The organism is Hymenobacter chitinivorans DSM 11115 (assembly GCF_002797555.1).
GTDB lineage: Bacteria > Bacteroidota > Bacteroidia > Cytophagales > Hymenobacteraceae > Hymenobacter > Hymenobacter chitinivorans.
The window spans coordinates 574,554-627,012 of sequence record NZ_PGFA01000004.1; the positions used below are offsets into that span (position 1 = coordinate 574,554).

At 56.2% G+C, this 52,459-nt stretch carries 46 protein-coding genes and 2 tRNA genes; 28 read left to right on the plus strand and 20 right to left on the minus strand.

The window, feature by feature from the left end:
• Positions 1-937: 937 nt before the first annotated feature.
• Positions 938-1,621, plus strand: coding sequence for a hypothetical protein (locus CLV45_RS22440; RefSeq protein ID WP_100338719.1), 684 nt, complete (start codon positions 938-940; stop codon positions 1,619-1,621).
• A gap of 69 nt (positions 1,622-1,690) precedes the next feature.
• Here the strand turns inward: CLV45_RS22440 and CLV45_RS22445 are convergent, their stop codons facing one another.
• From CLV45_RS22445 to CLV45_RS22455, 3 genes are all read right to left on the minus strand, one after another.
• Positions 1,691-2,089 (minus strand): response regulator, encoded by a 399-nt coding sequence (locus CLV45_RS22445; RefSeq protein ID WP_157807735.1) that lies wholly within the window; start codon positions 2,087-2,089, stop codon positions 1,691-1,693.
• A 202-nt stretch (positions 2,090-2,291) separates the two neighbouring features.
• Complete coding sequence (locus tag CLV45_RS22450; RefSeq protein ID WP_100338721.1) at positions 2,292-4,658, minus strand: sensor histidine kinase; 2,367 nt, start codon at positions 4,656-4,658, stop codon at positions 2,292-2,294.
• A 73-nt stretch (positions 4,659-4,731) separates the two neighbouring features.
• Positions 4,732-5,373: a response regulator gene (locus CLV45_RS22455; protein ID WP_100338722.1), complete on the minus strand. Its 642-nt coding sequence runs from the start codon at positions 5,371-5,373 to the stop codon at positions 4,732-4,734.
• A gap of 360 nt (positions 5,374-5,733) precedes the next feature.
• Between CLV45_RS22455 and CLV45_RS22460 the strand changes: the two genes are divergently transcribed.
• Entirely contained in the window at positions 5,734-7,098 is a 1,365-nt protein-coding gene (locus CLV45_RS22460) for a dipeptidase (protein ID WP_100338723.1), read from the plus strand.
• 246 nt (positions 7,099-7,344) lie between these two features.
• Here CLV45_RS22460 and CLV45_RS22465 read toward each other — a convergent pair whose 3' ends face one another.
• The 5 genes from CLV45_RS22465 to CLV45_RS22485 all read right to left on the minus strand — a co-directional run bounded on the left by CLV45_RS22465 (position 7,345) and on the right by CLV45_RS22485 (position 11,281).
• The gene (locus CLV45_RS22465) at positions 7,345-7,944 is read right to left on the minus strand and encodes a porin family protein (RefSeq protein ID WP_157807736.1); all 600 of its coding nucleotides are present in this window, start codon (positions 7,942-7,944) and stop codon (positions 7,345-7,347) included.
• Between the two features lie 68 nt (positions 7,945-8,012).
• Positions 8,013-8,783, minus strand: a complete 771-nt coding sequence (locus CLV45_RS22470) for a porin family protein (protein ID WP_100338725.1) — start codon at positions 8,781-8,783, stop codon at positions 8,013-8,015.
• 137 nt (positions 8,784-8,920) lie between these two features.
• A complete protein-coding gene (locus CLV45_RS22475; RefSeq protein ID WP_100338726.1) occupies positions 8,921-9,604 on the minus strand; it encodes a porin family protein in 684 nt (227 codons plus the stop codon).
• Positions 9,605-9,747: 143 nt separating this feature from the next.
• On the minus strand, positions 9,748-10,374 hold the full coding sequence (locus tag CLV45_RS22480; protein WP_100338727.1) for a porin family protein: 627 nt from the start codon (positions 10,372-10,374) through the stop codon (positions 9,748-9,750).
• Between the two features lie 157 nt (positions 10,375-10,531).
• Positions 10,532-11,281, minus strand: coding sequence for a porin family protein (locus CLV45_RS22485; protein ID WP_100338728.1), 750 nt, complete (start codon positions 11,279-11,281; stop codon positions 10,532-10,534).
• Positions 11,282-11,554: 273 nt separating this feature from the next.
• Between CLV45_RS22485 and CLV45_RS22490 the strand changes: the two genes are divergently transcribed.
• Positions 11,555-12,661, plus strand: coding sequence for an acyloxyacyl hydrolase (locus tag CLV45_RS22490; protein WP_100338729.1), 1,107 nt, complete (start codon positions 11,555-11,557; stop codon positions 12,659-12,661).
• Positions 12,662-12,797: 136 nt separating this feature from the next.
• Positions 12,798-13,493 (plus strand): DUF2306 domain-containing protein, encoded by a 696-nt coding sequence (locus CLV45_RS22495; protein WP_100338730.1) that lies wholly within the window; start codon positions 12,798-12,800, stop codon positions 13,491-13,493.
• 9 nt (positions 13,494-13,502) lie between these two features.
• On the opposite strand, the gene CLV45_RS22500 is transcribed toward CLV45_RS22495, so the two are convergent.
• Positions 13,503-14,540 carry a quinone-dependent dihydroorotate dehydrogenase gene (locus CLV45_RS22500; protein ID WP_100338731.1) on the minus strand — a complete coding sequence of 346 codons (1,038 nt, stop codon included), beginning with the start codon at positions 14,538-14,540 and terminating at the stop codon, positions 13,503-13,505.
• A gap of 233 nt (positions 14,541-14,773) precedes the next feature.
• On the opposite strand from CLV45_RS22500, the gene CLV45_RS22505 reads away from it, so the two are divergent.
• From CLV45_RS22505 to CLV45_RS22530, 7 genes are all read left to right on the plus strand, one after another.
• Positions 14,774-14,849 (plus strand) — tRNA-Lys (locus CLV45_RS22505).
• A 230-nt stretch (positions 14,850-15,079) separates the two neighbouring features.
• Positions 15,080-15,661 carry a hypothetical protein gene (locus CLV45_RS25110; protein ID WP_157807737.1) on the plus strand — a complete coding sequence of 194 codons (582 nt, stop codon included), beginning with the start codon at positions 15,080-15,082 and terminating at the stop codon, positions 15,659-15,661.
• 404 nt (positions 15,662-16,065) lie between these two features.
• Entirely contained in the window at positions 16,066-17,256 is a 1,191-nt protein-coding gene (locus CLV45_RS25115) for a hypothetical protein (RefSeq protein ID WP_157807738.1), read from the plus strand.
• A 2-nt stretch (positions 17,257-17,258) separates the two neighbouring features.
• Complete coding sequence (locus tag CLV45_RS25630; protein WP_100338733.1) at positions 17,259-17,729, plus strand: three component ABC system middle component; 471 nt, start codon at positions 17,259-17,261, stop codon at positions 17,727-17,729.
• A complete protein-coding gene (locus CLV45_RS22520) occupies positions 17,726-19,663 on the plus strand; it encodes a DUF3732 domain-containing protein (protein ID WP_100338734.1) in 1,938 nt (645 codons plus the stop codon). Before CLV45_RS25630 ends, CLV45_RS22520 begins: the two co-directional genes overlap by 4 nt.
• A gap of 114 nt (positions 19,664-19,777) precedes the next feature.
• Complete coding sequence (locus CLV45_RS22525; RefSeq protein ID WP_157807739.1) at positions 19,778-20,914, plus strand: PIN domain-containing protein; 1,137 nt, start codon at positions 19,778-19,780, stop codon at positions 20,912-20,914.
• 186 nt (positions 20,915-21,100) lie between these two features.
• A complete protein-coding gene (locus tag CLV45_RS22530) occupies positions 21,101-22,930 on the plus strand; it encodes a DEAD/DEAH box helicase family protein (RefSeq protein ID WP_100338736.1) in 1,830 nt (609 codons plus the stop codon).
• Positions 22,931-23,034: 104 nt separating this feature from the next.
• Here CLV45_RS22530 and CLV45_RS22535 read toward each other — a convergent pair whose 3' ends face one another.
• The 7 genes from CLV45_RS22535 to CLV45_RS22565 all read right to left on the minus strand — a co-directional run bounded on the left by CLV45_RS22535 (position 23,035) and on the right by CLV45_RS22565 (position 31,924).
• A complete protein-coding gene (locus CLV45_RS22535) occupies positions 23,035-24,348 on the minus strand; it encodes a phage integrase SAM-like domain-containing protein (RefSeq protein WP_100338737.1) in 1,314 nt (437 codons plus the stop codon).
• Between the two features lie 258 nt (positions 24,349-24,606).
• Complete coding sequence (locus CLV45_RS22540; protein ID WP_100338738.1) at positions 24,607-26,145, minus strand: YifB family Mg chelatase-like AAA ATPase; 1,539 nt, start codon at positions 26,143-26,145, stop codon at positions 24,607-24,609.
• Between the two features lie 141 nt (positions 26,146-26,286).
• Positions 26,287-26,880 carry a D-sedoheptulose 7-phosphate isomerase gene (lpcA, locus tag CLV45_RS22545; RefSeq protein WP_100338739.1) on the minus strand — a complete coding sequence of 198 codons (594 nt, stop codon included), beginning with the start codon at positions 26,878-26,880 and terminating at the stop codon, positions 26,287-26,289.
• Positions 26,881-26,889: 9 nt separating this feature from the next.
• Entirely contained in the window at positions 26,890-27,501 is a 612-nt protein-coding gene (locus CLV45_RS22550) for a hypothetical protein (protein ID WP_100338740.1), read from the minus strand.
• 185 nt (positions 27,502-27,686) lie between these two features.
• The gene (locus CLV45_RS22555) at positions 27,687-29,525 is read right to left on the minus strand and encodes an ABC transporter ATP-binding protein (protein ID WP_100338741.1); all 1,839 of its coding nucleotides are present in this window, start codon (positions 29,523-29,525) and stop codon (positions 27,687-27,689) included.
• A gap of 61 nt (positions 29,526-29,586) precedes the next feature.
• Positions 29,587-29,946, minus strand: coding sequence for an ADP-ribosylation/crystallin J1 (locus tag CLV45_RS22560; RefSeq protein WP_100338742.1), 360 nt, complete (start codon positions 29,944-29,946; stop codon positions 29,587-29,589).
• 19 nt (positions 29,947-29,965) lie between these two features.
• Positions 29,966-31,924: a hypothetical protein gene (locus CLV45_RS22565; protein WP_100338743.1), complete on the minus strand. Its 1,959-nt coding sequence runs from the start codon at positions 31,922-31,924 to the stop codon at positions 29,966-29,968.
• 209 nt (positions 31,925-32,133) lie between these two features.
• Here CLV45_RS22565 and CLV45_RS22570 point away from each other — a divergent pair, with 209 nt between their 5' ends.
• From CLV45_RS22570 to CLV45_RS22585, 4 genes are all read left to right on the plus strand, one after another.
• Positions 32,134-33,081, plus strand: a complete 948-nt coding sequence (locus CLV45_RS22570) for a GNAT family N-acetyltransferase (RefSeq protein WP_157807740.1) — start codon at positions 32,134-32,136, stop codon at positions 33,079-33,081.
• Positions 33,069-33,749: a uracil phosphoribosyltransferase gene (gene upp / locus CLV45_RS22575; RefSeq protein WP_100338745.1), complete on the plus strand. Its 681-nt coding sequence runs from the start codon at positions 33,069-33,071 to the stop codon at positions 33,747-33,749. Before CLV45_RS22570 ends, upp begins: the two co-directional genes overlap by 13 nt.
• Positions 33,750-33,837: 88 nt before the next feature.
• Positions 33,838-34,290: a hypothetical protein gene (locus CLV45_RS22580; protein WP_245882961.1), complete on the plus strand. Its 453-nt coding sequence runs from the start codon at positions 33,838-33,840 to the stop codon at positions 34,288-34,290.
• Between the two features lie 216 nt (positions 34,291-34,506).
• A complete protein-coding gene (locus CLV45_RS22585; protein WP_100338746.1) occupies positions 34,507-35,865 on the plus strand; it encodes a T9SS type A sorting domain-containing protein in 1,359 nt (452 codons plus the stop codon).
• A gap of 95 nt (positions 35,866-35,960) precedes the next feature.
• Here CLV45_RS22585 and CLV45_RS22590 read toward each other — a convergent pair whose 3' ends face one another.
• Positions 35,961-37,376 carry a DEAD/DEAH box helicase gene (locus tag CLV45_RS22590; protein WP_100338747.1) on the minus strand — a complete coding sequence of 472 codons (1,416 nt, stop codon included), beginning with the start codon at positions 37,374-37,376 and terminating at the stop codon, positions 35,961-35,963.
• 166 nt (positions 37,377-37,542) lie between these two features.
• Here CLV45_RS22590 and CLV45_RS22595 point away from each other — a divergent pair.
• From CLV45_RS22595 to CLV45_RS22605, 3 genes are all read left to right on the plus strand, one after another.
• Positions 37,543-37,616 (plus strand) — tRNA-His (locus CLV45_RS22595).
• Positions 37,617-37,719: 103 nt separating this feature from the next.
• Positions 37,720-38,655, plus strand: coding sequence for a PfkB family carbohydrate kinase (locus CLV45_RS22600; protein WP_100338748.1), 936 nt, complete (start codon positions 37,720-37,722; stop codon positions 38,653-38,655).
• Positions 38,656-38,798: 143 nt separating this feature from the next.
• Positions 38,799-39,095, plus strand: coding sequence for a hypothetical protein (locus tag CLV45_RS22605; protein WP_100338749.1), 297 nt, complete (start codon positions 38,799-38,801; stop codon positions 39,093-39,095).
• 66 nt (positions 39,096-39,161) lie between these two features.
• On the opposite strand, the gene CLV45_RS22610 is transcribed toward CLV45_RS22605, so the two are convergent.
• From CLV45_RS22610 to CLV45_RS22620, 3 genes are all read right to left on the minus strand, one after another.
• The gene (locus CLV45_RS22610; RefSeq protein ID WP_157807741.1) at positions 39,162-39,833 is read right to left on the minus strand and encodes a hypothetical protein; all 672 of its coding nucleotides are present in this window, start codon (positions 39,831-39,833) and stop codon (positions 39,162-39,164) included.
• A 193-nt stretch (positions 39,834-40,026) separates the two neighbouring features.
• Positions 40,027-40,845: a hypothetical protein gene (locus CLV45_RS22615; RefSeq protein WP_157807742.1), complete on the minus strand. Its 819-nt coding sequence runs from the start codon at positions 40,843-40,845 to the stop codon at positions 40,027-40,029.
• 25 nt (positions 40,846-40,870) lie between these two features.
• Positions 40,871-42,604 (minus strand): M61 family metallopeptidase, encoded by a 1,734-nt coding sequence (locus CLV45_RS22620; protein WP_100338752.1) that lies wholly within the window; start codon positions 42,602-42,604, stop codon positions 40,871-40,873.
• A gap of 243 nt (positions 42,605-42,847) precedes the next feature.
• Between CLV45_RS22620 and rpmH the strand changes: the two genes are divergently transcribed.
• The 10 genes from rpmH to CLV45_RS22665 all read left to right on the plus strand — a co-directional run bounded on the left by rpmH (position 42,848) and on the right by CLV45_RS22665 (position 51,719).
• Positions 42,848-43,006 carry a 50S ribosomal protein L34 gene (gene rpmH / locus CLV45_RS22625; RefSeq protein WP_100338753.1) on the plus strand — a complete coding sequence of 53 codons (159 nt, stop codon included), beginning with the start codon at positions 42,848-42,850 and terminating at the stop codon, positions 43,004-43,006.
• Positions 43,007-43,025: 19 nt separating this feature from the next.
• A complete protein-coding gene (locus CLV45_RS22630) occupies positions 43,026-43,463 on the plus strand; it encodes a ribonuclease P protein component (RefSeq protein ID WP_262496906.1) in 438 nt (145 codons plus the stop codon).
• Positions 43,464-43,491: 28 nt separating this feature from the next.
• A complete protein-coding gene (locus CLV45_RS22635) occupies positions 43,492-45,198 on the plus strand; it encodes a S41 family peptidase (RefSeq protein ID WP_100338755.1) in 1,707 nt (568 codons plus the stop codon).
• A gap of 66 nt (positions 45,199-45,264) precedes the next feature.
• Entirely contained in the window at positions 45,265-45,816 is a 552-nt protein-coding gene (locus CLV45_RS22640; RefSeq protein ID WP_157807743.1) for a hypothetical protein, read from the plus strand.
• A 16-nt stretch (positions 45,817-45,832) separates the two neighbouring features.
• Positions 45,833-46,156: a DUF6678 family protein gene (locus tag CLV45_RS25120; protein ID WP_157807744.1), complete on the plus strand. Its 324-nt coding sequence runs from the start codon at positions 45,833-45,835 to the stop codon at positions 46,154-46,156.
• A 34-nt stretch (positions 46,157-46,190) separates the two neighbouring features.
• Positions 46,191-46,883, plus strand: a complete 693-nt coding sequence (gene tsaB / locus CLV45_RS22645) for a tRNA (adenosine(37)-N6)-threonylcarbamoyltransferase complex dimerization subunit type 1 TsaB (RefSeq protein WP_100338757.1) — start codon at positions 46,191-46,193, stop codon at positions 46,881-46,883.
• Positions 46,884-46,972: 89 nt separating this feature from the next.
• A complete protein-coding gene (locus tag CLV45_RS22650) occupies positions 46,973-47,488 on the plus strand; it encodes a DUF2480 family protein (protein WP_100338758.1) in 516 nt (171 codons plus the stop codon).
• A gap of 139 nt (positions 47,489-47,627) precedes the next feature.
• Positions 47,628-48,941: an APC family permease gene (locus tag CLV45_RS22655; protein ID WP_100338759.1), complete on the plus strand. Its 1,314-nt coding sequence runs from the start codon at positions 47,628-47,630 to the stop codon at positions 48,939-48,941.
• 82 nt (positions 48,942-49,023) lie between these two features.
• Entirely contained in the window at positions 49,024-50,313 is a 1,290-nt protein-coding gene (locus tag CLV45_RS22660; protein WP_100338760.1) for a hypothetical protein, read from the plus strand.
• Positions 50,314-50,414: 101 nt separating this feature from the next.
• The gene (locus tag CLV45_RS22665) at positions 50,415-51,719 is read left to right on the plus strand and encodes a serine hydrolase (protein ID WP_100338761.1); all 1,305 of its coding nucleotides are present in this window, start codon (positions 50,415-50,417) and stop codon (positions 51,717-51,719) included.
• The last annotated feature ends 740 nt before the right edge of the window (positions 51,720-52,459 follow it).

Consider the following 52,459-nt stretch of genomic DNA (forward strand, 5'->3'; position numbering starts at 1 on the left):
ACACAAAGCCCCAGCGGGGCGACACAAGTCGTTGGTACGAAAGTGTCGCCCCGCTGGGGCTTTTACCGTTTTAGGCGCGTCTTTTTCTACCGCTATGCCGCCCCGCTGGGGCTGCCGGAGCGACTACCACCAGTAGGTCTTATTTTCCGCTTGCGCCGTACCCGGTACTCGTAGAGCGAATACCCCAGGATAAGTACCACCAGCAGCGCGAAAAGGAGGTAGCCCCGCTGCCTTTCGGCAAGTGATGCGTCACCGTGGCCTCTGTGCAGTCGCTCGGCTGTGCCGAGTGACACTTACGCCGGAGGGGCTGCGCCCCGAGCGTCCCGCGCCGTGCGGTTGTTCTACTAGCGCGTTGTAATTCGCAGCAGAGCTGCTCAAGCCTAGTCGTCACTCGGCATAGCCGAGCGACTGCGCTGGGGGCAAGTGATGCGTCACCGTCACCGTGGCCTCGAAAGACACTGTAGCTGATGCTGAGCAATAGGACAAGCCATGAATACATGGCCCGAAGATACTCCCGCTCCGCCCCATGCTCCCGCCGCTGCCTCCGAAGCGCCGGCAGTGCCGGCTCAAGCCCGGCCTGTAGCACCCGAAACGGCTCCCATAGCCTCCCAAGCCCCGGCCGTAACGCCCGAAGCAGTGGAATTAGCTACCGGATGCCTCTTCGGTTGCTACGGAAACCGCTTCGGGCACTACGGATGATGCTTCGGGAGCTACCGCCGGGGCTTGGGTTGCTACGGAAGCCTCTTCGGGAGCTACGGGCAGAGTTTCGGGTGCTACGGGCAGAGTTTCGGGTGCTACGGGCGGGACTTCGGGTGCTACGGCCGAGGTTTCGGGCGCAGCGCTAGGTGGATAAGGCGCAATGATGTAGCTTACCGTCAGCCGACTATCGGCGTGGTAGCCGGATTATTCTTTTTCTAACCTTATTATCTGTTGTCGTATGAATGCCAAGAATCCCGTTGCCGAATACCCCTTTACCCAGGCCGAGCTGTGGCAGCGCTGCCTCGACCTGCAACCCTCCCTGGACCGCGACGCGGCCGTACTGACCGGGCGCGGGGTGACGGCGGCCCGCATTAGTAAGCTCAAAACGGACACGGCCGCCTTTGGGGAAATGGAGCCCGATACGGTGCTGCTACAGGAAGGCGCCGCCGTGACGGAGGAAAAAGACGAGGTGGCCGAGACCTTGAAAACTAGCATGCAAGCGGTGCTCGGCATTATCGCCGTGCAAGATGAACCGCGCACGGCCCGCTACAAGCGGTTTGGGGTGACGAACATCGTAGACCTGTCGGAAGCCAAGCTGCACCTGGCCGCCACGATGCTCGTGAAGCAGGGGCGCAAGTACCTGGAGGAATATAAGGCCGAGGGCCTGACGGCGGCCTTACTCGAGGCGGTGGAGCAGCACAACGAGGACTTTGTGGAGGGCCTCACCGAGCGCAAGGAGGCCGAAAACACCCGCAGTGGGGCCACCCGGGCCCGGGTGCTGTTTGCCAACGGCCTCTACCGGCAGCTGGTGCAGCTCTGCGCCGCCGGCGAGTCGTACTGGAAGCTGACCGATGCCACCCGGGCCCGGGAGTACGTGGTGGATACCACCCCGGCCCCCGCCACGGAGGCTCGCCCCAGCTAGGGCAGCCCCGCTGCAAGAGCGCCCCGGCGGCCATACGGCGGTCGGGGCGTTTTGCTGTCCGGCCGGGGCCTAGGCCTGGGCCGGCCGGGTGGGGTGGGTGGGCAGCAAGCTATTCAGCACGCCGCTCCGCAGCTCTTCCACGCTGGGCGGGTTGGGCAGGCAGCGGTAGCGGGTCAGGGGGCGTAGGTGGGGCTCCTGGGCCGGGGCGTGCCGGGGCTCCTGGAGCAGCAGCAGGGGCGTGGGGCCGCGGCGCTGGAGCAGGCGGGCCGTTTCGAGCCCGTCGGGGGGGCCGGGCAGGGTGGTAGTGAGAATAACCAGGTCCGGGGGCTGCCGGGTGGCGGCCGCCAGGGCGGCCGGGCCCGAGTCGGCCACCTCGATATGCTGGAAGCCCCAGCGGTGGAGCTGTTGCAGCAGGCCCTCCCCGATGATGGGGGCGTGCGTAACGATGAGGATCTGCTGAGTAAGCATGGCTGGCTGGTGTAAAAGCGTCAGGATAAGCGAATTTCGCGCTATTTTGACTCTTTTCCATCCCATGAAACCGGTATTCCCCCCCCCCGATTTAGTGGGAAAAATCAGCCCGATTTCTACGTAGCCCCCTCGTACCGGCTGCCGGGTAAGGGCGACATAGAAATTGGGCTGGGGTGGTGCCGCTTAGCCGGCAGCGGAGGGGCTAGTCCGGCAGGGTAGTTTCGGCCAGGTACTCCGACTGCACGGGCAGCACGATGCTGACGATGGTGCCCTGGCCGGGGCGGGACTCCAGCTGCATGGTGCCCCCGAACAGGGTTACCCGGTTGCGGATGGTCGCCAGGCCCAGGGTCTTGGGCAGCTTGTTGGGGGCAGGCGGGGTGAAGCCCACCCCGTTGTCTTCCACGCTGAGGTATACTTCCCCGTCTTCGTGGGCCACGTGCAGGGTGGCCTCGGTGGTGCGGGCGTGCTTGAGCACGTTGTTGAGCAGCTCCTGGACGATGCGGTAGATGGCCAGGTCCAGCAGGTGGGGGCGGGGCTGGTCGAGGCCCTTGAAGTGGTGGTGAAGCTGAAACTGGCTGGACGGCAGGTGCTGAGTGAGCTTCTGCAGGGCTGCCTGCAGGCCGAAGTCTTCGAGCACGATGGGCGTGAGCTCAAACGACACCATACGAGTGGCCCGGATGGCTTCGTTGAGCAGGTCGAGCACCTTGTGCGAGGTACCCGGGGCCAGGTGAAGCTGGTGCTCCAGGTTGAGTTTGGCGGCAAAGAGCAGCTGGCCGATGCCGTTGTGCAGGGCTTCCGAAATGCGGCGGCGCTCTTCTTCCTGGGCCGTTAGCACGGCCCGGAGCACCTCGCGCTGCTGACGCAGCTGGGCCTGGGTGGCGGCGGTTTGCAGGCGGTTCAGCTCGGTCACGTCGCGCAGAATCAGCAGCCCACCCCCGCTCGACTCGGGCGGCGGGGGCAGGGGAATGGCGGTAATGTCGAAGTGCCGTTGGGAGGCATCGGGCAGGGCAAACGAGAGGTGGGTGCGGGGCTTGGCCTCCCCCGACAAGAGCAGCTGAATCACGCGGCCGGGCACCGACTCGGGGGTGAAGGGCACGTGCTCAAACAGGGGCTGGCTTAGCATCAGGGCTTCGGGCTTGCCGGTAAACCGCTCCATGGCCTGGTTCCAGGCCGTGATGTGGCCCTGCTGGTCGAAGGCCAGAATCCCGTCGGTGCTGTGGTCGAGCAGGCTGCGGATGAAGTTGCGCTCCTGCCGCAGCTTTTCCCGGGCCCGCTCGGTGTCGGTCACGTCGATGGCGAAGAAGATGCCCTGCTGGCGCTGCTGGTCGAAGTAGCCGTAGTTCTGGTAGTACACCTGCTGGCCCTCGTGCTCGGCCGAGCCCACGAAGTTGATTTGCTCGCCGGCCAGCAGGCGCAGGGTGGGCTCTACCAGGCTGGGAAAGGCCTCGAAGACGGTGTAGCCCACCAGCTGGTTGTCGGCCACGCCCACGCGGCGCAGGCCCGCGCCTACCATCTCCACGTATTGGCCTTCGGGCGTGAGGCGGCCCAGGATAACGGGCAGGTTGTCGAGGATGTGCTCTAGCAGGCGGTTTTTGTGGCCCAGCTCTTCCTCGGCGGCGTAGCGGGCCGTCACGTCGCGCATCAGGCCGCTCAGGCACAGCGGCTCGCCCTGGTCATTGGTTACGACGTGGCCGAAGGCGGCTACGTAGTGCACCGAGCCGTCGGGCCACACCACGCGGTGGGTCAGGTCGAGCTGGGCGCCGCGCTGTACGCAGGCGTAAAGGGCCGCTTGCACATTGGGCAGGTCGTCGGGGTGTACGGCCTGGGCCAGCACCTCAAACGGCACCGGGTTGGGGTCGTGGGCGCGGCCGAAGCAGGCCTGGGCGCGCTGGTCCCAGCGGAGCTGGTTGCCGGCAAAGCTCCACTCCCAGACACCCTGCTGGCTGGCCGTAAGGGCCCGGTTGAGGCTTTCCTGGTGCTCACGCCGCTGCCGGATGGCCTGTTGCAGGGCCGAAATATCGGCCAGGGCCAGGCGGCAGCTGAGCGGTCCGGCGGCATCGGCCACGGCCACGGCATCGAGGCGGGCATCGAAGACGGTGCCGTCGGCGGCCTGCAGCTGCACTTTCAGGGTGTGGTTGGCGTCGGTGGTGCTGGCCAGGGTGTTCTGGAAAAAGTCCTGAAAAGCTGCCCGGTAGTTTTCCAGCACAAACACCAGAAAGCGCCGGCCCAGCAGGTGCTCGGGTTCGGTCTTGAAGTAGCGGCTCACCCGCGGGTTGAGCTGGCAGATGGTGCCTTGCGCGTCGAGGGTCACGTAGCCCAGGGGCGCTTCATTGTAGAGGCTCTCGTAACGGTTGCGGGCAGCCTGGGCTTCCTGCTGGGCGCGTTGCAGCTCGTGGTTTTGCTGCTCCAGCTCCAACTGGTACTCCTGCAGCTGCCGCACCAGCTCCTGCACCTGGGCGGGCGTCTTGCCATCCACGGTTTGGGTCATCAGCTGGCGCCGCTGCACCTCGCGCAGGGAGGGCCCTTGCGAGTCAGCGTTGGCGGGCCAGGTCAAATCCAGTTCGCTCATGAGTGCAGATACGGCAGCTACAAATAGGGATGGTACGAAGCGGCAACGACAGGAACGGGGACGCGGGACGCGGCTACTGTAGCAGGCCGCTGCGGGCCGCGTAGCGAATCAGGGCGGCGGTATTCTTGGTCTGGGTTTTCTCGATGATGTTCTGGCGGTGGGTTTCGATGGTACGCTTGCTGGTAAAGAGCTTGTCGGCAATTTCGGCGTTGGTCAGCCCTTCGGCAATGAGCTGCAGCACTTCCAGCTCCCGCTTCGAGAGTCCGCCGCCCTTGGCCGGCTCCGGTGGGGCGGGCGTTTGCAGGGCTTTGGTGAGCAGGCTAATGCCGATTTCGGCGCCCAGGTAAGGCCGCCCGGCCATGACGGCCTCGATGGCCTGGAAAATCTCCAGCTTGCCCGCCGACTTGAGTACGTAGCCGTGGGCCCCGCTTTCGAGCATGCGGCCCACGTGGGTTTCGTCGTTGAGCATGGACAGGGCCAGCACCCGAACGGCGGGGTACTGCTCGTGCAGGCGGGTTGCCGTCGCAAAGCCGTCGAGCGTGGGCATGTTCACGTCGAGCAGTACGAGGTCGGCCGGGGTGGTGGCGAGCTGGTCGAGAAGCTCCTCGCCATTGCTGGCTTCGCCCACTACTTCCAGCGTGGGCTCGGCTTCCAGCAGGGAGCGAAGCCCGTCGCGAATGATTTTATGGTCGTCAACCAGAAAGAGCCGGATCATAATGCTTGCGTTTATCAGTAAAGCGCCGCCCTCGGCAGCCTAATCAGCGTAGTTCGTGCCCCCATCAAGGTCCCGGCGGGCGGCCCGGACCGAGTTGCCGGGCCGAACTGGGCCGCGGACCGCAGCGTACGGAATAACGTTGTATTCCTCAGACAGAATACGTGATACGGAAGGTTTAGGCGAGGAATTTTACTCTTTTGTCGAGGTAAAAGACAAGCTCGGCGGGTAAAAGTGCTACTGCCGCCACCACCTTGCCGGGGCAGGGCGCGAGGCCGTGGCGGCGCACCAGTTGGGCTTGCCGCTTTCCCGCGCGGGCGTGTTACTTTTACGCCACATCCCATCTTGTCTAATTCTTCCCGCATGGCTTCCTACCTCGAAAGTAACCAAGAGCGTTTCTTGAGCGAATTGCTCGACTGGCTGCGTATTCCCTCGGTTTCGGCCGATCCTAAGTTTCACGGCGACGTGCTGCGCGCCGCCGACTACCTCAAAACCCGCCTCGAAGAAGTGGGGGTGGAGAATGTGGAGCTGTGCCAGACGGCCGGCAACCCCATCGTCTACGGCGAGAAAATCATTGACCCCAGCCTGCCCACGGTGCTCGTCTACGGCCACTACGACGTGCAGCCCGCCGACCCCTACGAGCTGTGGACTTCCGGCCCGTTTGACCCCGTTATCAAGGACGGCAAGATCTACGCCCGCGGCGCCTGCGACGACAAAGGCCAGGTGTATATGCACGTGAAGGCCTTCGAGGTGCTGATGCAGGAAGGCGGCGTGCCCTGCAACATCAAGATTATGATTGAAGGCGAGGAGGAAGTTGGCTCCAGCAACCTGGGCATCTTCGTGCGCGAAAACAAGGAGAAGCTCAAGGCCGACGTCATCCTGATTTCGGACACCGGCATGATTGCTAACGACACGCCCAGCATCGAGGTGGGCTTGCGCGGCCTTTCCTACCACGAAGTGGAGGTAACTGGCCCCAACCGCGACCTGCACTCGGGCCTCTACGGCGGGGCCGTGGCTAACCCCATCAACATCCTGTGCAAGATGATTGCCTCCTTGCACGACGAGAATAACCACATTACCATCCCCGGCTTCTACGACAACGTGGACGAGCTGAGTGCCGAGGAGCGGGCCGAAATGGCCAAGGCCCCGCACTCCGACGACGAGTTCAAGCAGAGCATCGGCCTGACCGACATTCACGGCGAGAAAGGCTACAGCACGCTGGAGCGGGTCAGCATTCGGCCCACGCTCGACGTGAACGGCATCTGGGGCGGCTACACCGGCGAAGGTGCCAAAACGGTTATTGCCTCCAAGGCCTACGCCAAAATCTCGATGCGCCTGGTGCCCCACCAGACCTCGGACGAAATTACGGCTCTGTTTCAGCAGCACTTCGAAAGCATTGCCCCGGCCAGCGTGACGGTGAAAGTGAAGCCCCACCACGGCGGGGAGCCCGTCGTCACGCCCACCGACTCGGTAGCCTACAAAGCCGCCGCCGACGCCATGGAAACCACCTTCGGCAAGCGTCCCATTCCCACCCGCGGTGGGGGCTCCATCCCGATTGTGGCCATGTTTAAGTCGGAGTTGGGCCTAGATACCGTCCTGCTCGGCTTCGGCCTCGACTCCGACGCCATTCACTCGCCCAACGAGCACTACGGCGTCTTCAACTTCCTCAAGGGCATCGAAACCATCCCGCACTTCTACCGCAACTACGCCGCCGCGATGGTGAAGTAGTGAACTGGTGAACTGGTGAACTGGTGAGTTTTCTGTTCTGACGGTGCGACAGGCCCATTGCCTTTTGTCCTTGCGAGGCCATCCGTCCTCTGTTAGTGACCAGTGTCCTGTTACCGGAAAGCCCCTTACTACACGCCGTAGTAAGGGGCTTTTTACGTTAGAAGGCGCCGCACATTTCAGAGGACGGATGACCCGGCTGCGCCTTGCCCTGCTACGGGCCGCTCGAACATAAAACTCACCAGTTCACTACTTTCCCCCAAAAGCGTAGCCCAGCACTAGCAAAAAGGTGTGCGACTTGAGCTTGTCGGTACCCAGGGTAGAAACTTCCTTTTTGAAGACGCTGGTGATGCCGCCGTCGTAGCGGATGCCCAGCGAGGGGCCGTGGTGCAGCTGGTAGCCCAGGCCCACCACGTAGTCGAGCCCGGCTTTGTTGACTTCCGGCTTCACGTCATTGCCTTCCTCGTTTTTCGCCGTCAGGGGCAGGCTCACCTGCGGGCCAGCTTCAAAGAACAAACCGGCGGCGTGGTAGCGCACCAGCAGGGGCACGTCCAGGTACGTCAGGTCGCGGTTTAGGGCCTCATCCGTGGCGTCGAAATAGCGCATGGTGTAGAGCACCTCGGGGTGGAAGGACACAACCGGCGACACGTACACATCGGCGGTAAGGCCGGCCTGGTAGGCCGAGTGGCTGGTGGAGCTGTAGGGCAGGGAGTTGCCGCCGGCCAGGTTGGTACGGGCGTAGGCCGCCGTCAGGCCGATGGTGTTGGCGGGTTTGGCTTCCGTGCGTTGGGCCTGCGCGGCGCTGGCCGCCCCTGCCAGGAGCGCCAGGAGGAGAATGGTCTTTTTCATGGCGGAAGTTGGACTGCCGCGCATGAGGCTACCGTGAAAACGGCCGGTTGCCTGGCCGCCCGAGTCCGCTATTCGGGTTTGGGTACTGCCGGGGCGGGCGCAGTAGCCGGTGCGGCCGGAGCCGCGGCCGGGGTTTCGGTGGGGGTGGGGCGGTTCTTTTTGCGGAACAGACGGAATGGGGCCGTAACCAGAAATTTGGCCCCGCGCCCGATACCGGTGCCCGCGTCGGCCAGGGCGCTGCCGAGCTGGCCCGTACCCACGTTGTAGCCCAGATAGAGCTCCATCACGCTGTTGCGCAGGCGCGTCTGCACTGGTTCACCGGCTACTTCCGTACTTTGGGTTACGTTCGTAAGGTCCGCGTTATACCGCCAGCCAATCTGGACGCCCGATTTATCCTGGAAGCCGAAGCCCACGGCAAATCCATATGACATTGGGTTGAAGTCGGGCGGAGTGACGACGCTCGGGTTAGCGGTACTCGACAGTAGCTTGCTGAATTGGGGGCCGGCCTCAAAGAAGATATCATCCCAGTGGTATTGCAGCAGCACGGGCACGTCGAGGTAATCCAGGCGCGCCATCAGGCTGGGACCATAAGTCACGGAATTGTCGCCCTTCATGGTATACAGAGCTTCGGTCTGCACACTCCACTTCGGCAAAAAGGTGGGCCGCAGCTGGACCATCACGCCCCCGTGGCCACCCGCCCGCCAGTTGCTTTTGCGGGCATCGTAGCCCACGGCATTCGAGACGTTGCCCCCGAATTTGAGCCCAACGCGCAGCAGCTGGGCCTGGCTGGTGCTGGCCATCAGCAGGAGGGAAAAGGCAATCAGAAAAGCTTTTTTCATGGACGAAGGAAGGAAAGCTGCCGGGCGCGGCACCGAGGGGTAAAGCTAAGCACAGTTTGGGCCCGTCTGCATGCATAGGCCACGAAAAAGCCCGGCCTTTCCGCAGAAAAGCCGGGCTGCTGCCGTCCGGTGACGGGTTACTTGTTCGGGAGCAGATAGCCTAAGGAAAGCTGGAAGGCCGAGTTGCGGGCCTTGCTCAGGTCGCCGTTGAAGTACGAGCCATCGTCACTTTTTACGAAGTCGCTGAAGCCGCCGGTGTAGCGCAGGTTCAGGCTCACTCCGTTCTCGGCCTGGTAGCCCACCCCCACGGCGTAGCCCAGCTCGTTGCGGTTGAGCTTGCTCAGGTCTTTCTGGTCGTGGGTAGTGGAAGTGCTGGTGCTTCCGGCCAGGCTATTGGTTACGGTCGTTTCATCTTTCACGCTGAGCAGGTAGGAGTACTGCGGACCAGCTTCCAGAATCAGACCCCCGGCGTTGATCTTAAAGAACACCGGTACGTCTAGGTAGTTATAGTTGACCTTGCCCTCGCGCTTTTGCGTAGCGGCCAGGAATTTGTACTCGGTAGGCTTATTTTCGAAGCCTTTTTGCGAAAACAGAATTTCGGGCTGCACCGACAGAAAGCCGTCACCGCTCAGGTCGGCGTTGAGCATTACGCCGCCCAGAAAGCCGATTTTGTTGTTGTAGGTGCTTTCGTTCTGCACGTCACCAGCCAGGTTGGAGTAATTGGCACCGGCCCGCAAACCCAGGCGGACGCCCTGGGCACGGGAAGCGCTAATCGTGGCGACCGATAGCAGGGAGGCTAAAGCAATTACGGCCTTTTTCATGGTATGTGGGGTTGAGGTAAAAGGAACGTGTAGGCTGCCAGCAGGCGAAAAATATGCCAGAACGGTTCAGCCAGTAAAATCCATAAACGCCAAAAGTGCCGTTCTGGTATCAGAACGGCACTTTTGGATGGGGCCAGCGGCGCTTAGTCCAGGCTGAAGAGGTAGCCTATCTGCAACTGAAACACGGAGTTACGCTTCTGGCTGCGCACTTGCGTAGCCGATTCTTCCAACGTCTTGGACACGTCGCCGGTGTAACGCAAGCCGATTCCCAGGCCGCTCTCCAGCTCGTAGCCCACGCCCACCACGTAACCCAGCGTCAGCCGGTTGTAGCCGTCCAGGCTGGTGCTGACCGTAGTCAGGTTGCCGGTGTTACGCTCGTCGCGCACGGCGGCCAAATAGCTTGCCTGCGGCCCCGCCTCCAGAATAAGCCCATTGGCGTTGATTTTGGCCAAAATGGGCAAATCGAGGTAGTGCAGGCGCAGGTTGAAGTTCACGGGGTTGTTTTCCAGCTTGTTGCCTTTGCCGGAGTACAGCAGCTCGGGTTGAACGGAGAAGAAACCGTCGGAGCTCAGGGGCGCATTGAGCATTACGCCGCCGTTGGCATTGACGAGGTACTGATCATCGAGGCCCCCGTTGTCTATAACCGACTGGTTCGTAAAATTGGAAAAGCTCACGCCTCCCTTGATGCCGACCCGCACCTGAGCCTGCGTAGTAGTGGTGAGGCCGGCGGCCAGCAGTAGGGACAATAGAATGGAAGATGACTTTTTCATGCGTGCAGAAAAATAGGAGAGGGAAACGCGTTAAGAGCTTCGACACGGCCCTAAAACGGGTCTTCAAACGCGCAACGCCGGTGCCGAAGCTAACCTATAACCCAAAAAAAGTGGCTGCCCAGGTCGGGCAGCCACTTTTTCAGAGAATTAGGCCGGGTTATTTGCCCAGCGGAAGCAGGTAGCCCAACTGCAGCGTAAAGGCGTTGTTGAAGGCTTTGGGGTCGTTTTTGGTGTCTTTCGAGTCAATCAGCGAATTGAAGCCGCGGGCGTAGCGCAGGCCCACGCTCAAACCACCTTCGGTCTGGTAGCCCAGGCCGGCCACCCCGCTGATGTCAAACTGCGCCAGGTCCGACTTGTCGGCCTCGTCACGGCTTACGCCGGTGTAATCCTGGAAGCCGCTGTTGTCTTCCACCTTGTCTTTATTACCGTTGTTGTACTTGGTGGTCGTCTGCTGCTTGGTTTTGGAGCCAAACAGGTAGCTCACCTGCGGGCCCAGCTCGAAGAACAGGCCGCCGGCGTTGATTTTGGCCAGCAGCGGCACGTCCAGGTAGTGCAGCACGCGCTGCTGCTCAAACTCGATTGAGGAAGTGCCCGAGGGCAAGGCCGCAGCGTTGGTTTGCTTCGATTTGATTTCGTAGCCCTTGCGGTTGTAGAGCAGCTCGGGTGCGAAGGAGAAGAACCCGTCGCTGCTCAGCGGGATGCTGGCGCTGATACCGGCATTGTAACCCACTTTGTAGTCGCCCAGGTCGCTGCTATAGTTGGCGCCCGTGATTTGCGATACATTGTCGCCGGAGATATTGGAATAGGTACCGCCGACTTTAACACCGAGGCGGAATCCGCCTGAATCTTGGGCTTGAACGGCGGAGGTAGCGGCTAGAGCGAGGGCAATGGTTAGATACTTTTTCATGGGAGGAGAGACGAAAAGGTGGGGAGGGTATAAGGTGCTTCGCCAGTTAAGCACGGGTTAAAAATCTGGCTGGATAGGCGTAATAGCGTAAATACGACCTGCTTTGTTGCGGCCGAGCACAGAATTACTTTAGAATTAACCGAATGATAATTAATCCGTTTCCGGGAAAGCTCAACGGTTTCAGGGCGTTGCGCAGGTCAGAATAATGGTGCGTTTCCGTCGGGGCTTGCCCGGGTTTAGCTACTTTTGGAGGAGCTTGGATGTATTTGGTTTATGATGATTCGCTACGGTTTGCTCGGGGCTTTGCTGCTCCATGGCGTCGGGGCCTGGGCTCAGCAGCCCGCGGCCCCCGATGTACGGCCCCCGCTGGTGGTGGGCGCCTACGCCCAAGGCAGCTTTATTATCGGCCATACGCCCTCGGTGAAGCATCTGGTGAAGTCGCACCCCACGGGCCTGGAGCTGAATCTGCAGCGCCAGACCAACGGGCGGGAGCCGTGGCACGCTTGGTACAAATACCCCAAAGTGGGCCTGGCCCTGGTGTATTACGACTACCATAATCCGATGCTGGGCAAGTCGTACGCGGCTACTCTGTATTTGAACAAGCCGTTTTACCGCTCGGCCCGGCAGGAGCTCAACTTCCGCATCGGCACCGGCATCGGCTTTTTCCCGATGCGCTACGACCAGGCCACTAACCATAAAAACACCATCGTTAGCTCCCGCCTGAATGCTACGCTGCAGATGCGCCTGGAGTACGACGTGGCCGTGGCGCCCCACTACGGCCTGCTGCTGGGCGTGGGCCTGAACCACTACTCCAATGGCGCCACGACCAAGCCCAACTTCGGTATTAACCTGCCCACCGTGTTTGTGGGCCTCAACTACCACCAGCAGCGCCCCTTCCGGCCGCTAAGCACCAGTCCCACGGGCCAGCCCGCCGAGGTGGGCCACAATTTCCTGAACTTAAGCACCAGCCTGGGCTTTAAGCAGCGCAACGAGTCGGACCGCCGCAAGTACACGGTGCAGTCGGTGACGGTGGCGGTGGGGCGGCGCGTGAACCGTAAAAGCAACCTGCTGCTGGGTGCCGAGGGCTTCTACGACCGGTCATTGCTGGTGCAGCTGCGCGACACGGCCCGAACTGGTGAGCAGCTCCCAGACGTGAAAAAAGCCGGCGTGTTTTTCGGCCACGAGCTGCTGTTTGGCCGCCTGGCAGTGGTGTCGCACTTGGGTTTCTACGTTTATAATCCCTACAAGTCCAACAAGTTCTACTACGAGCGAGTGGGTCTCAAATACACGTTTACCGAGCAGCTCTGGGGGGCCGTCGACTTGAAGGTGCACCGCGGGGCCGCCGACGTGGTAGAGCTCAAGCTGGGCGTGAAGCTGTAGCGCGGCCTGGGCTTCAGCCGCCCCGGCCGACGCTTCAGCCGGGTAATGCGCGGGTTGGGTAACAGAAACTGGCCGGGTAGGCCGCCGGGTGCTTTCTTTGGACCATTCCTTCGAATCACCCCTGACTGCTGCCCCCATGGAAACGTTTCTGGTCTACAACCGCTGGCTGCACATTCTGGCCGGCTTCATCGGCTTCTTCGTGGCCCCGGCGGCCCTGTACGTGCGCAAGGGCGGCCCGGCCCACCGGCTCTGGGGGCGGGTATTTTTCTGGGCTATGGTGGTGGCCGGCAGCACGGCTATTGTGTCGGCCTCCCTCAACGGCTTGACTTTTTTGCTGCTCACCGGCATTTTTAGCCTGTATTTAGCTTGGTTTGGCTACCGCTCGGTGTATCACAAGCGTCTGAACCGGGGGCAGGAGCCAGCCGCGCCGGCCGACTGGGTAGGAGTGGTGGCCGGCACGCTCATCTTTGCCGGCACTCTCGTCTACGGCCTGCTGCACCTGAAAGCCAACCCAGTGCCGGCCGTTTTTGGCGCCATTGGCTTAATGATAACCTTGCGTCAGGTGCGGGCTTTCCGCCAAAAGGGCCCGTGGGCCGCCGGACAGTGGCTAATTAACCATATGTCGGGTTTCGTGGGAGCTTATATTGCGGCCGTGTCGGCGTTTTCGGCCACCAGCCTCACCTTTATTCCGTTTCCGCTGAATTTTCTGTGGCCCACACTGGTCATGGTACCCCCGCTGATTTGGGTGCAGCGCCGCTACAAACGGCAATTTGTCCAGGGCCAGCACCCCGAGCAGGTCGTGCAGGTCCGGATTCAGCCCGAACTAACTTAGGCGGTTTGGCTACACCTGGGCGGCTACCAGGGCCTGGTTGATGCGCTTTACCAAAGCCGGCCCTTCGTAGATAAAGCCCGTGTAAAGCTGCACCAGGGCCGCACCAGCCCGTATTTTTTCCAGGGCATCGGCCGCCGAGGCTATGCCTCCCACCCCAATGATAGGCAGGGTGCCCCCGCTGCGCTGATGCAGGTAGCGAATTACCTCAGTGGCCCGCTGCCGCAGGGGCCGGCCGCTTAGGCCGCCCGCCCCAATGGAGGCCAGCTGGCCCGCCGGGGTTTGCAGAGCGTCGCGGGCAATGGTGGTGTTGGTGGCCACTAGGCCGCTGAGCTTGGTTTCGGTGGCAATGGTCAGGATGTCGTCGAGCTGGCCGTCGGTGAGGTCGGGGGCAATTTTGAGCAGCAGCGGCTTGGGGCGGGTTTTGGCGAAGTTGGCCTCCTGCACCTGCTGCAGCAGCCGAATCAGGGGCTCTTTCTCCTGGAGCTGCCGCAGGTTGGGCGTGTTGGGCGAGCTGACGTTGACCACGAAATAATCCACGGTATCGAACAGCGTTTCAAAGCTGGCTACGTAGTCGGCGGCGGCCTGCTCGTTGGGCGTGTCCTTATTCTTGCCGATGTTGCCGCCGATGATGATACCGGAACGCCGCTGCCGCAGGCGCTGGGCCGCCGCCGCCGCGCCTTCGTTATTAAAGCCCATGCGGTTTACCAGGGCCCCGTCCTGCGGCAGTCGAAACAGGCGCGGAGTTGCATTGCCCGGCTGGGCCCGCGGCGTCACCGTCCCGATTTCGACGAAGCCGAAGCCTAGGGCTGCCAGCTCATCGGTCAGCTCGGCGTTCTTGTCGAAGCCCGCGGCCAGCCCCACCGGATTGCGGAATTTCAGCCCAAAAACCTCTCGTTCCAGCCCCGGGTGCTCGAAGCCGTAGAGGCTGCGCAGCAGGGCCGGCGTGCCAGGTAGGCGGTAGCTGCGCCGCAGGTTGTTGAAGACAAAGTGGTGGGCCTGCTCCGCGTCGAGCTGGAAAAGCAGGGGTTTGAGCAGGGCTTTATACATGGCGGGCCATAAGGTATCCGGCCACAAAGCTCCTACTTATTCCGCTACAATACTTCCTCCTGGAGCCGTCGGTTTGGGAAGTTTTCTGTAAAATTTATATCCCTGATACTAAGCCGGCTAGAGCCGTGTAGGTGATAAAAGCCCAAACTTAAGCCGCCAGGATTTGCACAATAGACGGGTTTATGCCACTTTTGCAACCCCGAAACGCGAATCCCGTTTCGCCTTCGGGTCCTGATTCTGTAGCTCAGCTGGTAGAGCAGTACACTTTTAATGTACGGGTCCTGGGTTCGAATCCCAGCGGGATCACCACTTTCCTCTTAGAAAAGCCTCTAGCTAACAAGTTAGGGGCTTTTCTGCTTTTAAGACCTCTTTTTGTACAGTGAAATGTACAGTCTGAGGGTCTAATATGGATGGTTACTCAGAGCGGTTATTAGGTTAGTCTGATTGATTTTGTCAGAACATAAGGGAGAAGGATAGGGGAGATAGTAGGTGGTTAATAATTTCAGCTTTCCTATCTAAGACAGAAGTTATCTTTCAAGATGCTTACCGACTTCATAGATAAATATTCAACAGCTACTATAACCCTAGCTCAGACAACCTTCATGCATTTGGAGGTGGAAGGAGCACATCTATTTAGAATAGACTTCGAGGAAAAGGTAGAAGCTAAACTGAAGCCGGGTAGGGGAGGGGTCTTAGCTCATCATACTACCCATCCACTGCTGAGTCACTATAATGATGATAAGACAGAAGTCTATATTAACTCGGCTCCTGATGATCCAGCAGGATTGTATGAGGGCATTCAAGAGGTCATAGCTAGAAACCCTCAGGAATGGAGGGATGGGGAAGCTTCTTGCTTCAAGTCAGACTTTACTACAATCAAATCTGATTACACCACTGGTGATGGTACCATCAAAGAGGTGCTCATTCAAGGGAGAGGTAAGCTTATTAGCCTAGCTCCTCCATCAATAGCCTCTGCTGTGCTTGCTGCATGTGATAAGCATGGGGTAGCCACTAAGGCCTTCACTCATCCAAGCTCCTATCATCCTCACCAATACAGTTTGCTCTCAATTGGCCCTTATTATGTGATTGCCTTTGGCTTCTCAGTCCGAAAACTCCAATAAACCATTATTCTGAAGCTCGTATATCCTCTCTGCTGAGCTTTCACAGAACTAGGGTAGAAAGCCTTGATCTATCAGATTAAGCTTCTGTGAAGGGCTTATTTCTGTGTGTTCTGTAAGTTTTCTACATCTTAGCCTTCCCAAATCCTTTCTGCCTCCACAAATAGGCCCCGGTACAAGGATCTCAAAGGTTAGTCGGGGCCCTTTTTGGATGTAAGCTCACGAAGACATCTACTCAAAAAAAATAATTTTAAGCTATATAATTGTATGATTAAGACTTTGTTTAAAATTGAGTAAGGCTATTTTCCAGCTTATTCCCCAAGCTTATGGTGAGAGTCAGGCAAATATTGACAAAAGGTGATACCCTTGCAATCCCGCTCGGATTCTAATACTAACAATGCTCACAAATGGCTAATATCACTGATGATGCTCAATTCCACAATGATGCTAGTAAGTCGAGATATGGCGACTTGTACCAATATATAATAGCACTAGAGCATTGTTTAAATGCACCAGCAGGAGGAGTGATTTATATTGAGCAGAGAGGCGATGTTGCTAACGAATCTATAAGTGTCGAAATTAAACACCACGATTCGAAGAAGCATACAATTGCAGAGAAACACATTGATTTTTGGAAAACTCTTAAGAATTGGGTTGTTAATAGAGATGTAATAGCGGGGTATAGTGAACTGATATTGTTAACTACTTCGAATATTACCCTAAATTCCAAATTACATAACTGGAATGAAATAAGTGCACCTCAGAAGCTAAACATAATTAAAGAAATCAAAAATGATGTATTAACCAATAATACAAATAAGACTATTCAACCTTTTATTAAGTACATATTCGAGTTTCTGCCTAATGGGCATAATGATACTCATTTGTTATCAATACTAGATAGATTTAAGATAATCAGTAATCAGCCACGCATACTTGAGAAGATAGCTGATATTCAAAAACTAAACCAATTCAAATTTATACCTTTTAAAAACAGAACACCTTTTATACAGGAGCTTCTATCATATATAATATTTAGGTGTGTAGTTGAGGATTTAAGCCAAAGCGTATCTTCAGAATTAAAAGCTAGTGAAAGCTGGCTAGTGAGAATTGATGCTTTTAATGCCTTTGCAGAAGCAAAAATTAAGCACTACGTAAAAGATAGTACACCTATCATTACCACATATAGGAATCATACAAGTGATGTTAGTAAATACAGTCAATATGTGTTTGTAAAAGAAATAGAAAAAATCAACTACAATACAGAAATACAAGAAGCTGTTAATAATTTTCACAGAGCCTTCTTAACAACATTGGATATGAGTAATGATGACCCCCTTTTTGTCATGGCGGTTGAAGGACTTCAGGAAGTGATTTTAGATGATTTAGTGCTTTTAAAGAAGACTATATTGTTAGAAAATGAGTGTTCAGATAAGAAGCAGGCTGAGCGAAATGCAAAAATCTGCTTTGCTAGAGCAATGGGCTTTGATATCAGGAAGATACAAGGGTATGAATTAGACCATACATTTTTTCAGAGAGGTACAATTCATCAAGTAGTAGATTTAGAGTCGTTTAACTGGCATATTGAATTGGAATAATAATGGACATCAAAGATATTAAATCTATTACTTTGAATCCTGTATTCGGAGCCGAGATACTTATACACTTTCTTATGGGCTGTAAGGAGAGGAGTATAAAATTTGAGTTAATATTTATGGTGATACCCTTCGTTCTTTATAAAGATTCTAGAGATTTACTCTGCAATGCTAACTCAAGGTCTAGTTTAAACAGTCTGTTTCTATCAGCTAATACGAGCGTTACAAGTATTATTGAGTCTGAGAAGGTGTATAAAACTTTCAAGTCAATAACGCAAAAATCTATTATAGTAGCTTGCAATAAGTATAATATTGAAATTGGAGATTATATTACTTTGCACGATGTGAAAAAATATCAAGATGAAAATAATGAGTATTTAAAAAGATTTTACAAAGCTGCTTACTATCTTGGTTTGACAATGAGTAAGATGGCGTATCTTGATGTTTTTTCTAAATTGACCATCAGAAGCATATGAACTGTTTTGTAAAAGAAGTGTTGATCCTAAATAATATTGGAGAAAAGAGAAGGGTAAGTCTATTTCCGGGACTCAATATTATTACTGGTGACTCAAAAACCGGAAAAAGTGCGCTTATTGAGATTGTGGACTACTGTTTATGTAGTCGTGTGTCCAATATACCACAGGGAGTGATATCTGAATTCGCTTCTTTATTCTGCATAGTGCTCAAATTTGCTAGTAAGCAGTTAGTTATCGGTAGAATGTCATATTGGAGCGGTGGTGCTACAAAGATGTATTTTAAGGTTGAAAATGCGGAGTTTGAACCAAACAACCTGACAGCATCATATTTTGCAGAACAAAGCCCGATTCAGCTTAAACAAGCGCAGTTAGAGATAGAAAGGCACTTAGGCCTCTCCGTCACAAATATGTCTGAAGGAAATGAAGGGGAGATGTCAGATAATAAGAAGGCAAGCTTAAGAGATATGACATCTTTCTTATTTCAGCATCAAAACCTTATTGCCAATAAGCATTCACTTCTTTATAGATTTGATGATTACAGAAAAAGACAATCAGTAATTGATAGTTTTCCTGTATTTAGTGGCTGGGCTAATGATAATTACTTTTTGCTAAAACGTCAAAAAGAATCAAAAGAAAGAGAATTCAAGTTGATTAATAATAGGGCTAACTCAAATGACAGGTTTTTGAAATCATTAGAAAATGAGCTTAAAGGTTATATCAAAAGTTATTATTATTTAATAGAGAAGCCATTTGATGAGCAAAGATCTGTTCAGTCTTATATAAACAACCGACAAGAAATATTGCCTGACAGATCTGCAATCTACGTAGGAGGTGGAATTGATGACCAATATAGTAGGCTGACTAGTCTTTTTGAAGCAAATAAAGTAGCTATAGCTGCATTATCTAAGAAAATTAAAGGCCTTGAAGATAGTGAATCCTACGCTGTAGGATTTCAAATGAGCCTGAGTGATATCCAAAGCAGATTTTTAGGAAATCCTTTAAAAGATACTACTTATGAGTGCCCTACATGCGGTAAAGAACATCCCGAATTAAATCAAGAGATTGAAGCCTTGGCGCTTTCAAACGAACGAATGCAAGATGAATTAAGCCAAATTTCTACTTATGCTGTGTCTTATGCAAAAGAAATTGAGCAACTGAGCATTCAACGAGAATCTTTAAGAAGAGAGAATAGCTTAATATCAAAACAAGTTGCTGATATAGAAAATACATTTGAGATTATCCAAAATCAAAAAAATGTGTCAAATGCAATTGTATATGCAAAAGCTCAGCTTGATTTAAGAATAGAATTATTCAAAGAAAACGCAAAAGATATTAATAGCGAATTTACAGCAAGAGCTGTTGAATTGCAATCCGAAATTGATTTTATCAATACTCAACTCAATCAATACAATATTGGCAGATTTTTCGCTTTTGCTGAAACTGAGTTGAGCTCAGATCTTAATAGAATCGGCAATAAGCTCGATTTTGAAGAACAGCTTAAGCCCTTGAATCTTTGGTTTGACTTAAAAACATTTAATTTAACACACGAATACAAAGATGTTGGACTAATTAGTCTAAGTGAAATGGGTAGTGGTGCAAACTGGTTAACATGTCATTTAGCTCTATGCTTAGGTCTTTTGAAATGGTTTGCCTATAATTCAAAGTCAACGGTTCCCTCATTTCTCTTTCTAGACCAGCCAAGCCAAGTTTATTTCCCCAAAGAATTTGATGCCACGAAGGACGAAGATATAAAACAGGTGTCTGCAGTATTTACGACTATCTTAGAGGAGCTTGAGTCTATTAAGGATGTAGTTGGCTACACTCCTCAGGTAATTGTAACAGACCATGCTGATAATCTCAAATTAAAGGGATATGAATTCAATGATTATGTGCGTAAGCGTTGGACTCCTGATAATGATGGAGCTCTTATTTAACGAAACTGTTTTTATTCAAAATGATTTTTAATAACATGATACAAACATTGTATTTTTAGTAATTGTATTATTGATTTGAATAATTTGCTCATTTAAACTTGCATTTAAATAAACATGGCTGATTCCGTTAATCTCTTTTACCTAGAAGATGTGTATCCAGATGCATCTTCGCTTCTTTCTTCGGTATTTAAGACTGTGGATCAAATAGTGCCTAATACAATCTTTGTTTTAGATACTAATGTCTTATTGACATCATTTGATGCAAGTAGCAATACAATCAGTGATATTGAAGGTATTCTCTTGTCTATTAAAAGCCAAAATAAATTATACATTCCGGCTAGAGTTGCAAGGGAGTTTGTTAATAACAGAGGTAAAAAAATAGGGGAGCTATATTTAAAAATGCGTCAAAATAAAGAAAGTTTGAATAGAGTGTCATTCAAGATGGATGAGTATCCACTCTTATCTGATAATAGCAATTATAATAAGTTGAAGGATGTTTTTGGTAATATATCCAAGTTGGTTTCCGAATCAAGAAAGCTATTTGATGCTCTAGACAATGATATAAAACAGTGGCATTGGAATGATAATGTTAGCGAAGTGTATAAAAGGATATTTTCTAGTGAAGTAGTTATTGAGTTAAAAGAAGAACGAGCTAAGGTTATAGAAGACCTCAAGTTTAGGATGATTCATAAAATAGCACCTGGTTATAATGATAGTGCAAAGCTGGATGAAGGTATTGGGGATTTGATTATATGGAAAACATTAATTGAAATCTCACAAGAGAAACATGTTGATGTGATTTTGGTAAGTGATGATCAAAAAAACGATTGGTTTTATAAACAAGATAAAGTAAGCTTATATCCAAAATATGAGCTTTTTGATGAGTTCAGAAGATTGACAAATGGCCAGTCTGTTAATATAATTTCTTTTGCCAACTTCTTAAAGCTGATGAATGCTAAGGAGGATACTGTAAATGAAATAAAAGCCAATATAGTTTTAGAAAAACTCGAACAAACTAAAGACAAGTTTGTGGCTGGACTTTCTCTGGACTATTTAAATGTAGGTGCTGCTGTAGAACAGCCCAAATTTGGATATGGAGTAGTGAAAGCAGTTGAACAAATTAATAATGGTGACTATGTCTTAACAGTTGATTTTGTTGAGTTTGGCGAAAAACGCCTTTTACACAAATTAGTTAAGCTAAGACCTGTTGATATGAATTCTTCAGAAGAAAACATGAACATTTATAAATAAACCATGGTTTTGATACTATATAATGATATATTTTTACTATATTCGTAAGTTATTCAGGGCATAAGAAGTGCCCTATTTTTATATCTTTCATGGAGAATTTTTACCAATAGGCTCCTTAATAAGATATAAATTTCTCCGGATTACAGCTATTATAAATTTATATAATTATTTAACAATCAATAACTTATGAAAAACGAAATCAAAAAACAAATCATTAAAGCCCCTAAACAGGCTAAGTACCTTAGTGACTTCCTTACTGACCTACCTAAAGGCATCTTCAATAAGAAGCAGACAAACGTAGGGGGAACTCACCTTGCTCTCACCCACCCAGAGAACTACATTATTATAGCTCCCACTGTAGAGTTGATCAAGAACAAGGTAGAGAACCAAGCAAACCTTCCTTACCCTGTGTTTGGTCTTTATGCTGATGTACCTAATAGTGATTTCAGGGAGTACATCAGGAAGAATGAGGTTCACCACATCATGGTGACCTATGATAGCCTTCCAAAGCTTATTCGTTGGTTAGCTGCTCTGGACATTGATGCTTACACCTACAATGCCCTGCTGGATGAGTATCACCTTACTCTACTCACTATGGGGTATAGGGAGAGAGCTATTGTGGGCATGATGGAGCACATTACAAAGTTTAGTCACTACACTCTTATGAGTGCTACTCCTGTAGCAGACGAGTTCGTTCCTCAAGTGCTTAAAGAGATGGACTATACAGAGGTAGAGTGGGAGAACAACTTGATCTTAAAGCCTCAGCGAATTAGGACTCCAAATCCTTATGCTGTTGCAGCTAATATCATTGAGATGTACAAGGAGGGTGAGATTTGGTTAGATGTAGATGGTATAAGCGTACAATCAGAAGAAGGATTTTTCTTTCTCAATTCGGTCAAGGGTATTAAGAATATTATTGATAGAGCAGAGCTTACCCCTGATGAGGTGAAGATAGTTTGCAGTGATACACTGAGGAATAGAGAGACCTTAGGAAGTGAGTTCAAGATATCTGGTAGCTTAAGTGAAAATAGAAAATTCACTTTCATCACTTCTAAAGCATTTGAGGGATCAGACTTCTTTAGCCAAACTGGGGTAGTATATGTGATAAGCGATGCTAAGCGGAAACATACTCTAATTGATATCCAAACTCAGTTGTATCAATGTGCTGGAAGAATAAGAACAGAGAGCAACCCCTTTAGGACCAAGCTATTTCACATATATAGTACTGGGTATGCAACCCAGACTAAGGATGATTTTGATAAAGAGCAACAGGAAAGAATTCAACACTCAAAGGTTATTATAGATACTCAGAATAAAGCAACTAAAGAGATAAGGTTAGCTTATAGACCTAGATTGAGCAAAGACCTTGAGAGTGATTTTATCCTTTATAATGAAGAAGAGGATAGGTATGAATACAATGAGATAAAAGAGAAGTTTGCTGAGTTTGCATTCAATCTCACTAACAGCATTTATAAGAATGGCTTGGCTTTGAGAAAAGCTTATTCTGAAGCTGGTGTTGATGCAGGAGATGAGGGGTATGTATATGCTGATGAATTCGATGATCAGGATTTCATCAAAAGCGTCTCCACCAGTAGCTTCAAAGACCTATTGATACATTATTGCCATCTTAGAGATATGCAGCTACTCTATGATGAACGCGAGCTAATCAAACAGTATGAGAGAGAATATCCTAAGTTTAAATACTATTATGAGAGGCTAACAAGTGCTGAGATTAGTACTTGCAAGTATGTCGAACGTGCTCTGGATGAAAAGATATATTCAAAGAGTCCACAGGTAAAGAATGCAGTAGCAAAGGAGGTGTTTTTAGCATTTAAGCTCAATTTGTTCTATTCGCTCAAAGACGCTAAACAAATGCTGAAGGACATTTATAAGAAAGTAGGTTCTAAGGCTTCAGCTAAATCAACTGATCTATCAGCATACTTCGAGGTAGAAAACACAGCAAGAAGGCTTGATGATAAAAGAGTAGATGGTTTGGTTCTGACAAGAAGGAAGTAAGCTCATACAGATACTTATATGTGATAACAATCTTCCTTTAACAGTAAAACAAAAGAAGAGCACAGAGATAGGATAATCATCCTGTTTCCCTGTGCTTTTGCCTTTTATGCTGCTTTAGCTTCTCTGACAGCTTTCATCTTGAGGTGTTCAGTATCTACTGCATGATATTTTCTAAACTCACTAGCACTCTTGGTACCGATGATTTCCATAATCTCCTTCTCATGATACCTGCCTGACTTCATGAGGTTGGTGATCATCGTTCTTCGCCCACTATGACTAGTGATCAAGGCTGCCTTTGTATAAGTGAAATAGAAAGGCTCTCTGAGCTTATACCGGGTAATGGTTACCTCACTGGCAAAGCTCTCTCCTAAGCCTTCTAAGATGCACTTGATCTGCTGATTGTATTTGACATCACTTACTAGCTCCAAGTTGTACTCATACTCTTGCAGCAGCAGGGATATCCTCTTGTCGAGGGCCAGAGGAATCTTGAAAGTGCCTTTCGTCTTCTTGGTTTTGCCAGTCAGCATACCATCTACTACCCGCAATCCTCCGGCATTCTGAATGTCACTTATTCTAAGGCCAGTAAGGCACCCAAATAAACAGAGGTCAATGTACTTCCGATCAGCTTTACTAAAATCCTCTCGACAGTCCCATAGGCTGTTGATTTCAGCAGGGGTGAGGTACACAATTTCCTTCTCTTCTCGGTAGACCTTAAAGTCTTTGGACCTATACCGTGGGTTAACCTTGACTTCCTGCTCTGTTTCTGCCCAGCTAAGGAAGTTCTTCAGCTTCTTGATACAAGCTCCAAAATACCCGTTCCAATGGTTCTTAGTATAAAGGATGTATGTAGCAAAATGCTTGTAAAACTCCATATCCATACCTTCAAATGAGGCTGGATACTTCGTCTCTTTCACATACTGCTTGAAGACTGAAACAAAGCTCTCATACTGCTTTTTAGTGGAGCTAGTGATATGCAAGCTGCTAGTAGGCCACTGCTCAAGCAAGGTTATGAAGTCCTTACCATAAGGCTTATTTGACTTCTCAGGCTCACTAGTTACCGTAGTTGCTACTCGTACTATTTGAGGTGCTGAAGGATGATGAATAACAGAGGTAGATAGCTTGATTGGTTTACCTCTAAACCGAGCTTTTACTAGATCAATAGTGGGTTCTTCACCGATGGCTACTAACTGTAGAGCAATCTCCATCAGTTTATTTTTGGTCTTACTGATGAGTGTATTTAGCTGCTGAGCTTGAGGATTGGTATTCTTTACTAGCTGAAGGGTTGAGTCCCATTCATCAGATTTGATGCTCTGCTTAAGTGGCACAGGAAACCAAAGCTTCTGATGAAAGTACCTCACATTCAAAGGGGATAATCCTTTTCTACCAGTAGCAGGTCTGAGAAATGCTTGGGTTTCCATGTGTTCTTTTTAGGGCATTTGAGTGAGGATTTAGAGTGAGAGAAAAGTGTGAGTTCCAGAAAATGTACAGTCATATGTACAGTCTGATTTAACAGTTCTATTGACTAAAAACTGTGTTTAGAGACTGTATGAGCTGTTTTTAATGTACGGGTCCTGGGTTCGAATCCCAGCGGGATCACCAAAACGCCTCATTTGCAAGCCGCAAGTGAGGCGTTTTTCGTTGGTACGGGTCCAGACGAGCTGTTTTTCGCGTCCGGCTTAGCCCGCCCAGCCTTCCCGGTCGAGGGAGCGGTACTGAATGGCCTCGGCCAGGTGTTCCAGCCTAATTTCGTCGGAATCGCCCAAATCGGCAATGGTGCGGGCCACCTTCAGAATCCGGTCGTAGGCCCGGGCGGAGAGGCCCAGGCGCTCCATGGCCGTTTTGAGCAGGGCCCGGCCCGCCTCATCAATCTGGCACAGCTCCTTGACCATCTGCGAAGGCATCATGGCGTTGGAGTGAATCTCGGGGAACTCCCGGAAGCGCGTTGCCTGCACTTCCCGGGCCTTTTCGACGCGCTGCTGAATGTTCTCACTGGTTTCGGCCTTGCGCGTCTCGGTCATCTGGTCGAAGGTGACGGGTGTGACTTCCACGTGCAGGTCGATGCGGTCGAGCAGCGGGCCGCTGACTTTGTTGAGGTAGCGCTGCACCACGCCCGGGCCGCACACGCACTCTTTTTCGGGGTGGTTATAGTAGCCGCAGGGGCAGGGGTTCATGCTGGCAATCAGCATGAAGTTCGACGGGAAATCAATGCTGACCTTGGCCCGCGAAATTGTGACGCGGCGCTCTTCCAAAGGCTGGCGCATCACTTCCAGCACCGTGCGCTTGAATTCAGGCAATTCGTCCAGAAACAACACGCCGTTGTGGGCCAGGGAAATTTCGCCTGGCTGCGGGTTACCGCCCCCGCCCACCAGGGCCACATCCGAAATGGTGTGGTGAGGGGAGCGGAAGGGCCGGCTGGTCAGTAGGGAGGCATTGGCGCCCAGCTTACCCGCCACGGAGTGAATCTTGGTCGTTTCCAGCGCTTCCTGGATGGAAAGGGCCGGCAGAATACTGGGCAGGCGCTTAGCCAGCATGGTTTTGCCCGCGCCGGGTGGCCCGATCATGATGACGTTGTGGCCGCCGGCCGCCGCTATTTCCAGGGCCCGCTTGATGTTTTCCTGGCCCTGCACATCGGCGAAGTCGGCGGCGTACTGGTTGGCCGCGCTTTGGAACACGCTGCGGGTGTCGAGCTGCAGGGGCTCAATTGCCAGGCGGCCCTCGAAGAAGTCGATGGCCTGCTGCATGTTTTCGACCGGAATAACGTCGAGGTTATTCACGATGGCGGCCTCCTGGGCATTGGCGCGGGGCAGAATAAAGCCCTTGAAACCTTCCTTGCGGGCCTGAATGGCAATGGGCAGCACCCCGCGAATGGGCCGCAACTCGCCGTCGAGGGCCAGCTCACCCATGATGATGTATTCGCCGAGTCGCTCAGTGTTCAGCTGTTGGGAGGCGTGCAGGATGCCCAGAGCAATGGGCAAGTCATAAGCCGAGCCTTCTTTGCGGATGTCGGCCGGGGCCATGTTAACGACCACCTTAGTGCGCGGCATCCGGTAGCCCCGCATCTTCAGGGCCGCCTCAATGCGCTGCTGGCTTTCCTTGATGGCATTGTCGGGCAGGCCCACCACGTAAAAATTGGTACCCTGGGATACGACTACTTCAATGGTAATGGTGTTGGCATTGACGCCCTGCACGGCCGAGCCATACGTTTTGGTAAGCATAGTTGGGAATAAAAGGATAAGTCACTAGGTAAAGGTGGAGCTAAGATAGAAGAAGTTATGGTGGCACAACACGGAAAAAGCCAGCCCGGGGTGGGGCTGGCTTTTTGCTGAAGCTACAAGGAAAAAACGCTGGCGCGGAGCTTACTTTTCGTCGGCCACCAGCTGCTCGATGAGCAGAATCAGGATGTGGATGGCCTTGATGTGGATTTCCTGGACCCGGTCGGCAAAGCCGCTGTGGGGCGCCCGGATTTCCACGTCGCTCAGGGCGGCCAATTGCCCGCCGTCCTTGCCGGTGAGGCTCACCACTTGCATGCCGCTGGCCTTGGCCGCTTCGGCGGCCCGCAGCACGTTGGGCGAGTTGCCGCTGGTGCTGATGGCCAGCAGCACGTCGCCGGGGCGGCCCAGGGCCTGCACGTAACGGCTGAAGACGTGCTCATAGCCGTAGTCGTTGGCCACGCAGCTCATGTGCGAGGCTTCGGTGAGGGCAATGGCGCCCAGGGCGGGCCGGTCGAGGCGGTAACGGCCGCTGAGCTCCTCGGCGAAGTGCTGGGCGTCGCAGAGGGAGCCACCGTTGCCGCAGCTCAGGATTTTGCCGTGTTGCCGGAGGCTAGCGGCCATCAGGCGGGCGGCTTGCTCAATGCGGGCCAGGTTTTCGGGGTCGGCCAGAAAACGGTCGAGTACGGTGCGCGCTTCGGTCAGCTCGGCGCGGATGAGGTCGGTTAGGGGTGCAGTCACGCCGTAAAGTTACAACGTAGTCCGGTTGTCGGGGGTGGGGCCGGGGTTAGGGGTGATAATCGTGTTGGGCTGCTGCACCGGGGCATTCATCAGGCCGGGGTCCTGCTGCGGGAAAGTGGGGTGCTCCACGTCGTGGCCGGGCGTGACGGTACCGCTGTGGGTGGGCGGAATGGCCGAGTCGATATAGACCGGGGCCGGCGTCACGGGGCCCGACTGGTACACCGTAGTCGGCGCCGGGGCGGGCGTCACGGGAACGACGGGTGTCACGGGGGCGGCAGTGGTCGTCGTGGTGGAGGTGACGGTGCGCTGCTGGAACTCCCGCTCGCGCTGGTCAATCTGGTGGTCGTAGAGCTTGGCCTTGAGCTCGTTGATTTTGCCGTTGAGTACCGTGGTTTCGCGGCGCAGCAGGGCGCTGTCCATGTTTTCGGTAATCAGGTGCAAGGCCAGCAGGATGGCCCCGATGATGAAGAGCGTGTAGTAGAACGAGGCCAGGCCTTCGGGGCCGGTCAGGTTGAAGGTGGAGGCGAAGGTGTCGCGGGTGGCGGGGCTGAAGATAAACAGCAAAGCCAACAGCAGATATACCATGACCAGCACGGTAACAATTCGTTTGAGAGCAAGCATAGTAGGGGAGGGCTAAAGTGGGGAAAAGCCAGCGGGGTGCTTTACGCGGAGCCCGGTTGGCGCGCTGAATATAGTGCTTTGCCAATCTAGACGCGGAAAACCCGAGTGGCGACGCCCCATAAACGCAAAGAGCCCCGGCACAGTTGGCCGGGGCTCGATTTCTGCTCTTTTCGCAAGTGGTTCTGCTAGGGCAGCACACCATTGGTCTGCATCGAGTTCAGGCGCTGGTATACGCCGCCTTCGCGCCGCAGCAGCTCCTCGTGTGAGCCCCGCTCCACGATACGGCCCTGCTGGAGCACCACGATTTCGTCGGCGTGCTGAATGGTGCTCAGGCGGTGGGCAATGACCAGGGAGGTGCGGTTCTGCATCAGCCGGGTCAGGGCTTCCTGCACGAGTTTCTCCGATTCAGTATCGAGGGCCGAGGTGGCTTCGTCCAGAATCAGGATGGGCGGGTTGCGCAGGATGGCCCGGGCAATGCTCAGGCGCTGCCGCTGCCCACCGGACAGCCGGCTGCCCCGGTCGCCGATATAGGTGTGGTAACCGTCCGGGGCCTGAATGATAAACTCGTGGGCGTTGGCAATTTTGGCCGCTTCGATGACCTGCTCGTCGGTGGCCTCGGTGTTGAAGCGGATGTTGTTCAGAATCGTGTCGTTGAACAGAATGCTTTCCTGGGTCACGATGCCCATCTGGTCGCGCACGGAGTGAATGGTGCAGTCGCGCACTTCCAGCCCGTCGATGAGGATCTGGCCGCCGGTGGGGTCGTAGAAGCGGGGCAGCAGGTCGGCCAGCGTGCTTTTGCCGCCACCGGAAGGGCCCACCAGGGCCACAGTTTTGCCCTTGGGAATTGTCAGGTTGATGTCCTGCAGCACGGGCTTGTCGCCGTAGCTGAATTGCAGGTTGCGCAGCTCAATCTGGTGCTCGAAGGCGGGCAGCACCCGCGCGTCGGGCTTGTCGCGAATGGCGGGCTCGGTATCGATGATGCTCAGCACCCGCTCGCCGGCTACCAGGCCGCGCTGGATGTTGCCAAACGAGGACGACAACGACTTGGCCGGCGTGAGCACCTGCGAAAACATGATGATGTAGGTAATAAAGGCCGCGGCCTGCAGCGTGGACGTGCCGCCCAGAATCAGGGTGCCGCCGAAGTAGAGCAGGCCCGCCACCACCAGCACGCCGGCAAACTCCGAAAACGGCGAGGCCAGGTCCCGGATGTTGTCGATGCGGCGGGAGGCTTGGGCGTACTGGTCGTTCTGGGCTTCAAACTTGCCCTTGATGTACTCCTGGGCATTAAAAGCCTTGATAACCCGGATGCCGCCCAGCGTCTCGTCAATCACCGAGAGCATGGTGCCCAGGGTACTCTGGCTGGTTTTGGCCTGGGTGCGCAGGCGTTTGGAAAGGCCCGCAATAATACCGCCCGACAGGGGCAGCAGAATCAGGGTGAACAGGGTGAGCTTGACCGACATGTAGAACAGCACCACAAAGTAGCCCACGATGGTGAGCGGGTCGCGCACGACGGCCTGCAGCGTGTTAACGACCGAAATTTCCACTTCCTGCACGTCGTTAGTAAAGCGCGACATCAGGTCACCTTTCCGCTCGGAGGCGAAGTAGCCCAGCTGGAGCTGAATGATGCGGTGGTACAGGTCGCGGCGCAGGTTGCGGATGACGCGGGCCCGCACCCGGGCCGCCAGCCGCAAGCTCAGGTAGCGGAACACGTTGCTGAAAAACACCGAGGTAATCAGCGTCAAACACACGAACAGCAAAGCGCCCAGCTTGCCGTGTTCGGCAATTACCTGGGCAAAAAAGTAGTTGAACGTACCCGTGACGTAGTCGAGAGTGAGGGCAAACTCGGGCAGGTGGGCCGGGGCACTGAGCTTGTTGGTGGTTTCGAACAGCACGTTCAGCATCGGGATGACCAGGGCCAGGTTGCCGATGCCGAAGAAGATGCCGAAAATGGTGTAGAGCAGGTACAGCGGCACCGTGTTGGCCAGGGGCCGGGCATACTGCAGAATGCGGAGGTAGGTCTTCATATGGCGCCGCAAAGGTAACCCCGGATTCCGGTTGCCGCCCGCCCCCGGTGAGCGGGCGGCCCTACTCGGCGCGGAACACGGCTACGACTTCAATCTGCCCCAGAATGTTGCGGTTGAATTCCTCCAGCTCCTCGGCGGGCACCCAGAGCTCGTCGTGTTCCCGGTTGCCCACGTTCTGCACCGGAAACTGGGCGGCGTAGTCGGCGTCCACGGCGAAGTGCAGCACGTAGCCCACGCCGTAGTAGGGCACGTTCCAGTCGCGGGCAATCTGGGCGGCATAGGCCTCGTTCAGCACCGGGTAAAAGATGGGCTGCTCGGGCAGGCGGGGCGGAAAGGCCAGCCAGTTGGCCGCGGCTATTAAATCCAGCTCCTGCTGGTTGACGGGGCGGTAGAGTAGCAGGGCAGCCGGTTCGTGGCGCATCGGTCAGGAGAAAAACGGCTTAAAACTCGTGCAGCCGCTGGGCAATGTTCCAGCGCAGGGACACGGACGTAAAAGCCTCGGTACCGTTGCCGACGGCCGTGGTGGCCCCGCTCTGGCGGCGCACAATCTGCTTGGCATCGAGCCAGAGGTTGTGCTTCAGCATGTAGCTGGCCGTCAGGTCGAGGTGCACGAGCTTGGTGGTATTGCCCTGGCCCACGCTGTTGCCGTAGTCTTGCACCCGGGTGTTGTACGACTTCAGCACGTTGGAGCCGTAGTTCTGCAGCGCCAGGTCCCGGTTTTCCAGGTCGAGGCCTTGTTTGGTGTAGAATGCCTTGCCCACCAGGTTGAGGCGGGGCAGCAGCTGGGGCTGGTAGCTGACAATACCGATAAACTCGTAGAAATTAGCACCCATCGGGTGCGCCAGGGGCTGGCGGTAGTGCTGGTAGTTGGTGGCCTCGTCCTGGTGCTGGTAGGTGTAGGGCCGCACGTAATTGACTTCGGCCTGCACATCCAAGTTCTTGATACCGGCCACGTCGAGGTACTTGCCGCCAAGTTGAAAGGCCTGCTTGTTGGCCCACCAGCCGTTGCCGGAACGAATCTGACTTACTACCAGCTCGTCGAGCATTAGCTGTCCGTAGAGCTGGCCGCGGTGGCGGATGTTCCACTTGAAGTCGGCCCCGAGCAGGGCATTATCCGCTGAGCCAATCTGCTGCTCGATGCTGCGGTAGAAGATAATCGGGTTGAGGTACTGCAATTCGAAGCGGCCTTTCCCCCGGGAAAACATCACCGACTCAAACACGCCCACGTTGAAGGCCGGCGTCACGTCGAGGCTCAGGTGGTGCAGGGCCATGTATTTTTTGGGATACACTCGGTCGGGGCCATTGGCCGTGGCGCTGAGTTCGGCAAACAGGTTCTGGTAGTTGAACTTCCAGATGCGGGTGTTGAGCTTCAGAAAGAAATAGGGCGCCGAGTAGTCCGACAGAATCAAGGAGCGGTAGCCGTTGCCGATGAAGTTCCGGTCGTGGCCCAACTGCACGTTGATGTGTTTGGTGGCTGCGTAAGTCAGGTAGCCGCGGGCCGAGAGGAAGTCGTACTGGCCCGGTTTGGTTTTAAACGGCTTCCAGTAGCCTTCGTGGGGCACAATACTGTCGCGCTGCACCCGGTTTTGCACGTAGAACGGCACGGCCATCTGGTTGTCGGTCACGAAGGTGTAAAAGCCCAGGCGGCCGTCCACGGTACCTTCTACCTGCACGCCGCGGGTGTTGAGGTAGCGCAGTCCGTCACTGTCGGTGTCCTTGCCGGCCTGGAAGTACACCACCGGATTTACCCGCAGCGTGAAGTCCTCCGTCTCGACGTGAAACAGGTCCGACTGATTGCGGTAGAAGTAATTCAGGAAGCTTTTTTTGCTGGTGTTCAGCGCCGAGCCCTGGGTGGAGTAATTCCAGTTGTCCCGGGCCAGGAAGCTTGCATTAAACTGGTCGGCGGCCGACAACGACGTGGCGCCGGCGTTGTCGTTCAGCACCCGCTCGGCCAGCCGCGCCACACCGGCCCGAGTGTAGGGCCGCACAGCCGTGTAGGGGTCGCCGAGCGAGTCGGGGCCGTACTTAATGGCGTACCGGTCGATGAGGCGGTACACGTCCTGGTCGAGCGGCACGTAGGTACTGCCCTGGGTGGTAGCCTTGCGCTGAGCGGCGGGCACACTGGCCGCGGCCGGGGCTGGCACCGGCGCAGCTACCGTGGCCGGCGCCGAAGCCGGTTGCGGGGCCGGGCTGGGCGTCGGCACGGCCACGGGCTCGGTGGGAGCGGGCGGCGGGGTAGCCGGCTGCGGCTTATTTTTAGGCGCTTTCGGGTCGATGGGGTGGTCAAAAATCAGCCAGACGGCGTTGGGGTCTTTAGCCGGCGGGGGCGTAGTCTGGGCCTGAGCCGGGCGGGCCAGAAAGCCCAGGGCCGACACAAGCAGGATTAGCGGTTTTTTCATACTTCGACGAAGGGCCCGGCGGCTGGAGGAGCGCCCGGCGGGGCAAACCTACGCAGTTCGACGGTGGGAGTTAGGGCCAAGCTAAAAAGTCCCGGCGGAAGCTGCGCCTTGGCCGGGTCAAACCTTGTACGCTACCAACGCCGAAAAGCAGGAAGCCCGTGCATATTACCCTACTTTTGCCCGGTTGTCCTTCCTTACTGCTCCCGCCGTTGCCGCTCCAGTTTCTGCCCTTTGCTCACCTCGACTCCGCCGCCTGGGATGCCTGCGTGGCCGCCGCTGAACCGGCCGTGCCCTACGCCCAGCACGCCTGGCTGCGGGGCACCGCCGGCCGCTGGGATGCCGTGGTGGAAATCGAGCCGGAGTCGGGCCGCTACCTCTCGGTGCTGCCACTGCCCGTCAAGCGCCGTCCCTGGGGTCGGGAAGTATTTCAACCGCCCTTCACCCAGCAGCTGGGTTTGCTCACCACGGCTGGCAGCCAGCACCGCAACCCGGCCGAGTACCTGGCCCTGACGGCCGGCCGCTACGCCCGGCTGTATCTGCAGGCCAACAGCGGCAATGAGTTTTCAACCGCCCCACCAGATTTTCAGCTGACCTGGCGCCAGACCTACTGCCTGCCGCTGGACGCTAGCTACGAAGCGCTACACAAAGGCTACGCGGCCGACTACCGCCGCCGCCTGCGCCTGAATCAGCAGCTGGAGCAGCCCCTGCAGGTTACGGAAACTCACTCGGCCGAGGCGCTGCTGCGCTTGTTTCGGGAGCATAAGGGCGGGGAAGTAGCCAGCCTCAGGCCCCGCCACTACCGGCAGCTGGCGCAGCTGATTTCCAATCTGCAGAGTTTGGGCCAGGTCCGGATTCTGGAAATGCTGGCCCCTGATACCACCGAGCTGCTGGCCGGGGCGTTGTTCGTCGTTACGCCCCGGGTAATTATCTACTTGTTTGCCGCCGCCTCGCCGGCTGGTAAAAAAGCGGCGGCGCCCTTACTGTTGCTCGACTACCTGATTCAGCACTACGCCGCCACGCCAGGCCTGGTACTCGACTTCGAGGGCGGCATGATTCCGTCCATTGCCCGTTTTTTTGCCAACTTCGGGGCCCGGCCCGTTCCCTACGCCGCCCTCACCCTTACCCGTCAGCCCTGGTATCTGTCATGGAAACGCTAAACACTCCCTCCGCAAGCCCCGCCGCCCGCGTCCATATCGTGTGCGCCGAGCCCTCCATTGCCAACCACTTCCTGGCTGAGCTCCGCGACGTGGACGTGCAGCGCGACAGTCTGCGTTTCCGCCGCAACCTGCAGCGTCTGGGCGAAATCATGGCCTACCGCATCAGCTCCCAGCTTAGCTACACCGAAAAAGTGGTCCAGACGCCCCTGGCCGCGTCCAGCAGCAAGCAGCTGCGCGACTTCCCGGTGCTGGCCACTGTGCTGCGCGCCGGCCTGCCGTTTCACCAGGGTTTCCTGAATTACTTCGACCAGTCGCCCAGCGCCTTCGCCGCGGCCTACCGCATCGAGGGCACTTCCCAAGTACAGGTGCAGGTCGACTACCTCTCGGCGCCTAACCTCGACGAGCGGGTGCTGATTCTGGCCGACCCGATGCTGGCCAGCGGCAAGTCCTTGGTGCAGACCTACCGGGCCATGCTGCGCTTCGGCCAGCCCCGGCAGGTGCACATTGCCGCCGTTATTGCCTCGCCCGAGGGCGTGGAGTTCGTCACCCGCGAGATTCCCGAAGCCACGCTCTGGGTAGCCGCCGTAGACGACCACCTCAACGAGCACGCCTACATCGTGCCCGGCCTGGGCGACGCCGGCGACCTGTCGTACGGCAGCAAATTGTAACGCCCGCGTAATGCGGCGGAACTAAACGGGCTGGTGCTTACCTCGTATCTTTACCCTTGGATAGTTACCTTTTAGCCCCGAAAACGCCGTGTTGCCTGATTTTGCCAAATACGCCTCCGTTTTCCTGCTGAGCATGGTCAAGTTCTTCGGCGGCCCGCTGGCGGGCGTGTCGTTGGGCCTCAACTTCTTCCAGACCCTGGGCCTGACCGTGGCCGGCATGATGACTACCGTGGTGGTCGTGTCGGGGGTGGGGCGCATGTGGGCCCTGCACCAGCGGCAGCGCCGTGAAACCAAGGGTAAGCCCCTGTTCAGCAAGCGCAGCCGCCGCATCGTGGGCATCTTCCGCCGCTTCGGCATGCCCGGCATTGCCTTCCTGACCCCGGTTCTGTTTAGCCCCATCGGCGGCACCGTCATTGCCACCCAGCTGCACGTGCCGCGCTGGCGCATCATGGTGCACATGCTCTGGAGCGCCGTGTTCTGGGGTTCTATCATGACTATCCTGGTGGTGCGCTTCAGTCACCTGCCGTTTTTTCAGCACTAGTACTGGTGCACTCCAAACATCAAAGCCCTTGCCGTAGCCGCGGCAAGGGCTTTTTGCTGGTCTGGGGTACCAAAATACCTACTTGTGGGTATTGTCGCGGCTTAGTCAGGGTTATAGCTTTGCTGTCCGTTTACACTGAAACCAGTCGGTTTTGCCTGTTGCAGGTAGGTAGCGAGCTTTTCTATCTCTTCTTTTTTCACACCTATTATCGGCCTTATGCCCACTTCTACCCAAAAGTTCTTTTTAAGTGTCCTCGGTCTGCTGTCCGTGGCTGCCACTAATGCCCAAGCCCAGACGGCGGCTGCCAAAAACAGCAGCCAGCTCATGACCCTGCTCACCCAAAAGCACCCGATTACCGCCCGCCCCGGCACGGCCGCTCGTGGCATCAATGCCACCGTGGTGCGCCCGGGCCAGCAAGTAGGCTATTACTGGGAAACCACTACCAACAGCTGGCTGGTCAGTGGCAAGGAAGTCAATACCTACAACTCCCAGGGCCTGCTGACCCAGCAGGTCGACCAGGATTCGGCGACGGCCGTTAACTACGGCCGCACCTTGTACAGCTATGACGCCCAGGGCAAGGAAACCAGCTACACTCGCCAGAACTGGACCAATAATGCCTGGGTTAATGCTTACCGCAGCCTGACTACCCGCGATTCGCACGGCAACGAGACGTTATATGAATCGCAAGACTGGAACGGCAGCGCCTGGGTAACTACATATGGTACCCAGTTGGTGTATACCTACAACGGCTCGGGGGCCATAACGCAAGAAATCCGTAAGGAGCTGGAAAACGGGGTGTACGTGAATACCGACCGGATTTCGTACACCTACACCAATGGGCAGCTGAGCGCCCTGCTCTACGAAGAATGGAATAACACGGCTTGGCAGAACGACGGCCGTATTCTGGACATCGTGTGGTATGACTATGCCAACAACCGACCAGCTTCGTACCGGGAGCAGACCTTCATCGGTAACAGCTTCGTAGACGAAAGCCGCTACACGATATCCTGGAGTGCTAATGGTAGCAACGTAGAAACCAGAGAGGTATACAATATCAACGCCTGGTTTAACTACCGCCGTTACACAGAAACCAAGGATAGCCAAGGCAATGACCAACTCTACACCACGGAGAGCTGGACTAACAATGCTTGGAAGCAAATCGAGGGCTACCGTTACATCAACGTTTACAATTCCAACAACAACCTGATTCGCCAGGTGGAGCAGGACTTCGATGAGGTGGCGCTGCAGTACGTGAATTACAACAAAAGTACCTACTCCAACTTCCAGACCATCACGCTGGCGGCTCGCAATGCGGCCCTGGAAGCTCAGAGCGCCTTGTACCCCAACCCTGCCAACGGCGTAGTAACGCTGGAAGTAGCCGGCCTCTCGAAAACCGAAAGTGCTACCGGCGAGGTTCGCAATGCCCTGGGCCAGTTGGTGCAGAACTTTACCGTTCGGCCCCAGGCCGGCAAGCTCAGCACCCAGCTCGACCTGACTGGCCTGAAGTCGGGCGTGTATACCGTGCGCCTGCAAACGGCCGAGGGTGCCGTCGTGAAGCGCGTTGTGCGCAACTAAGCTGTTTTTTTACCCACCTACTGCAACTAAAAAGGCCCCGACCAATACTGGTCGGGGCCTTTTGTATTTCGGGGTACCGGGTTGCCAGGCCAGCTTTAGCGGCTGCGGCGGGCGTTGCGCAGCTTAGCCGCACCCTTAGCCGCCGGCGACTGGCTCCGACCCGGAGAAGCCCGCTTTTTCTTGCCTTTCTGGCTGCGGTTAGGGCCCTCCACGTAGGGCAGGCCGGTGCGCTTGTCGATGCTCTTCTGCAGGGGCGCCACCTTGTCGTGAAACGCGCCCTGGTATTCGGGGTCCAGCTTCTTGCGCCGGTCGTCAATTTCGCGGGCCATGCTCTGCTTCTCGTCAAACATGGTCGGCATCACCTTCACGTCCTCGGGCAGGGGCAGTTCGGGAATGGGCTGGTTGATGAGCTCCTCGATGCGGCCAATGTGGTGCATTTCGGCCTCGTTGGCGAAGGTGATGGCCGCGCCCGTGTGCTGAGCCCGGCCCGTGCGCCCGATGCGGTGCACATAGTCGTCGTACACCAGCGGCACGTCGAAGTTGATAACGTGGCTCACCTGGGGCACGTCGATGCCGCGGGCGGCCACGTCGGTAGCCACCAGGAAGCGCAGCTCCCCGTTGCGGAAGGCCTCCATAGCGTTGATGCGCACGTTCTGGCCCTTGTTACCATGAATGGCCCGCACCTCACCGTCCACCTTGCGGCCCAAAAAGTGCGACACGTTTTCGGCGTGCTCCTTGGTGCGGCAAAAAATCATGACCCGGTTAAAGGTTTCCTTGTCCTTGAACAGGTAGCCCAGCAGGTTAATTTTGGTCAGCAGGTTGGGCACCCGATACAGGGTCTGGGCCACGTTCTGGGCCGACGTGGCGGCCGGCGTCACCTCCACCCGCATCGGAAATTCCAGAAACTCCTCGCTCAGCTTGACCACCCGCTCGGGCATCGTGGCCGAGAACAGCGCGTTCTGGCGCTTGCGCGGAATCACCTCCAAAATGGCCCGGATCTGGGGCATGAAGCCCATATCCATCATCTTGTCGGCTTCGTCCATGACCAGAGTTTTCAATTCCTTGAACACCAGGGCGCCCTTCAGGTAGAGCTCCATCAGGCGGCCGGGCGTGGCAATGAGGATATCGACGCCCGCGGCCAGGGTTTCAATCTGGGTTTTGGGTCCCAGGCCGCCGTAGATGGCCAAAATCCGCAGATCGGTGTACACGGCCAGCTTCTTGAGGTGGGTTTCAATCTGCATGGCCAGCTCCCGGGTGGGCGCCAGAATCAGGCCCCGCGGGTGCGTGCCCTGGGCGTATTTTACCTTCATTAGCAGGGGCAGGCCGAAGGCGGCCGTCTTGCCGGTGCCGGTCTGGGCAATGCCGAGCACGTCGTGACCGGCCAGCAGCAGCGGAATAGTTTGCTCCTGCACGGGTGTGGGCTGCTCAAAACCGGCTTCCGCCACGGCGTTGAGAAGCTGTTTGTTGAGCTTGAAATCGGCAAAAGTGAGCGGCTGCGGCGTATCAGACATGGCAAAAATTCCTAATGGGAGGGCAAAGGTACGGGGAATATAGCCAGCAAACGGCCTGGAACTCATTATATAACTGCTTGGCTGGCAGGAGGGCCACAAAAAAACGCGGAAAATTATTTGCAAATAGCCCCGCAACCTTTACTTTTGTGCCTACAATACCAACCTGGTAGATATAGCTCAGCTGGTTAGAGCGTCGGATTGTGATTCCGAAGGTCGTGGGTTCGAACCCCATTATTTACCCACACGGAAGTCCCCGGAGAGAAATTTCCGGGGACTTTTTTTGTTATTTGTACCGTTGTACCCCCGGCGGCATGCCGCTGAAACCCCACTTATTCCCCTGACTATGAGTTTGGTCGTAATCGGTTCCGTAGCGTTCGACGCCCTGGAAACGCCCTTTGGCAAAACCGACAAAATCATTGGTGGCGCCGCCACCTACATCAGCCTGTCGGCTTCGTATTCGCTGAAGCCCGTGAAGCTGGTTGCCGTTGTCGGCGACGATTTTCCGCAGTCCGACATCCTGCTGCTGCAGGAGCACGGCGTCGATACCGAAGGCCTGCAGATCAAGGAAGGGGAGAAGTCCTTCTTCTGGTCGGGCAAGTACTCAACCGACCTCAACTCGCGCGAAACGCTGACCACCGAGCTCAACGTGCTGGCCGATTTCGACCCCATCATCCCCGATTCCTACCAGGACTGCAAATACCTGATGCTGGGCAACCTGGCCCCGGCTGTGCAGCGCCTCGTGATTCAGCGCCTCGTGAACCGGCCCAAGCTGATTGTGATGGATACGATGAACTTCTGGATGGACGTGGCCCTGGAGGATCTGATGGCGACCATCGAAATGGTGGACGTGCTGAGCATCAACGACGAGGAAGCCCGGCAACTCAGCGGGGAATATTCGCTGGTGAAGGCGGCCAAGAAAATCATGGGCTTCGGGCCCAAGTTCCTCATCATCAAAAAAGGGGAACACGGCGCCTTGCTGTTCCACAAAAACAAGATTTTCTACGCCCCGGCCCTGCCCCTGGAAGAAGTTTTCGACCCGACCGGCGCCGGCGACACCTTCGCGGGCGGCTTCATCGGCTACCTGGCTGCCACCGACGACATCAGCTTCGACAACATGAAGCGGGCCGTGATTCACGGCTCGGCCATGGCCTCGTTCTGCGTGGAGAAGTTCGGCACCGAGCGGCTGCTGAACCTGACCAAAGAGCAGCTGGAAGCCCGTGAGAAGCAGTTTGCCGACCTCGTGGAAGTTATTCCCGCTACTTCGGCCCAGCCCGCCTAAGCGGCGTCTGAGGCCCCCCGAATTGAAAAAGCCTGCTGGCCCATTTTGCGGTCGGCAGGCTTTTTTATGCTCGTCATTGCACAACTATTTGGGCGCGGTCAGGGTACAAGAGAAGGAATTTTCTCACCTAAGCTTTTACTGCCATGACTAAGCATCAAGATAAAGCGCCTACCAATTCCGAGAAGTCGAAAAAGCAGATGGGCACGCCCAATGGCCCGCAATCCGCAGAAAACGGGTCGGAGTCGCCCATTCCCAGCTCCCGCATCCATTCCAATAGTGGCGGCACCCAAATGCAGGACGTGAATCAGAACGGTCTGAACGACGCCGGCAACCCCACCAAGAACAATACGCCCGGTGGCGGCAACAGCGAAGAGCAGCGCGTTTCGCAGGCCAACAAGCCCCGGCATAACCCCAACGCCACGCAATTCGACGCCAAGTAACGTTGGCGGCAAGAATGCCCGTAACGGGCCCGGTCGACACTTCGGCCGGGCCCGTTTTTATTGCGCCTAGCGGATGGCGGCCGGCAACTGGAGCGTCACGTAGCGCGCGGGCAGGTCGGCGCCGGCTTCAGTGGGGCCAAACTCCTGCTGCACGATGATGCTGCCGTCGGGGCGCCAGCGGGCCTCGGTTGGGCCCCAGTTGATGAGTTCCCGCTGCCAGACGAGCTTGGGGCCTTTGGCACCAACCTGCAGCAGTTGCAGGCCGTTAGGGTCGAAGGCAGCGGCCAAATCGGCGTTGCTAGCCAGAATGTAGCGGCCGTCGGGGGAGGCAACGGGCCGGCCCCAGATGTCAGTGCGCTGCCCGGTCCGCTGATCGATGAGTACCACGCTGTGCCCTTCCCACAATCCCACGCTGACCACCCACTGGTGCGCGCCCGGCAATTGGCCCCAGTAGGAGTACTGCACGGCATTTTCACTGTCGGTCGTGTCGTTGCGCAGCACTACCGTCCGGCCGTTGGTGGCCTTCAGTGCCAGGTCTAGTCCAGCCCGTTGTACTCGGCCGCCGGTTTGGGCCAACGGGGAAGCTTCCACCGAATCGGGCCACAGGGGCAGGGCGGCGGGACGGGTTTGCTGCCAGATGGCCTTATCCGCTGGCTGTACGGCTATGACCAAGCCGCTGTGCGTACGCAGCGTGTCGTGGCCCGTCGCTTTCACGACATCGGCGGAAGACTGCGCCACGGACGGCGGGGCAGGTGCGGGTACTGCCGTCGTTGGCGCCGGTTCGGCGGCGGGTGAGGTAGGGGCAGTACTGGAAGTGGCGGGCTGGTCTTGGCTACAGCTGCCAAGCAGCAGCGCCATTGCCCAGAAAACGGAACGAAGGGGGAGATTCATGCGCAAGTATAGGAATTCGGCCATAGAAGCGGCCGGGCTCTTACGGCACTACCTGCATGCGCACCACCCGGGTGTCCACGTCGCCGTTGTCGAAAAAATCCTGCTCAAAGAGGATAGTTTTGTTGTCGAGCCAGCGCGGCCCGGTCACGCCCCACTCGGTTTGCCGTTCCCAGAGCTTTTCCAGCCTCGGGCCGTCTACGTGCCATACCTGCAGGCCACTAGGCTCGTAGCGGGCCAGCACGTCGGAGTTGCCGCACACGAAATGCCGGCCGTCGGGGGCCACGGCCGGCGGGCTCCACACCCGGGTACGGCGGCCGGTGCGCTGGTCCACGAGCAGAAAGTAGCCGCCCTCGTAGAGGTGGACCGAAATCAGCCACTGTTTGATTTCGGGCAGGCTGCCCACGTATTCGTAGCTGATGTTTTTCTCGTAGTCCTCGGCCGGGTTGTTGACCAGGCGCAGAGGCTGTTTCAGGCCACTAGGGCGCAGAACCAGGGCGCCACCCACGCGCTTTACCGTGGGGCCGGCCGTGCGCAGGCGCTGCCGCTCTTCGGCTTCCAGGTCAATTTCCTGCTCTTCCTGCTCGGTTTTGGGCTCGGGCGGCAGCCAGGTTTTGTGGGGCAGCTTCTCGTACACGTTGCGGGAGCCCTGATGAATGCTCAGCACCCGGCCCGGCAGCTGCACCAGCGTATCGAGGTGCTCCAGGCGGTAGATGCGGGGCGGGGTGGGCCGGGGCACGGGCACGGCCGGCGTAGCCGTCGGCACGCTGGGCTGCATCCGTTCGGCCGGACCACGAAAAGAACAGCTCCACAGCAAAAAATGCGGAGAAATCAACAAAAGCAGGGCACGAAGCCGAAACATGGACTTGGGGGTAAAAACGCGCCGCTTAAAAATCTTGTTTGAGCCACTGCCGGAAGCTGGCCTGTTGCTCGGCCGTAGCCTGGGGCAGCTTTTCCACCGTGTACTTGGCCCAAAACTGCTGCCCAGGGTTGCCCGTCAGCGTCACGGTCAGCAGCCGGTTTTGCCGAAACACGCTGATTTCGTAGCTGGCCGCGTGGTCGTTGAGCAGGCTTTGCAGGTTCATATCCACCCGCCGCCCGTTCACGGCCACGATTTCGTCGTCCACGGTTAGGGCCGCGGCGGCCGGGGAGTCGGGCAGGATGTCGGTTACCTCGGTCCGCTCGTTCTTGACCACTGCCCGGAACCCAAATACGCCCTCGGCCACCGACACGCTCGGTTCGGCGTGCAAAGTGCAGCCCACGAAGCTCAGAGCTTTGTCGAGGGGTTCTTCCAGCGGGGCCGTGCCGTAGATGAACTTGTCGAAGTAGGTCTTCATGTCGCGCCCGGCCACTTCCGTCACAATGCGGAGGTAGTCGTCCTCGGTATAACCAATTCCGGTGAGGCCAAATTCCTGGTAGAGGCGGCGCATCACGTCGTCGAGGCTGCGCTGGTGGTTGCTCAGGCGGCGCAGCGTGAGGTCGAGCAGCAAGGCCGCCAAGGCGCCCTTGTGGTACACCGACACCTTCCGGTCGGGCACGCCGGGCTTATAGCCATCCAGCCACAAATCCATGGAAGCGTCGGCCAACGAGAGGTTGTGGCGGCCGTAGTCGTCGTAGTGCTTGCGCAGCACGATGTTGAGCTCGGCAAAGTACTGCTCGGCGGTGCGCACGTGGCTGCGGGCCAGCAGGTATTCGCCGTAGTAAGTCGTGATGCCCTCGGCAATAAAGCAGGTGCGGAAATAGTTTTCCCGGGTGAAGTCGTACGGCTGCATTTCAGCCGGCCGGATGCTCTTGATGTTCCAGGTGTGAAACAGCTCGTGGCAGCTCACGCCCAGCAACTCCTTGTACAGCCCTTCGGTCATCAGTAGCTCGGCGGGGCCCAGCACAATTACCGTCGAGTTCATGTGCTCCACGCCGTGGTAGTGCTTGTAGGGCAGAATCTGGTTCAGGAAGTGGTAATCCTGCACTGGGAAGCCGCCGAACAACGCCAGCTGCTCTTCCGAAAACGCCGCAAAGTCCTGCAGCAGCCGGGGCCAGTCGGGCGCGCACTCGCCCTGCACCCAGATGGAAAAGGGAATGCCCTGCACGGCGTAGGTGTGCTGCACCAGCGTGGGGCTGGCAATCAGCGGAGCGTCTACCAGCTCGTCAAAGGTGCGGGCCTGCAGCGTATTGGGGCCACTCTGGGGCAGGCCGCAGGCAATCTGCCAGCCGGTAGGCAGTTCCAGCTGCAGCTGGCAGGTTTCGGCCTGCCGTCCTTCCACGTACATGAAGCACTGCACCCCGTTGAGGTAGAGCTGGGATTCGTCGAGCCAGGAGCCGCCCGCGTCCATCTGGTGGGCGTAGAAGTTGTAGCGCACCCGCACCGTGCGGCCCGCGGCACCCGTTACCTGCCACCGGTCTTTGGTGAGCTTGCGCGTGGGCAGAGCCTCGCTAGTCGCGGCGTCTTCCACCACCACGCGCTGCACTTTCTGGGCAAAGTTCTGAAGCTCGTACCGGCCCGGCCGCCACGCCGGCAGTTGCAGTTCCAGAGCCTCGGCGGCCGTGGCGGCCACTTCGAAGGTCATCTGGACCTGCAGGTAAAAGGTAAGCGGATTGGCAAACGAAACGTAGTAGTGAATCATAGAACGCGGGACGGGGAGAGGCCGGGAACGTGGGTGCAAAGCTACGGGTAAGCGCGCGGGAACCGCTATGCCGTGGCATATCTGTTTTACGCAGGAAAACCCAGCAGGTAGATGCGTATCTTTGGGGCCGGCGACCCGACATTTTCGCGGGTTAATTCGAAAAAGCTGGCCGAAGCATTGCCTTTTCCAAATCAAGGTCTTACCTTTGCCGGCCTTACCTGTCACTGAGTCTCTTACAATATCATGAAACGTACTTTTCAGCCCTCGCAGCGCAAGCGCCGCAACAAGCACGGTTTCCGCTCACGTATGGAAACCGCTAATGGCCGCAGCGTGCTGGCCCGTCGTCGTGCCAAAGGCCGTAAGCGCCTGACCGTATCCGACGAAGGAAAACATAAGCGCTAAGCCGCTGACGGCGCCTGCCGTGTCGCCTTCCTTGGCTCAGACGCCGGGGGCGCGTTCATATTCGTTTCCGAAAGAAGAACACTTGTGCCGCAAAAAGCTCATTGAGGAGCTTTTCGGCCGGGGTTCTTCTTTTGGTTTATACCCCCTGCGCATCGTGTGGCTGCCGGCCCCGGCGCCCACCTCGGCCCCGCCGCAGGTGCTGGTCAGTGTGTCCAAGCGCAGCTTCAAGCGCGCCGTCGACCGCAACTACCTCAAGCGCCTGATGCGCGAGGCCTACCGGCTCAATAAGTACCGCCTCACCGAAGCCCCCGGCGGGCACCCGGTGGGCACGATGGCCATTATCTACACCGGTAAGGAAAAAAAGCCTTTCGCGCTGGTAGAAAAAAAATTAATTTCAGGGCTAGAGCGTTTGTTAGCCGATGCAACCCCCACAGCCGTGGCCGAGTCAGTGTCGTAAGCTACTTTTCTCGCTTCTAGTCGTTTATATGCGTAAAACTACCGTTGCTGGCCTGCTTCTCGGCGGGGCCGCATTGCTCGCCTCCTTTCGGACTGCTTCGGACAACGAGCGGTACTTCGAAATTGCCAAGAACCTGGACATTTTCGCCACCCTGTTCAAGGAGGTAAACACGTTTTACGTCGACGAGGTGACGCCCGCCAAGCTGGTCAAAACCGGGATTGACGCCATGCTCAAGTCCCTGGACCCGTACACCAACTACATTCCCGAGGACGATATCGAGGATTTTCGCACCATGACCACCGGGCAGTACGGCGGCATCGGGGCCGTGGTGGTGAAGCGGGCCGGCAAGACCATCGTGCAGAGCGCCTACGAGGGCTACCCGGCCCAGAAAGCCGGTTTGCTGCCCGGCGACGAGATTCTGAGCATCAACGGCGTGAATGTGGAGAAGAAGAATAACTCCGACATCAGCAAGCTGCTCAAGGGCCAGGCCAACTCGACCGTGAAGCTCGAAGTGACGCGCTACGGCCAGGAAAAGCCGATGGAGCTCAACATCACCCGCGACAAAATCCAGGTCGATAATGTGCCTTACTACGGCATGCTGTCCGCGGACGTGGGCTATTTCCAGCTCAGCAGCTTCACCGTGGATGCCGGCAAGGAAGTGCGCCTGGCCGTGAGCAAGCTCAAGGAAATGGGCGCCAAGAAAATTGTGTTCGACATTCGGGATAATCCCGGCGGCCTGCTCAACGAGGCGGTGAATATTTCCAACGTCTTCGTCGACAAAGGCACCGACGTGGTGAGCACCAAGGGCAAAGTCACGGAGTGGAATAAAACCTACAAGGCCCTCGACGCCCCGCTCGACACCCAGATTCCGGTGGTTATCATCACCAGCAGCCGCTCGGCCTCGGCCTCCGAAATCGTGTCGGGCGTGCTGCAGGACTACGACCGGGCGGTGGTGGTCGGGGAGCGGACCTTCGGCAAGGGCTTGGTGCAGGCGACCCGGCCGTTGAGCTACAACTCCCAGCTCAAGGTGACGACGGCCAAGTACTACATTCCCAGTGGCCGCTGCATTCAGGAAATCGATTACGCCCACCGCGCCGACGACGGCACGCTGGGCAAGTTTCCGGACTCGTTGCGCACGGCCTTTAAAACCCAGAGCGGCCGTATCGTGTACGACGGCGGCGGCGTGGCGCCCGATGTGGAAGTGCAGGAAAAGGAAATTGCCGACATCACCCGGGTGCTGCTGCAGAAAAACTACCTCTTCGACTTTGCCACCCGCTACCGGTCCGAGCACCCGACTATTGCTTCGGCCCGCGAGTTTCAGCTCTCCGACGCCGACTATCAGAAGTTCGTGCAGTACCTCAACGGCAAGGACATCAACTACAGCACCGACGTGGAGAAAAGCCTGACCGATTTGACCAAGAAGGCTAAGGAGGAAAAGCACTACGACGACGTGAAGGCCGAGATTGAAGCCATCCGCAAGAAGGTGTCGACCAACAAGAGCAACGATTTGAACCGCTTTAAGCCCGAAATCCGGGAGCTGCTGGAGCAGGAAATCGTGTCGCGCTACTACTTCCAGAAAGGCAGCATCGAGGCCAGCTTCGACGACGACCCCAATATTCTGACGGCTATGCAGGTCATCAATGATGCTCCGCGCTACGCGGCCCTGCTCAAGCCCGGCACCCCAGAAGCCAAGACCCGGCCGGAGGCCAACCGCAAGACGGCGGGCGGGAAGTAACAGCTAGTAGTTTGTAAAACACGAAAGCAGCCTCATCTTGGGGCTGCTTTTATTTTTTGAGTCGAAATGAATGATGTAGCGCTTCGCGCCAAACACTGGCAGGTATTTCTCTTCTTATTAATGCCGCATTTTGTCTCGTGGTATATAACAGACCCGTTCACTGACCGAATACTGAGTTTGATCAGCATATTTTTCCTCATGACCTGGGTAGTGCTGCAGGTCAACGCCCTGAGCCAGTTGCGGGCTAATCGGGCGGGATATAGCGTGAGCTGGTTTTTGACTAGTGTATTTGTGGTGTTAACTGCCTGGAGCTACAGTAGCATATCGGAAGATCCGGACTTCTATATTTCCAGTACTAAGTGGCATGGTGAGGGCCTGGGAGGCTGGCTGTTTTTCTTTACAGCCTTCGCCTTTCTGCATGCCCACTGGTTTCCCGGCTCCATGCTCAAAGCAACCGAAACCGGTAGTCGGCCCGACGTAAGCCAGGGCGTGAAGGAATTTTTGCTGTACTTCTTCTGGCCGGTTGGCGTGTGGTTTATTCAGCCGCGCCTAAACAAGATCTGGGAAGAGCATCGGTGGGCCCAGCAAGCACTGCAGCGCCTAGGCACCGACGAATAAGTATTCGAACGGCACAATGAATACTCACTTAGTTATTAATAGGCTGGGTACAGAGTACGGCATTGCGGTCCGGATGAAGCTGTTTGCTGCCGATGAGGTTAGTGGTTGGTCTTCCTGGTTTGCTGTTCCTGGTGAAAATTATGTTGAGTTATCAAGTACCGGCCCTTATCCTTTGCGGGAAGTGGAATGGGCGGAGTTAAATCCTTTTGTGGTCGAAATCAGAGGCCGTTTGATTATGCCACTTATGCTCAATCGGGAGCAGCAGGTATTGGAGATATTTGAAACCGAGAAAATTCGGTTCGAACGAATAGGGGTGGTATTTAGGGTATACCTCACGTAGAAGGGCAGCGGAAACGAAGTGTTACCTTTGTCCCATGTCCACGCTCATTCTTTCCCTCGAAACCTCGTCTCCGGTTTGTTCCATAGCCCTGCACCGCGACGGGCAGCTGGTGGGGCAGTCGGAACTGCGGCTGGAAAAGTCGCACTCTTCGCACCTGAGTCTGCTGATTCAGCAGCTGCTGGACAACACCAATACCACGCTGCAAGACTTGGCCGCCGTGGCCGTGTCGGATGGGCCTGGCTCGTACACGGGTTTGCGCATTGGCGGGGCTGCGGCTAAGGGCTTATGCTACGCCCTGGATATTCCGCTCATTGCCGTTGGTACGCTGCCAGCCCTAGCCCAGCAGGTAGCTGATTACACGGCTCAGGCCGAAGATGTGCTGTTTTGCCCGATGCTCGATGCTCGCCGGATGGAAGTATACAGCGCCCTCTACGCCCACGACGGCCGGGAAGTGCTGGCCCCGGCCCCGCTCATTCTGGATTCGGAGACGCTGGTCGAACAATTAGCCCACCACCGCTTGTTATTCTTCGGCAACGGCGCGGCGAAGTTTGCTCCGCTCGTAAATTCAACCAACGCGGGTTTTCTGGCGGGTATTGAGCCCTCAGCTATTGCCGTCGGCACCTTGGCCTACCAGGCTTACCAACGCCAGGATTTCCGGGACGTGGCTTACTACGAGCCGTTTTATCTGAAAGAAGTACACACCACCACTCCCAAGGTTAGAACTTAGAGCTCAGAGCCTAGAAGCAGCCGGCTCCCTAAGTTGAAAAAACAGTCTAAGTTCTAAGCTCTCACCTCTGAGCTCTCACATATATAAACATGGAAGATTTCGTCAACCGCGTGGCGCAAAGCGCCCTGACCACGCTCAACCTGGAGGAGTTTATTCACCCCGGGGAGCGGGTCGTGTATGACATCAAGGAAAATCTGTTTCACGGCCTGATACTGCGCGAAAAGGATTTCCGGGAGTTCATCAAAACTCACGACTGGAGCCAGTACGACGGCAAGAATGTGGCCATCATCTGCTCGGCCGACGCCATTGTGCCCACCTGGGCCTATATGCTGCTGGCCTCCAAGCTCCAAAACCACGCCCACCGCTACGTGTTCGGCAACCTCGAAGCGCTGGAGCAGGAGCTCTTCCACGAAGCCATTGCCGCCCTCAACCCCGAAGACTTCCGCGACGCTAAGCTGGTTATCAAAGGCTGCGGCAATATTCCGGTGCCGACCTACGCCTATGTGGCCATCATGCAGAAGCTGCTGCCCGTGGCCTCCAGCATTATGTACGGGGAGCCGTGCAGCACCGTGCCGCTTTATAAGCGCCCCAAAGTGCAGGCCTAATACCCGTTGCACTACTATTACAGAAGCCCGTCAGTTACTGCTGCCGGGCTTCGTTGCGTTCGGACCAGCCGGCAGCCAGGCTCGAAGAAGGATTAAAGCGGGTAGAATATGCATCTTTGAGGGTTAATCCGTCATCCGCATGCCCGAGCCTACTGCTAGCCAACCGTATAAAATAAGCTTCCTCACCGGCACCGCCATTGTCATTGCCAACATGGTCGGTACCGGGGTGTTTACCAGCCTGGGCTTTCAGGTGCTGGGTATCCAGAGCGGTTTTGCGCTGCTGATGCTCTGGATAATCGGCGGCCTAATTGCGCTGTGCGGGGCCTTGTGCTACGGGGAGCTGGCGGCGGCCATGCCCCGCTCCGGTGGTGAATACCATTACCTGTCCCAGATTTACCACCCGGCCTTAGGGTTTCTCTCGGGTTGGGTTTCGGCCACGGTGGGCTTTGCCGCTCCCACGGCTTTGGCGGCCATGGCCCTGGGCAAATACGCCGCCAGCGTGTGGCCCACCGTACCGCCGCAGCTCTTATCTATTGCCGTGGTGCTGCTGCTCACGGCGGTGCACGGCGTGAGCAGCCGGGCCGGCAGCCGCTTGCAGGTAATCGTTACGGCCGTTAAAGTTGGGGTGCTGGTCGTCTTTATCGGGGCCGGCTGGGCCGTGGCCGCGCCGCAGCCCATTGCCTTCCTGCCCCAAGCCGCCGACTGGCAGCAGCTGCTAAGTCCGGCGTTTGCCATTTCCCTGATTTACGTTTCCTACGCTTACTCGGGCTGGAACGCCGCCGTCTACCTAACCGGCGAAGTGGCCAACCCCCAGCGCAACCTGCCCCGGATTCTGTTGGCCGGCACGGCCGTGGTACTCTTATTATATGTGGGTCTCAACTTCGTCTTTCTCAACGGCACGCCCATTACCAAGCTGGCCGGGCAGCTCGAAGTAGGCTACGTGGCCGCCAGTGAAATTTTCGGCGCTGGTATTGGCCGCCTGATGGGCGCCGTCATTGCCGTGCTGCTCGTGTCCACGGTCAGCTCCATGGTTTTTGCCGGTCCGCGCATTATTCAGGTGATGGGGGAGGACCTGCCCGCCCTGCGCGGCCTGGCCGTGGTCAGCAACAACGGTATTCCGGTCCGGGCCCTGCTGCTGCAAACCTGCCTGACCCTGGCCTTCATCCTGACTTCGACTTTTGAACAGGTGCTGCTTTACGCCGGCTTTATCCTGAGTTTGTTCACGTTTCTGACGGTGCTGGGCCTGTTTGTGCTCCGCCTGCGCCGTCCCGAGCTGCCCCGCCCGTACCGCGCCTGGGGCTACCCGGTTACTCCGCTGATCTTCCTGGCTTTGAGTGGCTGGACGCTGATTTTCATTCTGCGCGACAAGCCGCTGGAGTCGCTCTACGGGCTGGCTACCCTGGCCGTGGGGGCCGTGGTGTACTTTGTGGGGCAGCAGCTGCGCAAGGCCTGAGCCGCCAAGCTCAGCTGCTACGGCTTAACCCCATACATTTGTATTCACCGATATTCCTTACTTCTCCTTTCTACCTTTTTCCATGCGCCTATCCTTCGTCCGGGTGCTGCCGGCTCTCGTGCTTCTGCTGGCCGCCTGCTCCGAACAAAAAAAGCCCGCCGCCGAAAAGCCGGCTCCTGCCCCCGCCGCCGCGCCTGCCAAGCCTGATTCGGTAGCTACGGCCCCGCCCGCACCCGCTGCCCCCGATACCACCGAACTGCAGGACGTGGCCGCCTACATGGCCGGCAGCCAAGTAAGCTGCCAAAGTGCGCTGCGGCCTCTGACGGCTTCTCCAGCCTGGCAGGCCTTCGCCGCCGACGCCGATAAAAGCTGGGAGAAATATCATCAAACCCGCACCAGCAAGATTCAGCAGTGGGCCGCCACCGAGCTGGATTCGGTACGAGCCGCCAGCCCCACCATCTTTTACCCCTTCAGCGGCCCCGACCTGCTCAACGTTGTAACGATGTTTCCCACCAGCCAAACGTATGTGCTGATGGGACTAGAGCCCATTGGCACAGTACCCAGCGCCAGCACGCTGGCCAACCCGAAGCTGTACCCGGCCCTGAAGGCCTCGTTGTGGTCGGTGCTCAACTTCAGCTTTTTCCGCACCAACGATATGGCCGTGGAGCTGAACTCCCGCAAGCCGGATAGCAATGCACTGCGCAAGGCTAATTCCATTCTGAAAACGGCCGCCAAAACCAACCAGCGCGTCAACATCGGTGGGGTAGTGCCGCTGCTGCTGCTTTTTGCTGCCCGCACCGACCATCAGGTGGAGACGCTCCGGTATGTGGTGCTCTCGCCCGACGGTCAGCTTACCGAGGCTGATTCGGCCACGGCCCAGAAACCGGGGCTCAACGTGGTGCCCGGCGTCGAGCTTAAGCTGCGTGGCAAAGACGGCGGCGAGAAAACCGTTGTCTACCTCTCCGCCGATATCAGCGACTGGAAACTGGGTCTTACCAAGGAAGCGGCCCTGAAGTATGTCCGCAGCCTAGGCCCAGTTACGACCTACGTCAAGTCAGCCACCTACCTCATGCACAAGAGCTACTTCTCCAAAGTGCGCAACCTCGTGCTGGAGCGCAGCAACTACGTGCTGCAGGACGACTCGGGCATTGCCATGAAGTATTTCCGCCCCGCCGATTGGAAGTTTACTTACTACGGCACCTACAAGCGGCCCATCAACCTCTTTGCCAAGCAATATCAGCCGGCCCTTACCCGAGCCTACGCCGACTCCACTAACAAAGCGCGGCCTTTGCCTTTCGGAACTGGCTACAATTGGCGCCAAAATGATTCGAACCTGCTCCTGGCCAAGCGGCGCACGGCTCCGGCCAGCTAAGTCAGCCTCAAAAACAACCCTCGGGGCTCCAACCATGCCGTTGGAGCCCCGTTTTGATTTATTACCGGCTCTATTTTCCGCTGCACCTTATATATAAGCATATGCCCACTGCACTTCGCGCCCAAATCCTAGGTTTATTCCTGCTCCCGAGCCTGGCGTTGCTTGCGTGGCTCCCAGCAGCTCCCGTATCCCCGCCGGCGGTGCGCCCCCCCGCCGCCGACAGCCCTCTGCTGGATAGCCTGCTGCGCTCCGACCCCGCTCTGGCTCCGGTTATCAAGCGGGCGGCCGACTACGAAGTCCAGATTATTTATACCCAGATAAACCGCGACGCGCAAAACCGGCCCCACTTCACCCAGCACAACTTTCACCTCAACGCCCGGCAGTACTTCAACCCCGCCAGCCTGGTGAAACTGCCAGTGGCGGCCTTGGCGCTGGAAAAGCTCAACCAACTCCAGCAGCCCGGCCTCACCCGCAACAGCCCATTCTCGATTGGCACGGCCTTCCGCTGCCAGACCCCCGTGCCGTATGCCGCCCCCGCCGACTCCGACCAGCTCAATACCGTCGGCAATTACATCAAGCGGATGCTGCTCGTCAGCGACAATGGCGCCTACAACCGCCTCTACGAGTTTCTGGGCCAACGGCCGCTCAACGAACGGCTCTGGAGCCTGGGCTACCCCGACGTTCGTATCGTGCGCCGCTTTGCCCCCTGCGACACCGCTGCCAACCGCTACACCAACCCCTTTACCTTTTATGCCAGCGGAGGCCAGCCCATCTACCAGCAGCCGGCCGCCGTCAATTCCCGTGCCCTCAGCTTCCCGCTCGGCCGCATAACCAAAGGCCGCGCCTATCAAGCAGGCGGCCGGATAATCCAGGAGCCCTATGATTTCACCACCGCCAATTACCTGCCACTCCAATCCATAACCGATATCCTCAAGGCCATTCTTTTCCCCAACGACGTTACCGCTGGTCAGCAATTCCGTCTTGCCATTACCGATTACGCTTTTCTACGCCAATACCTACACCTGACGCCGCACGCCTCTAAGTTTTCGTTCTACCGGTCCAGCCGCTTCTATGATGCTTACAAGAAGTACCTCTATTATGGCCGTAGCGCCGACGCCTCCGTCCAGCCCAGCTTACATATCTATAATGTAGTGGGCATGTCCCACGGCTACCTCGCCGACGTAGCCTACTTCGCCGATTCCGCCCAGCAGTCCGAATTCATGCTCAGCGCAGTTATTTATGTCAACAAAGACGGTATTTTGAATGACGGGGCATACGAATACACATCAGTTGGCTTGCCATTCCTAGGCCAGTTGGGCAAAAGACTCTATCAATATGAAGCCAGCCGCCCCCGCGCTGTCAAGCCTCATTTAGAAAGCCTCTTCACCGCAGAGGGAAGACAATAAGAAACGATCCTAAAAATCTTTAACGGCTCGTGAACTTCTACCTGCCCCTAACGGGTTACACCTCAGTCCACTGACAAAACAAGCAGCGGAATAGGGCCGGCCTTCAACGAAAAAGTTGGCTTATTGGTTTGGAAGTGCCAAACGGATGCTGCACTTTTGCAGTCCCAAATCGAACGGAGGCGGGCACTACACCCGGAAAGCAAAGCTTGAAAAAAGTTTTCTGCCGGTTTGGAAAGTGAGAAATTAAGCTCTTACCTTTGCAGTCCCAAATCGAACGGAGGCGGGCTACGAACGACGGAGGGGAAAAGTTTTTCACCTTGTTTGGAAAGTAGGCAAAAAAGTTCTTACCTTTGCAGCCCGCTTCGAGAGGAAGGGGGAAAGCGAGTGACGGAAACGAGTCGGAGGTTGAAAAAATAAATTTTCACTTTCACTTGCGAAACGAAAAAAGGGTTGTACCTTTGCACTCCCAAACCGAACGAGGGGCGGGGAATACGAGTAGAACACGGCTAGCTTGGCTAGCACACGGTTTCACCAACAGGGTGAGGCACACGTTCTTTGAATAGTTGGAAATGACAAATAGGTAAGGCTTTCTGCTCGTAAGAGTAGAGAGTCTAACAAGCGACAACGAAACGAGACTTACTCGTTATACGAGTCGGATCAGCACTCGACATCAGCTTACTTACGAGTAAGTGTAGGAATTTATACAATGGAGAGTTTGATCCTGGCTCAGGATGAACGCT

What these genes read in the sequence shown, in the direction of transcription:
- CLV45_RS22495 (WP_100338730.1), top strand. Translation starts at nt 12,798, where the DNA reads ATGGAAACGTTTCTGGTCTACAACCGCTGGCTGCACATTCTGGCCGGC.
- CLV45_RS22620 (WP_100338752.1), bottom strand. Translation starts at nt 42,604, where the DNA reads ATGATTCACTACTACGTTTCGTTTGCCAATCCGCTTACCTTTTACCTG.
- CLV45_RS22585 (WP_100338746.1), top strand. Translation starts at nt 34,507, where the DNA reads ATGCCCACTTCTACCCAAAAGTTCTTTTTAAGTGTCCTCGGTCTGCTG.
- CLV45_RS22530 (WP_100338736.1), top strand. Translation starts at nt 21,101, where the DNA reads ATGAAAAACGAAATCAAAAAACAAATCATTAAAGCCCCTAAACAGGCT.
- CLV45_RS22485 (WP_100338728.1), bottom strand. Translation starts at nt 11,281, where the DNA reads ATGAAAAAGTATCTAACCATTGCCCTCGCTCTAGCCGCTACCTCCGCC.
- rpmH (WP_100338753.1), top strand. Translation starts at nt 42,848, where the DNA reads ATGAAACGTACTTTTCAGCCCTCGCAGCGCAAGCGCCGCAACAAGCAC.
- upp (WP_100338745.1), top strand. Translation starts at nt 33,069, where the DNA reads ATGGAAACGCTAAACACTCCCTCCGCAAGCCCCGCCGCCCGCGTCCAT.
- CLV45_RS25110 (WP_157807737.1), top strand. Translation starts at nt 15,080, where the DNA reads ATGCTTACCGACTTCATAGATAAATATTCAACAGCTACTATAACCCTA.
- CLV45_RS22660 (WP_100338760.1), top strand. Translation starts at nt 49,024, where the DNA reads ATGCGCCTATCCTTCGTCCGGGTGCTGCCGGCTCTCGTGCTTCTGCTG.
- CLV45_RS22555 (WP_100338741.1), bottom strand. Translation starts at nt 29,525, where the DNA reads ATGAAGACCTACCTCCGCATTCTGCAGTATGCCCGGCCCCTGGCCAAC.
- CLV45_RS22440 (WP_100338719.1), top strand. Translation starts at nt 938, where the DNA reads ATGAATGCCAAGAATCCCGTTGCCGAATACCCCTTTACCCAGGCCGAG.
- CLV45_RS22475 (WP_100338726.1), bottom strand. Translation starts at nt 9,604, where the DNA reads ATGAAAAAGGCCGTAATTGCTTTAGCCTCCCTGCTATCGGTCGCCACG.
- CLV45_RS22480 (WP_100338727.1), bottom strand. Translation starts at nt 10,374, where the DNA reads ATGAAAAAGTCATCTTCCATTCTATTGTCCCTACTGCTGGCCGCCGGC.
- CLV45_RS22535 (WP_100338737.1), bottom strand. Translation starts at nt 24,348, where the DNA reads ATGGAAACCCAAGCATTTCTCAGACCTGCTACTGGTAGAAAAGGATTA.
- CLV45_RS22455 (WP_100338722.1), bottom strand. Translation starts at nt 5,373, where the DNA reads ATGATCCGGCTCTTTCTGGTTGACGACCATAAAATCATTCGCGACGGG.
- CLV45_RS25115 (WP_157807738.1), top strand. Translation starts at nt 16,066, where the DNA reads ATGGCTAATATCACTGATGATGCTCAATTCCACAATGATGCTAGTAAG.
- CLV45_RS22635 (WP_100338755.1), top strand. Translation starts at nt 43,492, where the DNA reads ATGCGTAAAACTACCGTTGCTGGCCTGCTTCTCGGCGGGGCCGCATTG.
- CLV45_RS22650 (WP_100338758.1), top strand. Translation starts at nt 46,973, where the DNA reads ATGGAAGATTTCGTCAACCGCGTGGCGCAAAGCGCCCTGACCACGCTC.
- CLV45_RS22490 (WP_100338729.1), top strand. Translation starts at nt 11,555, where the DNA reads ATGATGATTCGCTACGGTTTGCTCGGGGCTTTGCTGCTCCATGGCGTC.
- CLV45_RS22500 (WP_100338731.1), bottom strand. Translation starts at nt 14,540, where the DNA reads ATGTATAAAGCCCTGCTCAAACCCCTGCTTTTCCAGCTCGACGCGGAG.
- CLV45_RS22525 (WP_157807739.1), top strand. Translation starts at nt 19,778, where the DNA reads ATGGCTGATTCCGTTAATCTCTTTTACCTAGAAGATGTGTATCCAGAT.
- CLV45_RS22665 (WP_100338761.1), top strand. Translation starts at nt 50,415, where the DNA reads ATGCCCACTGCACTTCGCGCCCAAATCCTAGGTTTATTCCTGCTCCCG.
- CLV45_RS22590 (WP_100338747.1), bottom strand. Translation starts at nt 37,376, where the DNA reads ATGTCTGATACGCCGCAGCCGCTCACTTTTGCCGATTTCAAGCTCAAC.
- CLV45_RS22470 (WP_100338725.1), bottom strand. Translation starts at nt 8,783, where the DNA reads ATGAAAAAAGCTTTTCTGATTGCCTTTTCCCTCCTGCTGATGGCCAGC.
- CLV45_RS22460 (WP_100338723.1), top strand. Translation starts at nt 5,734, where the DNA reads ATGGCTTCCTACCTCGAAAGTAACCAAGAGCGTTTCTTGAGCGAATTG.
- CLV45_RS22465 (WP_157807736.1), bottom strand. Translation starts at nt 7,944, where the DNA reads ATGAAAAAGACCATTCTCCTCCTGGCGCTCCTGGCAGGGGCGGCCAGC.
- CLV45_RS22520 (WP_100338734.1), top strand. Translation starts at nt 17,726, where the DNA reads ATGAACTGTTTTGTAAAAGAAGTGTTGATCCTAAATAATATTGGAGAA.
- CLV45_RS22655 (WP_100338759.1), top strand. Translation starts at nt 47,628, where the DNA reads ATGCCCGAGCCTACTGCTAGCCAACCGTATAAAATAAGCTTCCTCACC.
- CLV45_RS22605 (WP_100338749.1), top strand. Translation starts at nt 38,799, where the DNA reads ATGACTAAGCATCAAGATAAAGCGCCTACCAATTCCGAGAAGTCGAAA.
- CLV45_RS22540 (WP_100338738.1), bottom strand. Translation starts at nt 26,145, where the DNA reads ATGCTTACCAAAACGTATGGCTCGGCCGTGCAGGGCGTCAATGCCAAC.
- CLV45_RS22565 (WP_100338743.1), bottom strand. Translation starts at nt 31,924, where the DNA reads ATGAAAAAACCGCTAATCCTGCTTGTGTCGGCCCTGGGCTTTCTGGCC.
- CLV45_RS22615 (WP_157807742.1), bottom strand. Translation starts at nt 40,845, where the DNA reads ATGTTTCGGCTTCGTGCCCTGCTTTTGTTGATTTCTCCGCATTTTTTG.
- CLV45_RS22600 (WP_100338748.1), top strand. Translation starts at nt 37,720, where the DNA reads ATGAGTTTGGTCGTAATCGGTTCCGTAGCGTTCGACGCCCTGGAAACG.
- CLV45_RS25120 (WP_157807744.1), top strand. Translation starts at nt 45,833, where the DNA reads ATGAATACTCACTTAGTTATTAATAGGCTGGGTACAGAGTACGGCATT.
- tsaB (WP_100338757.1), top strand. Translation starts at nt 46,191, where the DNA reads ATGTCCACGCTCATTCTTTCCCTCGAAACCTCGTCTCCGGTTTGTTCC.
- CLV45_RS22445 (WP_157807735.1), bottom strand. Translation starts at nt 2,089, where the DNA reads ATGCTTACTCAGCAGATCCTCATCGTTACGCACGCCCCCATCATCGGG.
- CLV45_RS25630 (WP_100338733.1), top strand. Translation starts at nt 17,259, where the DNA reads ATGGACATCAAAGATATTAAATCTATTACTTTGAATCCTGTATTCGGA.
- CLV45_RS22450 (WP_100338721.1), bottom strand. Translation starts at nt 4,658, where the DNA reads ATGAGCGAACTGGATTTGACCTGGCCCGCCAACGCTGACTCGCAAGGG.
- CLV45_RS22640 (WP_157807743.1), top strand. Translation starts at nt 45,265, where the DNA reads ATGAATGATGTAGCGCTTCGCGCCAAACACTGGCAGGTATTTCTCTTC.
- CLV45_RS22550 (WP_100338740.1), bottom strand. Translation starts at nt 27,501, where the DNA reads ATGCTTGCTCTCAAACGAATTGTTACCGTGCTGGTCATGGTATATCTG.
- CLV45_RS22560 (WP_100338742.1), bottom strand. Translation starts at nt 29,946, where the DNA reads ATGCGCCACGAACCGGCTGCCCTGCTACTCTACCGCCCCGTCAACCAG.